Below are 55,857 nucleotides of genomic sequence, written 5' to 3' on the forward strand. Positions count from 1 at the left end.
ATTATTTACATAAACCTGTTGTTTCTACATATTTGCAACAAATATGACAAAGGGTCGTCTGAAAGCGTTTCAGACGACCTCAATTTGATTACAAACAATACTATTTATATAGTCATAATTCGTTTTCCAGACACTATCTCCCCCATATGTAAGCAATTTGGGCTATCCCTATGTTTTCCTTTATAATACCTGCCTCTTTGACCTCTTCCCTCCTCCATGAAACCGATTCCTAGCTATACGCGCTGGTGGCGTTATAAATCCTACCTACCCGACGCATCGCTGCCGGCGCATACGGTGGATTGCCCGGACTGCGGCAACCGCATGGATATTCCGCGCCTGCGGCAGGGGCAGGAAGCGCATTGTCCGGTGTGCAATCATGAAGTGGTCGAGGTGGAAAACAATCCTTATGTTGCCCCGCTGGCTTACGCGACGACTTCGCTGATTTTGATGGCGTTTGCGTACAGCATGGTTTATATCCGCGTGGAACTCTTCGGCGTAACATCCGTCCTGTCGCTGCCGGAAATGATGCGGCTTTTGATTTATCAGGATTACGGTTTTCTGGCGGAAGTGATGTTTGTCCTCACTTTTGGCGCGCCGGTATTGTTTTTGCTGCTCTGCCTCTATGTTTATACTGCGCTGGTGCGCGAGCGGGCGTATCCTGCACTGCGGTTTGCGACGCGGGTTTTGGTCAGGCTGCGCCATGCGATTATGGTGGATGTGTTTTTTATTTCCACTTTGGTGGCGTATATCAAGCTCTCGTCTGTGGCGGCGGTAGAATTCGGCTCGGCGTTTTATTTGATGTTTGCGCTGTCAGTCATGCTGATTCGGACTTCGGTCTCGATTCCGCAGCATTGGGTTTATTATAAAATCCACAGACTGACGGGCGGGGATGCGGTGCAAACGGCATCTGACGACAAAACTTGTTGCAGCCGTTGCCTGTATTTCCGCGATAAAGACGAGCAGCCTTGCGAGGTCTGCGGTGCGGATTTGTATTGCCGCCGTCCGAAAAGCCTGAGCATTTCGCTGGCGTTTTTGATTGCGGCGTTTATCCTGTATTTCCCTGCGAATATTCTGCCGATTATGATTTCGTCGAACCCTACCGCGCTGGAGGTCAATACGATTTTCAACGGCATTGTGTATATGTGGAACGACGGCGACAGGCTGATTGCGGTGATTATTTTCAGCGCGAGTATTTTGGTGCCGGTATTGAAGATTATCGCGATGGCGGTTTTGATTGCATCCGCTTATTTCAAACCGCCGATGAGCGCACCAAAAATGTCGGTGCTTTACCGGATTACCGAATCCATCGGCCGCTGGTCGATGATTGATATTTTTGTGATTATTATTTTGATGAGCTCGTTCCACACCAACATGGCGCGCGTCGTCCCCGGCGGGGCGGCGGTTTATTTCTGCCTGGTGGTGGTATTGACCATGCTGTCTGCCTATTATTTCGACCCCCGCCTGATTTGGGACAGACACCAGCAGCTTTCAGACGACCCCGATTCCGACGATAACCAGAAACAATGAAAAAACACGATTCTTCTCAAACACATCGCGCACCTGCGCGTGTCAAAAAAACCAATGTCTTCACGTCTATCGTGTGGCTGATTCCGCTGATTGCGCTGATTGCAGGCGGCTGGCTGCTGGTGAAAGACATCCGCAACCGAGGTCCGGTCGTCACGCTTTTGATGGACAGCGCGGAAGGCATTGAGGTCAACAACACGGTGATTAAAGTATTGAACGTCGATGTCGGACACGTTACCCGCATCAAGCTGCGCGATGACCAAAAAGGCGTGGAAGTCACCGCCCAGCTTAACGCCGATGCGAAAGACCTCATCCGCAGCGATACGCAGTTTTGGGTGGTCAAGCCCCGTATCGACCAAAGCGGCGTAACGGGTTTGAGCACGCTCCTGTCTGGTTCGTATATCGCGTTTACGCCCGGCAAAAGCAATGAAACGAAGGACGTATTTGAAGTTCAGGACATTCCGCCGATTGCCGCCATCGGACAAAGCGGCCTGCGCCTGAAGCTGGTCGGTCAAAACGACAAAATCCTCAACGTCAGCAGCCCTGTGCTTTATGAAAACTTTATGGTTGGACAGGTCGAAAGCGCGTATTTCGAGCCTGCCGACCAAACCGTGCATTACACCATCTTCATCCAAAGCCCGAACGATAAATTGATTAATTCGGAAAGCCGCTTTTGGCTGGAGAGCGGCATCAATATCGAAACCACAGGCAGCGGCGTAAAACTCAACTCTGCCCCTCTGCCCGCGTTGCTTTCCGGCGCGATTTCGTTTGATTCGCCGAAAACCAAAAACAACAAAAATGTGAAAAGCGAAGACAGTTTTACGCTTTACGACAGCCGCAGCGAAGTGGCAAATCTGCCCGACGACCGTTCGCTGTATTACACTGCGTTTTTCAAACAGTCCGTGCGCGGTCTTACCGCAGGCTCGCCCGTCGAATATAAAGGGCTTAATGTAGGTGTGGTTTCCGATGTTCCCTATTTCGACCGAAACGACAGCCTGCATCTGTTTGAAAACGGCTGGATTCCCGTGCGCATCCGCATCGAGCCGTCGCGCATGGAAATCAACGCTGACGAACAAAGCAAAGAGCATTGGAAACAACAATTCCAAGCGGCTTTGGGCAAAGGTCTGACCGCCACTATCTCCAGCAACAATCTGCTGACCGGCAGCAAAATGATTGAATTGAACGACCAGCCTTCTTCTTCGCCCAAGCTGCGACCGCACACCGTTTACGCAGGCGATACCGTCATTGCCACACAAGGCGGCGGTTTGGACGATTTGCAGGCGAAAGTGGCGGACTTGTTAGAGAAATTCAACAACTTGCCGTTGGATAAAACCGTTGCCGGGTTGAACGGCTCGCTAGCCGAGCTCAAATCCACCCTAAAATCCGCCAATGCCGCCCTAAGCTCTATCGACAAACTGGTCGGCAAACCGCAAACGCAAAACATCCCCAACGAGCTGAACCAAACCCTGAAAGAATTGCGCCAGACCCTGCAAGGCGTATCGCCGCAATCGCCCATCTACGGCGACGTACAAAATACCCTGCAAAGCCTAGATAGAACCCTCAGAGACGTACAGCCCGTCATTAATACTTTGAAAGAAAAACCCAACGCGCTGATTTTTAACAGCAGCAGCAAAGACCCCATCCCGAAAGGAAGCCGATAATGCGCCTCTTCCCGATTGCCGCCGCCCTGACGCTTGCCGCCTGCGGCACTACGCAAAGCCCGCAATATTTCGTCCTGCCCGACAGCCAATACATCCGGCCGGCGGCGCAAGGCAGCGAAATCGCGGTCAAAGTCAACCTTACCGAACCGCTCGCCAACGGCGGCCTCGTTTACCAAACCGACGCATATCATATGAATTTGGCGAAGAACCACCTTTGGGCGGCACCGCTCGACGGCGCGCTGGCGGCGAACTTCAGCAACAAACTCAACCGCCTCAACCCGCGCCATACTTTTGTCCCCGCCGCACGCAGCCAAAGCGCCCAAACCCTGAAAATCTATGTTGAAGCCTTCCAAGGCAGCTACCAGGGACAGACTACCGTCAGCGGCTACGCCCTGTGGCCGGACGGACGCAACAAACCGTTTGACGTTACCACCCCGCAACAAGGCGACGGCTATACCGCCATGCTGGAATCTTTGGAAAACGGTTTGAACGAAGCGGCAAAAAGCATCGCCTATTGATGAGGTCGTCTGAAAACCAGCCGTATGGGTTTCGCCAAAACCATTCATCGTGCAAAAGGAAAAGACATGCACAACATCACGCTCTATACCCATCCCTTTTCACGCGGCAGATACGTCGTATGGATGCTCAAAGAATGCGGCACGGAATACACCGTCGTACCTATCCAGTTCGGCGCACAAATGAAATCCGCCGAATATCTCGCCATCAATCCACAAGGGCAAGTCCCCGCGCTCAAATTCGGTGATGCCGTACTGACTGAATCGACCGCTATCATTACCTTTTTGGCGGAACAATTCCCCGACAAACACCTCATCCCCGCAGCGGGTACGGTGGAACGCGGAGAATACTACCGCTGGATGTGCATATTGATGCACCTCGAATACGCAGGCTTCAACAAACTGCACAACCTGCCTGTTGAAACGCCCGAGTGCCGCCGCCAAATCGGTTACGGCGATTTTGATACCGCATGGAACACATTGCGCGAACACTTGAAAAACCGCGACTACATCGTCGGCAACAGCTTTACCGCGATGGATTTGTACTGCTCCGCACTGATTCTGCACTTAACGCAAAATTGGAAAGTGTTGCCCGCCGATGAAACCGACGTATTGCAACGCTACGCCGCCAAACATCTCGCCCGCCCCGCTTTCGCTGAAACCACGGTATGGATGCAGGAAATCGCCGCCCAAATGCCGCCTGTGGCATAAATCATGGCTATTAAAACAAAAAGGTCGTCTGAAAACCCGATTGAGAAGGGTTTTTCAGACGACCTTTTTATCAGACGATTGGAAAATCAGTATTTCACTGAATCATTGCCGCTGTTTTTTTGGATAAATTCGATTTTATAACCGTCAGGATCTTCGACAAAAGCGATAACGGTTGTGCCGTGCATCATCGGTCCTGCCTCGCGCACGACTTTTCCGCCTTTTTGTCTGACCCGTTCGCAAGCCTCATACGCATCATCCACTTCTACCGCGATATGACCGTAAGCATTGCCGATATCGTAGCTTTCCGTATCCCAGTTGTGCGTCAATTCCAGTACGGTATTTTCAGCCTCATTACCATAACCGACAAACGCCAGAGTAAAACGTCCTTCGGGATAATCGTGGCGGCGCAGCAAAGACATACCTAAAACATTTTGATAGAAGTCCAAAGATTTTTCGAGGTTGCCAACGCGCAACATCGTATGAAGCAGTCGCATAATGTATTCCTTTTATCTTGTTTTAAAAACGAATTCTATCATAGTTCGTCCTAAGCGCCGATTGTCTGCACCGAACGAAATAGTGACACATTTCATCCATAAGGAACAACTTTTTCAGCCGCCAAGCAGCCATCCTCGTTTTTCAGACGACCTTGCTTTATAATTATGCTTTATGTGTTTTTCAGAACTATCATGAAGTTAAGACAAACAGCCGCTCTTTTATGGCTGTCCATCCTCTCTTTGCCGGCATTTGCCATCGATTTCGGCCGCATCCCTCAAGACGAAATTTCTGTGTATGTTCAAGAATTGGACAGCGGAAACGTCTTGGTCGACCACCGTTCGAATGTGCCGGTCAACCCCGCATCGACCATGAAGCTGGTTACAGCGTTTGCCGCATTTAAAGCCTTGGGCGGCGATTATCGCTGGACGACACAATTCAAAAGCGACGGCACGATTCAAGGCGATACCTTGCAAGGCGATATTTATTGGGTCGGCAGCGGAGACCCTGTTTTCGACCAAGAAGGCTTGGTCGGGATGCAGCAGCAATTGCGCGATAAAGGCATACGCAAAATCACCGGCGGCTTGGTACTCGACCGCCATTTATGGGGAGATATTCAAAATCCGAGCGATTTCGAATCCGATATCGGCTCTCTATTCATGACGCCGCCCGACCCGAATATGCTGGCTTACAAAGTCGTATCGGTCAAACCAGAACGCAACGACATAGGCGGCGTAGATCTTGTGACCAACCCGCCCCTCCCCGATATTAAAATCGACAACAAAATCAACGTCACGCCATCAAACACATCCTGCAAAGCCTTGCAAAACCATATGCGCGCAAACTACAAAGGCGGCGTATTGCATGTTTCCGGCAAAGTTCCGGAATCGTGTTTGGGCAATGAAATGTACGTCAACATGCTGAACATGCGTGAATTTGTACAAAAAAGCTTTATCAACCAATGGCGTTACTCAGGCGGAGAAATTACCGACGGCATCAAGGTCGCATCCGTGCCGCCCCATGCCAAAACGCTGGCGGTACACCAATCCAAACCCATGTCTGCCATTTTGACGGACATGAACAAATATTCAAATAATTTGATTGCGCGCTCCGTATTTTTGAAATTGGGCGGCGAACATTCCGGCAACTCTGCTTTGCAGCAAGCCTCTTCAGCCGTAAAACGTGAATTGGCTACCGCGGGCGTGGATACGGAAAATTTGGTCTTGGAAAACGGCTCCGGTTTATCCCGCCGCGAACGCGTCAGCGCAAATATGCTCGCGCAAATGCTGGAAAAAGCCTATTTCAGCCCGTTCAAACAAGACTTCATCGACACCTTACCCATCGCCGGTCAAGATGGCACGCTGAAATACCGCCTCAAACAAGCAGGTCCTGCCCTGCGCCTGAAAACGGGAACGCTCAAAGACGTACGCGCTCTCGCAGGATACTGGTTAGGGGATAAGCCCATGATTGTAGTCGTCGTGATTAACAGTCCGAATGCAACCAACTATCTAAACGACTTGGATAAACTGGTTTCAAAAATCGTACAGCCGGGCGGCGATACTTGGATAGATGCAAGAATGAAGTGCGAAGAACGGATGGAAGCTTAAAACATAAATACACTTCAGGCAGCCGAGAAATGAAATTCCGGCTGCCTGAAGTGTATTTCAGAGGTTGTAAATCCTACTGTTTCGTTTCCTTCCCCGAAGCAGATCACGAATCGGCTTTACCTTTATTTTTCTTATCAGGAAAAATGAAGGAAGCGGCAATCCCGCAAGTCAGTACAACCAATACAACCAGCAAAGACGTATTGGGAGAAATGTCCCATCCGTGATGGAACATATGGTTACTTGCCGACAAGCCCAGTTTGGCAGCGATGAAGAACAGCAACACAACCACAGCTTTTTCCAAATGAACCAAATAGCCCTTCAACGCTTCCAATACGAAATAAAGCGTACGCAAACCCAAAATGGCAAACATCATGGCGCTGTAAACAATCAACGGTTCTTTAGATACGGCAATCACCGCAGGTACGCTGTCAAACGCGAACATCACGTCCGACAACTCAATCACTGCCAAACATAAAAACAGCGGCGTTGCGACCAACTGCCCTTTACGCATTTTCTGAGGATGGTTATTTTCAGGATGCTTGAGGTCTTCACCCGCCGGTTCAAGCCGCACCTCGGGATATTGCTCATGCGCCTTTTTCAACTCCTCGCCATTCAAGAAGAAATGGCTGCCGTAAAGACGGGGGAACACGGGGAAGAAGCGATGGACGACACGATACGCCAAGTGTTCGGAATAATCGGCATCTTCTTCACCCTCTTCTTCATCCCGACGCAGCATCATAACGGCGGTATAGCCGACAATGACGGCGAAAACCACTTCTACAATCGGTCCCAACGCCAACAGTCCGGCACCGATGGCGACAAAAATCATGCGGAAAATAATCGCGCCGATAATCCCCCAGTACAAAACGCGGTGGCGCAGGCCTTCAGGCACTTTAAACCAAGCAAAAACCGCCATCATTAAAAACAGATTATCAACGGACAACACTTTTTCCAAAGCATAGCCGGTAAAGAACAGGCTGGCGGCTTCACTGCCGTGATGAACCCATAAAAATGCGCCGAACAAAATCGATATCAACACCCAAAATAGCGACCATATCGCAGCACTTTTCAGCGACATCGGTTTGTTGTCCTTATGGGCGAACAAATCGATGGCAATCGCGCCCACAGACAAAATCACGAAAACGGCGACGGTTTCAATGGGGAAACCCAAATGGTTCATAAAAAGCCTTTGTTATCAAAATAAAGCGTAAGTATAGTGAAACAACGCGGAATAATATAGAGAAATCCAATAAAGATAATGTAATATAGTGGATTAACTTTAAACCAGGACGGCGTTACCTCGCCTTGTCGTACTACCTGTACCGTCTGCGGCTTCGTCGCCTTGTCCTGATTTAAAGTTAATCCACTATATTTTCGACAACCGGCACAAACCCGATTCCGCTCTTTATCCATACCCAACAGTTTGCCAAGGGGTCGTCTGAAATTTTCAGACGACCCCTTGGCTTGCACATTCGTCCTACAAAATCATCTCCGATTTATTCAACTTGTTGTCTGACTACACCCAATCCGCATCCGTTTCCAAACGCTTCGGAAAGATAGTTTCAAACCTATTCGGATGCAATATATTTCAAAATGATTTGTAAACTAATGTTTTTAATATGGTTTGAAAAATATTTGAGTAAAACCGGCGGGCAACGGTCATCATGAGCTTTGCAAGCTTTCTGTTTTCAGGTATGCTCAAACAGATTATTTACAATTTCATATGCCTCAATTACATATCCATTTGAATTAATAAATAATTTATTTTCAATAAGCTACAAAAAATAGAAATTTCCGCTGTATTTTAATTAGAAAAATGTTTGGGCGTGGATTGCCTGCAATTTCATCAGCCCGTGATTTTGAAGTTTTAGATGAGGAATAGTACATGAATCCCATGTATATCACTTTTGCAATCTATCTGGTTGCTGTTCTCTTGATTGGTCTGGCCGCGTATTTCTCCACGCGCAATTTCGATGATTATATTTTGGGCGGCCGCAGCTTGGGCCCGTTCGTTACGGCGATGTCGGCGGGCGCGTCCGATATGTCGGGCTGGCTTTTGATGGGTCTGCCCGGCGAGATTTATCTTTACGGTTTGAATAAATCTTGGATTGCCATCGGTTTGGTGATCGGCGCGTATTTCAACTGGCTTTTGCTAGCTGGTCGTCTACGCGTTCATACCGAACATGCCAATAACGCGCTGACGCTGCCGGATTATTTCTTCCACCGCTTCGGCGCGGGCGGACATTTGATGAAAGTGGTTTCCGCGCTGATTATTCTGTTTTTCTTCACGATTTATTGCGCTTCGGGCATTGTGGCGGGGGCAACCTTATTCCAAAGCCTGTTTGAAGGCATGACTTACAAGCAGGCGATGTGGCTGGGCGCGGGTGCAACCATTGCCTATACCTTCTTGGGCGGATTCTTGGCGGTCAGCTGGACGGATACGCTGCAAGCTTCTTTGATGATTTTTGCGCTGATTTTGACACCTATGATGGTGTATTTGGGTCTGGGCGGTGCAGAACAAATGTCTGCCGCGATTCAAAGCGTTGCCGCAAGTACAGGCAAGGAATATAACAGTCTGCTTGCCGGCACGACCGTTATCGGTATTATTTCCACAGCTGCATGGGGCTTGGGCTATTTCGGTCAGCCGCACATTCTGGCGCGCTTTATGGCGGCTGAAAGCGCGAAATCGCTGGTGTCCGCACGCCGCATCGGTATGACTTGGATGGTGTTGTGTCTGGCAGGCGCGGTAGCGGTCGGTTATTTCGGTATTGCGTATTTTGGTGCGAATCCCGACCAAACCGCTTCCATGCACGGCAACCACGAGCGTATCTTCATCGCGCTTTCTACTTTATTGTTCAACCCTTGGATTGCAGGCATTATTTTGAGCGCGATTTTGGCGGCGGTCATGTCCACTTTGTCTTGCCAGCTTTTGGTTTGCTCCAGCGCAATTACCGAAGACTTCTATAAAGGCTTTTTGCGCAAAAACGCGCCGCAGTCAGAATTGGTGTGGATTGGTCGTCTGATGGTATTGGCGATTGCCATTATCTCGATTCTGATTGCTTCCGACCCTGAGAGCAAAGTTTTAGGCTTGGTATCTTATGCGTGGGCAGGTTTCGGCGCGGCGTTCGGTCCGATTGTGATTCTGTCGGTATTGTGGAAACGCATTACGGCATACGGCGCTTTGTCCGGCATGATTGCTGGTGCGCTGACTGTGGTGGCGTGGGCGGAGTGGGTCAAGAAACCGGCTTTGGCTGTAAATCAAACCGGTATTTGGACCATGTACGAAATCATCCCCGGCTTCATCGCTTGTTTGGTGGTCGCTATTGTGGTTTCACTTATCGACAAAGAGCCGTCTCGTGAAGTCCAAGAACGTTTTGAAAAATCGGACACAGAATACCGCGAGGCGAAATAAGTGTTTTCAGACGACCTGCCGTTGACCGCAGGTCGTCTGAATTTTTATATAGGGAGGCAGGTTTTATTTTTATATTGATGCTCATGCGGATAATGCACTCTTTGGGCTTTATCTGCTTTTTATCAAAGCAAAAAATCCTGTTTTTGAGATAAATTGCTTGTCCGGCCCTTATAAATTTATTAAGATATTATCTATATGCTTTAAATCTTTTCAGACGACCTCGAAAAGGGATGGGGTCGTCTGAAAATCATCATAAAAACTTTGGAGAACCTTAAAATGTTTGACTTTGCTTTTCCGACACAAACGCCACTGCGCCAAGCGATTACCGATGCTTACCGCCGCAACGAAATCGAAGCCGTTCAAGATATGCTGCAACGCGCCCAGATGAGCGATGAGGAGCGTCGGGCGGCGTCCGAACTCGCGCGCCGTTTGGTTACGCAGGTTCGTGCCAGCCGCACCAAAGCCAGCGGGGTGGATGCGCTGATGCACGAGTTCTCGCTCTCCAGCGAAGAAGGCATTGCGCTGATGTGTCTGGCGGAGGCTTTGCTGCGCATTCCCGACAATGCGACGCGCGACCGCCTGATTGCCGACAAAATTTCCGAAGGCAACTGGAAAAGCCATTTGAACAACAGCCCGTCCCTGTTCGTCAACGCCGCCGCATGGGGCTTGCTGATTACCGGCAAACTGACCGCGCCGAGCGACAAGCAGATGGGTTCGGCTCTGAACCGCCTCGTCAGCAAAGGCGGCGCGCCCCTGATCCGCCAAGGCGTGAACTACGCCATGCGCCTGTTGGGCAAGCAGTTTGTTACCGGACAAACCATTGAAGAAGCCCTACAAAACGGCAAAGAGCGCGAAAAAATGGGCTACCGCTTCTCCTTCGATATGTTGGGCGAAGCCGCCTTCACCCAAGAAGATGCCGACCGCTATTACAACGACTACGTTCAAGCCATTCACGCCATCGGCAAAGACGCCGCCGGGCAAGGCGTTTATGAAGGCAACGGCATTTCCGTCAAGCTTTCCGCCATCCATCCGCGCTACTCCCGCGCCCAACACGAACGCGTGATGAGCGAACTCTTGCCTCGTCTGAAAGAGCTGTTCCTTTTGGGTAAAAAATACGATATCGGTATCAACATCGACGCTGAAGAAGCCAACCGTTTGGAGCTGTCTTTGGATTTGATGGAAGCACTCGTTTCCGACCCCGATTTGGCGGGTTACAAAGGCATCGGCTTTGTCGTTCAGGCATATCAAAAACGCTGCCCCTTCGTCATTGACTATCTGATTGACCTTGCCCGCCGCAACAACCAAAAACTGATGATCCGCCTCGTTAAAGGCGCGTACTGGGACAGCGAAATCAAATGGGCGCAAGTGGACGGCCTGGACGGCTATCCGACCTACACCCGCAAAGTCCATACCGACATCTCCTACCTCGCCTGCGCGCGCAAACTGCTGGACGCGCAAGACGCCGTGTTCCCACAATTCGCCACCCACAACGCCTACACCTTGGGCGCGATTTACCAAATGGGCAAAGGCAAAGACTTTGAACACCAATGCCTGCACGGCATGGGCGAAACCTTGTACGACCAAGTGGTCGGCCCGCAAAACTTAGGCCGCCGCGTGCGCGTGTACGCTCCGGTCGGTACGCACGAAACCCTGCTCGCCTACTTGGTACGCCGCCTGTTGGAAAACGGCGCGAACTCGTCGTTTGTCAACCAAATCGTCGATGAAAACATCAGCATCGACACGCTGATCCGCAGCCCGTTCGACACCATCGCCGAACAAGGCATCCATCTGCACAACGCCTTGCCGCTGCCGCGCGATTTGTACGGCAGGGGTCGTCTGAATTCTCAAGGCGTCGATTTCAGCAACGAAACCGTGTTGCAACAGCTTCAAGAAAAACTCAACCGAGCCGCCGCGCAAGACTTCCACGCCGCGTCCATTATCAACGGCAAAGCCCGCGATGTCGGCGAAGCGCAACCGATTAAAAACCCCGCCGACCACGACGACATCGTCGGCACAGTCAGCTTTGCCGATGCCGCGCTTGCCCAAGAAGCGATTGGCGCAGCCGTTGCCGCGTTCCCCGAATGGAGCGCGACGCCAGCCGCCGAGCGCGCCGAATGCCTGCGCCGCTTTGCCGATTTGCTGGAACAGCACACCCCAGCGCTGATGATGCTTGCCGTGCGCGAAGCAGGTAAAACGCTGAACAACGCCGTCGCCGAAGTGCGCGAAGCCGTCGATTTCTGCCGCTACTACGCAGGCGAAGCCGAAAACACCCTGCCCAAAGATGCCAAAGCCGTCGGCGCCATCGTCGCCATCAGCCCGTGGAACTTCCCGCTCGCCATCTTTACCGGCGAAGTCGTTTCCGCATTGGCAGCTGGCAACACCGTTATCGCCAAACCTGCCGAACAAACCAGCCTGATTGCCAGCTACGCCGTCTCCCTGATGCACGAAGCAGGCATCCCGACTTCCGCCTTGCAACTTGTCCTCGGCGCAGGCGATGTTGGCGCGGCACTGACAGGCGACCCGCGTATCGGTGGCGTGATTTTCACCGGATCGACCGAAGTGGCGCAACTGATTAACAAAGCCCTTGCCAAACGCGACGACAGCCCCGTATTGATTGCCGAAACCGGCGGTCAAAACGCCATGATTGTCGATTCTACCGCGCTGCCCGAGCAAGTTTGCTTGGACGTGCTCAACTCCGCCTTCGACAGCGCGGGACAACGCTGCTCCGCCTTGCGTATCCTTTGCGTTCAAGAAGATGTCGCCGACAAGATGCTCGCCATCATCAAAGGCGCGATGGACGAATTGGTCGTCGGCAAACCCGTTCAGCTCACCACCGACGTAGGCCCCGTCATCGATTCTGAAGCGCAGCAAAACCTGCAATCGCATATCAACAAAATGAAGGGCGTTGCCAAGTCTTACCACGAAGTCAAAGCCGCTTCCGACGTTGACCCTGCGAAATCCACCTTCGTGCTGCCGATTTTGTTCGAACTCAACAACTTGAACGAACTCACCCGCGAAGTTTTCGGTCCTGTGCTGCACGTTGTCCGCTACCGCGCCGACGAGCTTGACCAAATCATCGACCAAATCAACAGCAAAGGTTACGCGCTCACCAGCGGCGTACACAGCCGCATCGAAGGCACGGTCAAACGCATCCGCGAGCGCATCGAAGCGGGCAACGTTTACGTCAACCGCAACATCGTTGGCGCCGTCGTCGGCGTACAACCGTTCGGCGGACACGGTATGTCAGGTACAGGTCCGAAAGCAGGCGGTTCGTTCTATCTGCAAAAACTGACCCGCATTCCCGAATGGGTTGCCCCGCCGCTGAGCCGCATCGGACAAGCAGACGAAGCCGCGCTCAAACGCCTCGAAGCCCTGATTCACAAGCTGCCGTTTAATGCGGAAGAGAAAAAATCAGCGGCATCGGCATTGGGACACGCCCGCATCCGCACCCTGCGCCAAGCAGAATCTGTCTTGGTCGGCCCGACCGGCGAACGCAACGCCCTGAGCTGGCGCGCGCCCAAACGCGTCTGGGTACACGGCGGCAGCCTCCTGCAAGCCTTCTGCGCCCTGACCGAACTTGCCGCCGCAGGCATCGTAACCGTCGTCGAACCCGACAGCCCGCTTGCCGCCTACACCGCCGACCTTGAAGACCTGTTGCAAGTCAACAGCAAACCTGAAAGCACAGGCGTAAACCACGTCGCCGCCCTAAGCCCGCTGGACAGCAGCCGCAAGCAAGAACTGGCAAAACGCGACGGCGCACTCATCCGCATTCTCCCGTCCGAACAAGGCTTGGACATCCTGCAAGTGTTTGAAGAAATTTCTTGCAGCGTCAACACCACAGCCGCCGGCGGCAACGCCAGCCTGATGGCAGTTGCCGACTAAAAGGAGTGAATAAACGCAAGAGCGTTTGAAACAAAGGTCGTCTGAAAACGTTGGCGAAACCCGCCAAGTCCGTTTTCAGACGACCTTTTTCTATTTTGATAAAAGAGCCATCCTCTCAAGTCCAATGTATTCGGCAATGAAGCAGGAGACTGAAATATATAGTGGGCACAATGAGAAAACCGCCTCCCTCGCCATCCCTATAATACTTAATGGCAACAAAATCCCCTGCTTCTATTTCAATTCACATCCACAAAAAAAGGAAGAAACCGAGGTTTCTTCCTTTTGCATTTGAGGTAAAATTTTAACCGCCGAAGTCATCCAAGAGGATGTTTTCATCTTCCACACCCAAGTCTTTGAGCATTTTGATGACGGACTGGTTCATGATCGGCGGGCCGCACATATAGAATTCGCAGTCTTCCGGTGCTTCGTGGTTTTTCAGGTGGTTTTCGTAAACCACGTTGTGGATGAAGCCTGTGTAGCCGTCCCAGTTGTCTTCCGGCAGCGGGTCAGACAGGGCGACGTGCCATGTGAAGTTCGGGAATTCCGCTGCGAGTTGGTCGAAGTCTTCGACATAGAACATTTCGCGTTTGGAGCGTGCGCCGTACCAGAAGGTGATTTTGCGTTTGGAGTTCAAACGTTTCAGCTGGTCGAAAATGTGGGAGCGCATCGGAGCCATACCTGCACCGCCTCCGATGAATACCATTTCAGCATCGGTGTCTTTGGCGAAGAATTCGCCGAACGGACCGGAGATGGTTACTTTGTCGCCGGGTTTGAGCGACCAAATGTAAGACGACATTTGTCCCGGAGGCGCATCGGGTACGCGCGGAGGCGGCGTGGCGATACGCACGTTCAGCATGATGATGCCTTTTTCTTCAGGGTATGAAGCCATGGAGTAGGCGCGCAAAATCGGCTCGTCCACTTTGGAAACGTATTGCCACAGATTATATTTGTCCCAGTCTTCGTGATATTCCTTAGGAATGTCGAAGTCTTTGTAGGCAACGGTGTGCGGCGGAGCTTCGATTTGGATGTAGCCGCCGGCGCGGAAGGGAACTTCCTCGCCTTCGGGAATGGCAAGCTTGAGTTCTTTAATGAACGTGGCTTTGTTGTCATTGGAGATGACGGTGCATTCCCATTTTTTCACGCCGAACACTTCTTCAGGGACTTCGATGTCCATGTCGGTTTTGACGTTGACCTGACAAGACAGACGGCAGCCTTCTCGTGCTTCGCGTTTGCTGATATGGGACAACTCGGTCGGCAGAATGTCGCCGCCGCCGCTTTTCACGACAACGCGGCATTGTCCGCACGAACCACCGCCACCGCAGGCGGAGGGTACGAAGATGCCTTGGCTGGCAAGCGCGCCCAACAGTTTGCCGCCAGCGGGCATAGTCAGCTCTTTTTCATCATTGACTTTGATGGTGATGTCGCCTTCGCTCACCAGCTTGGATTTGGCAAACAGAATCATCAGTGCCAAAGCCAAGACGATGACGGTAAACATCACGATACCTAAAATAATTTCCATGCCGAATCCTTTCTTATAACTGGATGCCGGAGAACGACATAAACGCCATCGCCATCAGGCCGGCGGAGATAAAGGTGATGCCCAGTCCTTTGAGGCCTTTGGGAGCGTCCGAATATTTCATTTTTTCGGTAATGCCCGCCAAAGCGACAATTGCCAACATCCAGCCTAAACCGGCGCCGAAGCCGTACACGACGGATTCGCCGAAGTTGTATTCGCGTTGCGCCATAAACGAAACGGCACCGAAAATCGCGCAGTTTACGGTAATCAGCGGCAGGTAAATACCCAGTGCGTTATAGAGGGCAGGGAAGAATTTGTCCAAGAACATTTCCAAAATCTGCACCAAAGCTGCAATCACGCCGATGAAGGTGATGAATTTCAGGAAGGTCAAATCCACGCCTTCGACAATCGCGCCATCTTTGAGCAGCGAGTAAACGAGCTGGTTGGCAGGGACGGACAGACCGAGTACGAAAGTAACGGCAACGCCCAAGCCGAATGCGGTGGATACTTTTTTCGATACCGCCAGAAAAGTACACATGCCCAAGAAGAAGGACAGCGCCATGTTTTCAATAAAGACGGATTTCACAAAAAGGCTTAAGTAGTGTTCCATGTCTTATTTCTCCGCCTGTTCGGGTTTCCAAGTACGCAAACCCCAAATCAAAAAGCCGATGATGAAGAACGCGCTCGGTGCCAGCAGGAAGAGGCCGTTGGTTTGATACCAGCCGCCGTCCTGTACGGTTTGGAAAATGGTGTACCCAAAGAGTTTGCCCGAACCGATCAATTCACGGATGCTGGCGATAATAATCAGCAACATACCGTAACCCGCGCCCTGACCGATACCGTCCACCAAGCTTTCCAGCGGCGGCTCTTTCATGGCGAAGGCTTCGGCACGACCCATCACGATACAGTTGGTAATAATCAGACCGACAAATACGGAAAGCTGTTTGGACAATTCGTAGGCATAGGCCTGCAATAATTGGTCAACCAGCGTAACCAGCGACGCGACAATCGCCATCTGCACGATAATGCGGATGCTGTTCGGAATGTAATTGCGCACCAGCGAGATGAAGAAGCTGGAAAAACCGGTTACCAAACTGACGGAAATACCCATCACGATGGCCGTCTGAAGTTTGGTGGTAACCGCCAGCGCCGAACAAATACCCAAAACCTGCAAGGCAATCGGGTTGTTGTCGATAAAGGGTGAAAACATTAAATATTTCAAGCGTTTCATATCAGCCATTATTGTGCTCCTGCTGATTTCAATTTGTTCAGGTAGGGGATATAGCCGTTTTCGCCGAACCAGTAATCGAACGAACCTTGCACGCCTTTGGAAGTCAGCGATGCGCCGGAGAGTGCATCTACGCCGTGTTCTTTATCTGAACCTGCGCCTTTGCCGACGTGCAGGGCAAGTTTGCCTTGTTCGTCAAAGAGTTTTTTGCCGACGAATTTTTGTTGCCACAACGGATTGCCGATTTCGCCGCCCAAGCCTGGAGTCTCGCCTTGGTCGTAGTAGGTAATGCCGTTGATGGTATTGCCATCAGGTTGGATGGCGACGAAGCCGTACATGACCGACCACAGACCGTTACCGTGCATAGGCAGGATGATTTGGCTGACTTTGCCGTCATCACCTTTTACCAAATAAACTTCGGTGTATTTGGCGCGGCTCTTGATGCCTGCCAAATCGTCTTCAGGTTTGATTTGGATGCTTTGCGCGGGATCTTTGGCGGCAACACGCGCGCTGAAGTCTTTCGGCGCGTCTTTCACATATTCGCCGGTCGCCAAATCGACCACGCGTTGTTCGATGCGGTCGGTAAAGGTTTTGCTGATGTCGGTATTTTTATCGAGCAAACCGGCAACGCTCAGGATGTAGCTTTGTTTATCCTGAACCTTTTGTTTTTCCTGCACCGGTTTCAAGCCGACAACCGCGCCCGCCACGATGACCGAGCAAATCAGGCTGACCGCCAACACCACAATCAGCGTGCCGCTGAAGCTGTCTTTATCGAATTTCTTAGCCATTGCTGCGCGCCTTTCTGCGTTTGATGTTCGCTTGTGCGACGAAATAGTCGAAAATCGGGGCAAACAGGTTGGCAAACAGAATCGCCAACATCATGCCTTCAGGGTAAGCCGGATTGACCACACGGATTAACACGCACATCACGCCGATTAGCGCTCCGTACCACCATTTGCCGACATTGGTAAAGGAAGCGGAAACGGGGTCGGTCGCCATAAACAACATACCGATGGCGAAGCCGCCGACGACCAGATGCCAGTACCAAGGCATGCTGAACATCGGGTTAGTGTCTGAACCGATGACGTTAAACAGCGAAGACATGGCAATCATACCGATCATCACGCCGGCAATAATGCGCCAAGAAGCGATGCGGGCAAACACGATAAACGCGCCGCCGATTAAAAGCGCCAAAGTGGATACTTCGCCGATGGAACCTGGCACGTTACCGATAAACGCATCCATCCAAGTGATGGATTGATTGGTAACAGCATTTTTCAGGCCTTCCGAACCGTGTGCCGCCCATTGAGCCAACGCGGTTGCGCCGGAATAGCCGTCAACTGCCGTCCAAACGGTGTCGCCGGTAATATTGGCGGGATAGGCGAAGAATAAGAAGGCACGGCCTGCCAGCGCAGGGTTCATAAAGTTTTTACCCGTACCGCCGAATACCTCTTTCGCAACCACCACGCCGAAGGTAATACCCAAGGCAGCCTGCCACAGCGGCAGCGTAGGCGGAACGATTAAGGAGAACAAAATCGAAGTAACGAAGAAACCTTCGTTGATTTCGTGTTTACGCACGGTGGCGAACAAAACTTCCCAGAAACCGCCGACGGCAAATACGGTCGCGTAAATCGGCAGGAAGTAAATCGCGCCGAACAGCATTTTGCCCAACACGCCCGCTTCAGACGACATATTGATGCCCAAAGCGTTGGCAAGGGCGTAGTGCCAGTCGTTGGCGATGTTTTGTTGCAGCAAATCGGGCGTCAGCGCGCCGAATGCCTGTGCGCCGACGTTGTACATACCGAAGAACATGGCGGGGAACAAAGCCAGCCATACCAAAATCATCATGCGTTTGGAGTCGAGCGCGTCGCGGACGTGTGCCGCTTTGCGCGTTACCGCGCCGGATGTGTAGAAAATCGTCGCCGCAGCTTCATAGAGGGCATACCATTTTTCATGTTTGCCGCCCGGCAGGAAGTGCGGTTCGATTTTTTCCAGAAAATGTTTCAAGCCCATAATCAGCCTTCCTTCTCAATGGTTTCCAGCACCTTGCGCAACAGCGGGCCGTATTCGTATTTACCCGGGCAGACGAAGCTGCACAAAGCGAGGTCTTCTTCGTCCAATTCCAAGCAACCCAAAGCCTGCGCGCTGTCGGTATCGCCGACGATTAAATCGCGCAAAAGCAAGGTAGGCAGGATGTCCAGTGGCATCACGCGCTCGTAAGTACCGATAGGCACCATGGCGCGGTCGCCGCCGTTGACGGCTGTCGTGAACTTGAAGAGTTTGTTTTTCAGGAAATGACCGAGGGTCGTACGCGTAATCGAGTATTTGTCCGGCTGCGGCGCAACCCAGCCGAACAGCTCTTTGCTGCGGCCTTCTTCGATAACGGAAATCTGATTGTGGTAGCGTCCCAAATAATCATGCGCGCCTTGTGCAATTGCGCCGTTCAATACCGAACCGGAAATCACGCGGTTGTCCGCGGCAACCAATTCACCGGCGGTAATTTGTGACACCTTCGCACCCAAAACGGTACGCAAGAGGCGCGGTTTGTTGACTTGCGGGCCGCCCAAAGCAACCACGCGCTCGGCGTTCAGACGACCTGTTACGAACAAACGTCCGATGGCAATCACGTCTTGATAATTGATTGTCCAAACGGTTTTATTCGCGCCGACAGGCTCGATGAAATGAATGTGCGTGCCGCTCAAACCCGCAGGATGCGGGCCGCCGAATTCGTGTGTTTCAATGTTGGCGGCGTTTTCAGACGGCACGTCCGCACCGGCTGCCTTACAAACATGGATTTTGCGTTCGGTCAGACAGCTCAACACCAGCAAACCTCGTCTGAAATCCTCGACGGCTTCTTTGATCACGACCACAGGGTCTGCCGCCAGCGGATTGGTGTCCATCGCATTGACGAAAATGGCGAACGGCTCAGCATCGACGGCAGGAATTTTGCTGAACGGACGGGTACGCAGCGCAGTCCACAAACCGGATTGAATCAGATTGCGGCGCACTTCTTCGCCGCTTAAGTTTGCCAACGCATCGGGCGCATAGCGTTCGAACTCGATTTCGTCATCGCCCTCAACGGCAATCACGACCGACTGAAGCACGCGCTTTTCGCCGCGGTGAATCGCAGCGATTTTGCCGGAAGCCGGCGCAGTAAACACCACGCCCGGATTTTTCTTGTCTTCAAACAGCACTTGGCCTTTTTTGACGGCATCGCCTTCCTTGACTTTCATCGAGGGGCGCATACCGGCATATTCTTCGCCAAGCAACGCGACTTCGGTAATGGCCGGACCGTCGTAAACGGCTTGCTCCGGTCTGCCCGCGATGGGCAGGTCTAGGCCTTTTTTGATTTTAATCATAGGTTTGCATTACTTGTGATGAGTTAAACAGAATAAAATGATCCAACTTTTCAGACGACGTTTGAAACTGGAAAGCGTGGGAGAGGTCGTCTGAAAGTAAAGCCTTACTTACGGAAAACAACAATCAAATGAAAACTGTAAAGTGTTTGATTTTAGCAGGAACAGCCCGCTTTATGTCAGATTTACGCAGATTTTTTCCAGCCTTCTACCCCATGTCTCGTACGAAATAAGCCTTCAATAAAAGCACAACATATTGATGCCAAAAATTAATCTCTTCAAAACAAGCGGCAGAATACAAAAAGGTCGTCTGAAAACCGAATCACAAGAATCAGGTTTTCAGACGACCTTTTGAGGACAAGCAAGTATCAGAACAACTGCCAAACAAAGAAAATCAGCGTATGCAGTATAAACAGCGGAATCAATATCCCTACCGACCACATCATATAACCAAAGAAAGTCGGCATTGGAATACCGCGCTGCTCGGCAATCGCTTTAACCATAAAGTTCGGCGCATTACCGATATAAGTGAGCGCGCCCATAAACACCGAACCCATGGATATAGCCAGCAGCGAATGGAACAAATGCCCCGTCATCAGAGCCTGAGCATCACCGCCCGCCATATTGAAGAACACCAAATAAGTCGGCGCATTATCCAAAAAGGCGGACAACAAACCGCTCATCCAGAAATACATCGTATTAATCGGATTGCCTGCGGCGTCATGCACCAACGACACCACCGCACCCAGTGCACCCGCCTCGCCTGCCTTCAAAATCGCCAAAACAGGGGAAATCGTAATGAAAATACCCAAAAACAGTTTGCCCACTTCGGCAATCGGGTCGAAATTGAATTCATTGCCCGCCCTGACCTGCTTGGGCGTAATCAGCAGCGAAACAATGGTCAACACCAGCAAAATCACATCGCGGACCAAGTTTTGCAAAGCATAGTGGCTGCCAAAAATTTCAAATCCCGGATGATTGGGCTTCCACAAGCCGGACAGCAAAACCGCACCGACCACGCCCGCCAGCAGCAGGAAGTTCCATTTACCGGAAATCCGTAAATCTTCCTCGACTTCCTCTTCCTGCTGAATCTGTTCCACAGTAGTTTCACTCGCGTGATAGCGGCTGTCGATAATATAAAACACCAGCAACAGCACCACCGTACTGATCAATACGGGCATCAACATGTGTTTCACCGTCCACATGAAATCCACGCCCTTCAAGAAGCCCAAAAACAGCGGAGGATCACCCAACGGCGTCAGTCCACCGCCGATATTTGCCACTAAAAAAATAAAGAATACAACGATATGTACTTTTTTCTTGCGGTAATGATTTGCTTTCAGCAGCGGACGAATCATAAGCATCGCCGCACCGGTCGTTCCCATAAAGGAAGCCATCACCGTACCCGCCGCCAACAACCCGGTATTCAGCGCGGGCGTACCGTGCAGCTTACCCCAAACCAAAATCCCGCCCGAAATCGTGTACAAAGCCAAAAGCAGCAGGATAAAGGGGATATATTCCTCAACCAACGCATGGGCAACCGTATGCACACCCGCCCCGAAACCGAACACAACGGCGAACGGAACCAAAAACAGCAGTGTCCAAAACGCCGTAATCTTGCCGAAATGGTGGTGCCAAGTATGTGCGAAAAAGAGCGGCCCCAACGCAATAGACAAAAGAATCAACGCAAACGGCGCACCCCAAAACAGACTGAGCGACGCGCCGTCAAAATCAGCAGCGTGCGACAAAGTAGGGAATAAGATGAGGGATAAAATTGGTAAGCGGCGCATTGTTTTTCCTTGTTTTTCTTACAGACAAAAGCCCGAACAAACACGCCCGCACAATGCCGAGAAGTCAAACAGAAAACACCTGCGACCCATCCTGACATTGAACGGAGAAATGTTGCCATACGTAAACCTTGTTTGATTGTAAGTGAAAACCCCGCCCCAAACCAGTCAAAATAACCGACCGCCCAACCCTGTTTCCCAATCTTCAAGCACCTGTTACACCCTACTCAGCCAACCATATTTTCAAAATCCTTTTGAAAATAGAATGCTAGGTCATCAATAATGTAAACTATCGAAATATAACTTTAGATTTATTCTTTCAAAAATTTACAATCAGACCATCAAGCAAACCAATCTGCTGCTGCTTAAATCAGGGTTCAAATCAAGGCAGCCAATCACAGACAACCCAAGTTTGCTGCACTGTAGTGACCAAAATTAAGACGATTCACAATATATTTCATCAATATAAAATCGACCGACAATAACACACACATTATCTTTTTCAGACGACCTTGTAAGCGGAATAATTTATGATACAATACGCCCCTACTCTTGAACGGGTCTGTAGCTCAGGGGTTAGAGCAGGGGACTCATAATCCCTTGGTCGTGGGTTCGAACCCCACCGGACCCACCAATCAAATCAATGACTTGCGTAAGCTTGGCATTTTTTTCGGGTCGGCACTGTGTCCAATTTGTGTCTTTACATAGCCCGATTCCGTCCAATACCTCGGCATGGGCTTGAAGATGTTCCGCCGACAAATGTGCGTAACGGCGTACCATCTCAACGCTTTCCCAACCACCCATCTCCTGTAAGGCGGACAACGGCACGCCAGACTGAACCAGCCAGCTTGCCCACGTGTGCCGAAGATCGTGCCAGCGGAAATCAGAAATTCCTGCCTTTTCCAAGGCGTTTTTCCAAATCCTCGAGCTGATGCTTTGAACTTTTCGTCCATTGGAATAAGTAAAGACAAATCGGGAATGCTTCCCCATCTGCCTTGATATTACACCTATGGCCGTATCATTCAGGGCAACACCTATCGCCTTGCCTGATTTGCTTTCGTCAGGATGTATCCATGCGGTTCTCCCCGTCAAATCCACTTGCTGCCATTCCAAGTCCAAAACATTGCGCTGGCGCAATCCCGTGGATAAGCTGAATATGACCATTTCGGCCATATAGTCGGGCAAGGAGGCAATCAACCTATTTGCCTCATCTTTCGTCAGCCAGCGGATCCGCCGTTTAGGCTCTCGATAAAGCGTCAGATGGGGAGCCCTTTCCAACCACCCCCATTCCTTGACGGCTTTGTTCAGTATGGCGCGAATCAGCGCAAGATAACGGTTTTTCGTGCTGTCGGAGCAGTTCTTTTTTGCGACGGTATCCATGATGAAATCACGGGTCAAGTGATGCAGGTAAATCCCGCGCAGTTCCGGCAGACCACGCAATCTGCACAAATCGTTCCCGATGCTTTTCTTGCTGCCATTCTCTTCAATCCATTTGACTGCGGCCTCCTCCCACAGCCGTTTCGGTTTTTCGTCAAAATGCTCGTGCTGCCATAACTCGTATGTCAATTTATTGTGCAGCCTTTGCGCTTCCTGTTTGTTTTTAGTGCCAGCAGACTGTCTAATTCTGCGGCCGCTTTCTGTCCTAATATCGACGTAGTAAACGCCTTTTCGTAAGTAGATCGGCATTTTGCTTTGCTCCTGTGTTCGAGCGAAGCCTGCACCTGTTCATTTTCTTTTTGCATCAGGAAAACGTCAAGTGCGGCTTGGGTAATACAATAACGGCGGCCAGGTCGGCTGGCCTCAAGCATCCCTTTACGGATGTATTGTCGGATGGTTTCGGCGTGGCATTTGCAGTATTCTGCTGCCTCTTCCACGGTGTAGGTTTTGCTCATTCTGCCTCCCGCATCACTTCGAAAACTTTAAACGGCGCAGTTTCGGTCAACTGTTCCAGTTTTCTGAGGGCCAAATAGCGTTTGATGCGCGGTTCGAGCATCAGATAGTATTCTTCATTGACATAAAAAAGCAGGCACATATCGTTGCCTGCTTCCGTCTGCACCGGTATCAGCCGGTAATGTGGATAATCTTCCTCTGCCGGAATTACAATGGAAGGTATCTTTACCGTACTGACGGGATTTTTTTTGTCAATCAGCATTGGTGCTTCCTTTTTTCTATTTCGTTTTGGAGTCGGTAAAAACCGCATACTTTTTCGGCTTTTTCAGCAAACGTTTGCCGCCAGCCGTTGGCAGACCTCGAACGACTCAGGGCAATGTTTGCCTCGTAAACGGCATCTTTAAATTCGATGATTAAAACCAACGGCCAACCGCCGATTCCTTCTGGCGGCTTTGCAAGCAGGGTCTTGTAACTTTTCTCATCCACATCAACCTCCTCTCCAAATAACCCATCCCACTATCAGCAACACTGCCAGAGCTGCCGCCATAGTACAGACGACCAGTCGTTCCAGCCTTTTGACCAGCCGTTCGTTGGCTTCTTCCGTATCACGGGCGATACGTTGGGATACCGAACCATAGATTTTTTGTTCTGCCTCTGCAATCTGTCCGTTGGCATACTGCGCCAGCTCTGCCAGCAGTTGCTCTCGGTACTTTTCCAGCTTGGCGGCGGCAGCGGTAATATTGCCTTCACGGACGGAAAGTTCTTCCAAGAAGACCAGCCGTTCTTCCGTTTGCTGCCTCGCAAATGCGTCAAAGGCTTGGCGGAAAGACTGATCCTGCATCATCAACATAACGACGATAGGATCGTCTTCCGTCAGCCGCGTACCCGAATGCCGGAAGACTTCAGCGACAATTTCGGCGGGCTTATTTTCCATCGTCCGCACCATTCAAAGCGTTTACTGCAACCGGCAGGTTTGCCAGTTTCGCGAAAATATCGCGCTTCACATTCCGCAGACGTTGTTTAGGCATAAAGGTCATTTCTGCCGTGGAATCCACCTCGTCAAAGGTCAGATGCAGCTTAGTCATCTGTTCAATGTCTTTCCCGTAGGTGTCGGGATTGCGTTTTTCCACGCGCACAATACCGACGATGCGGTCTTTGTGTTTTTGGTAAACACCGAACTGTTCGAACGGTTTACCGCCATTCTCCACTGCGCCGTGGAACTCGTTCAGCCAAACTATTACTTCAGCATCGACGTCGTTCAAAATCCGTCCCAAGCTTTCAATGCAGTCTACTTGCGCCTGTCCGCCTTCAATCGGCACATGAAGAATCAGGCGCACACCTGATTCCCGTAGCAGTTCGGCGATGTTGTTTTCAGCGATATACGACATCAGTGGAATAAAAGTGTTGGAACCGGTATCGACAATGCCTATACCGTCTTTTTCCAAGAACTGCTCAACCAGTCCGTCAAAATTACGAATATCAACGTTGTTATCCCGTGTCAGGATGTTGATTACTTGGACGTGCAACGGTTTGTACCGGCTCAACGTACGGTTGCTGGTATCGGTATCGTAGCAGTGTACTTCTACCTGATTAGCAGCCCTTGCCGCCACATATTGCGCGTATGAGGCGCAGCAAAACGTTTTGCCACATCCGCCTTTACTTTGAACTATCAAATTTACTTCTTGCATATTTGTTCCAACCTTTCCTGATTGTCGTTTCGTTATAAAAAAAATACCGTTTTTGCGGCCGTTTGGATTTTTTACACATCAAAACCCGCTTTTCAAACGGACTTTGGTCTGTAAAAAGCCCTGCGGACAGGAGTTGCCCGCAGGGAAAGAGCGTGTCGGACATCAGGAAAGGGCTTGCCCGAACACAGGAGGAAATAACAACCGAGATAATCTAGCGGACATCAACCCAGCGTCCGCCATTTCGTTCTTCGCCGACGTAGCGTACTTTGTCGGCTACCGTCGTCCAGCCGTGATCGAAATAAGCCTTGCAATAACCCGGCTTGTCTGGGCGAATGTAGGTTTTCTTGACCGTTTGGCAGTTGTCCTCGACAACATATTTACGTCCCAAGCTGTATTTGGTCTTATGTTCGCAAACCTTTTCCAGCTTCTTATAGCGCATCATGCGGTTCAACTCCTGCGCGTCGCAACGACCCGCTCCCTCCGCAATCGCGTCTGTCAAACCCGCCATTTCAGCGTTTTCCGAACTTGCCGGACACATTTTCAAAAAGTTCCGACGTGCTTTGAGGGTATCCCCCAACTTTTTATGCCGAATCGAAAAATACCGTTTAATCGAAGCGGTACACTCGCTTGGACGGTCGCCTGATGACAGACACAAAATCGCCTCACACGCCAATCGCGTATCTCCTGTCAGTACATCATCCGCATAAACGGCGGGCGCGGCACCCAGCAACGCCGCTGTCAACAAACCCAAGTATTTTTTCATACAATACCTTTTCCATATTGAAATAAAAGACGAAAAAAAGGATAATCTGCGTACCCCTACGAGATTACCCAAGTCTCCGAGAAAGCCGCTTTCGTAAGAAAGCGGTTTTTTCATTGCCATACGACCGTCCGAACTTGGAACTTTCTTCCTTCTTGGACAATGTTCACACATAAATCACCATTGCCCTTCATCAGCAGGTCAACCTGCTGTGCAGCGGCTCTCATGCTTTGATATGTCCCGATGACGATCTGTTTGACGGGCTTGCGGAGTTTTTTCATGTTGCTTCCTTTCGCTTTTAGATAAATTGAAGGTCGTCTGAAAACTTTCTTCAGACGACCTCAGAATTTAATTGCAGGGCTTCCACCTGCTCCCCGACGTATTGCCGGTAGTCAGCCTTATCAGGGCATCGCTCAAAACGGCAGGGTGTGATAAATACCAATACCGCCGATTTTTACCCTCCCGTTACTGATCGTTGTTTCACGGGCAAAGTGCTTGTTCACACAACATCACACACGGACGGTATCGGAACCGCTCAGTCTTCCTTTCTCTCGAGCCGCTGAGTTGCCCGCCGCCTTTTGTGTAGCTAGGCGGTAGAAATGGTCGTCTGAAACTTCTAACGACCTGAAATTAACCTTGCTTATTTTGTTATGGACTTAAGTCCCATTTCCAAATCATGTTTTTTGCAATCGAACATAATATCCTCGATGTTTTCAAGGGTAATGGTTTTTCCGAGCGTACATCTTCTTATGTTATCCTTTTGGATATTTGTACCACTAACAGGTATATATCCATATGGGTTTAATGAATAAACTAAGCCAAATAGGCATAAATACAAGAAAATTGCAGAAAGCGAAGTATATTTGAATAATACCTCTTCTTCTTTTTTTCTACCCGAAGAGAATATCCAGAAACAGGCCACCGTTATACCACAAAGAATAAAATAGATTACCCACGCCCATAGATTAGGAAAACCATAATCATCAAAAAACAGACTAAGTAATAAAGTCATTCCCATCTTTACGGGCATCGTTCTCAACCTTCCCGAAAAAATTCCGCAAACCTACCCTCAAACTCCGCCGCCACATCATCAATATCATCAGACTCTGCATCTTTCCAAAGATCACTGCCCTTCAGATACGACTCGAACTTCCACCAGTAGTCATTCGCAACACACGATGCGATGAATGCGTCATCATGATTCTCACGGTTCGCCTCAAAAATTTCCTGTCCCGAGCGCACATAAACCGCCGAGCGTTTTTCAAAATGATCACTGATTTCCGCTGCTTTAATTTGCAGGGCTTTAATTTCATCCTTTGTCATATTTGTCATAACTTCACCTTTGAACTATAATAATAAACTATCTGAAATAATAAACTTTATTATTATTTCGGATGAACCCAAACGGAAACCCACTTGTGCAAGAAGTGGGCTTGGATTTGGATACATGTTTAAAGACGGGTAGAGCCGTCAGAACATTTGGGCCTATGCCCTATCGGATTTATCCGATAAATACCCGCTCACGGCGGGCGAAAAGAAAAACCAAAATGTATTTTGCAGCTTGTCCGCAGATTATCGCTGCTGCATCGGGATTACGTCCCGATTAAAAAATACGTCCAACTTGCCGCCTGTTACCGGACCCTCTCATCAGGCTACCCGGATGCGCGGCATTTTTTTTGGGCAGGTTGATGCTGCCCGCAACCGTTTATCCGATTTACCCAAAGGCTCGATCGCCTTTTCTACGTTTGTTGTTTCGGACTTTTTAAGCCGAAATAACTCCGAAGGCCGGTTGCTTCGTTCCAAACTGTTAAAGAGCTTCGATACGCAAATATTAGCAAACTAATTGAACCAAGTAAATAGTTTGCTAATATTTTAGTGTAAAATTTTATTAGAATAGTAATTTATCGTTACAAAAAAAGTCGCCTTAAATTATTAGGCGACCTGAAAATAGTTGAATTAGATAGTAATTTATATCATTATTTCATATTATTTATATCTTATAAATTAAAGGAGTTAAGCCCACCACGCCAAATAACTCTACCAAGAATTTCATCTGACTCAATTGCATCCACATCTGAGAAACGTGTTTTGTCCAAATTGTCACAGCGATATATCCATTTCTGGGTTGAATCAAGAATTGTTCTTCGAATGAAGATTAAACCAGAACTTCGTTTTATAACGAACACCCCATTTTCATGTTTGACTTTGTCTAGCCGAGAAAACGCCACATCATCAAAAATACTGATTGTTGGTGACATACTTTCATCTTTACATCTAATGAAATCTACATAATCAACATCAAATCCTTGGGCTTTTAAAAATTCCTTTTTGAGTGCAACAGCACTTATTTCAGAAGTAATATAAGATTCTGAAGTTTCGATATTTTCCGGCTTTTGGAATACTGAAGGAGGATTTTTCCCATAAAGTAGCCATTCAGGAGAAACATTCAATGCCGAAGCCAGTTCAACGATCTTAGCTGAACTTTGATTTCGTCCACTCTCTAATTGACCAATTGTTCCTTGGCTTACATTTGCTCTTTTCGCTAACGCAGACTGACTGAGCTCTAGGTTCAATCTCGCAATACGGATACGGTCTCCAATGTGTTCCATAGTCTTTGCGCTCTATTTAAAACAAACAGTCTATGGTTTTGTTTAATTAGTTTGGTTATTGAACTAAATTAGCTTTCTAATTAGAATGTGGATTGTATGGAAAGGAACATTATGGATTGGACAAAAATCATTCAAGAAATTCAAGATGCAGGTTATTCCCAAAGACAAATAGCAGAGATTTGTGGATGTTCACAAGGTTTTATTTCTCAAGTGAAGAATAACTATTACCGTACTCAAAATAGCAAAAGTAAAAAGGCTATTTCATTTGAGGTGGGAACTGCACTTTTGAAATTGCACAAAAGCGTGCAAACCGCAAAATAATCATGCTTATCTCCGACATCCGCCATCACATTACAACGGACTTCGTGGTTTACCGCGAGTTCGGGCTTTTGTGCGGATCCAATATTCAGGCGGCAACATTGCTGTCGGGGTTGTTTTGGTGGAGCGATGTGATTGACAAAGAACCGAAACGTCATGGCTGGATATACAAGACAGCCGCCCAGTTGTTCAACGAGTTTGGGCTGACGAGACGTGGTTACGAAAAGGCGCGGAAATTTTTATTGGGCAAAGGTGTGATCCAATGCCGACGCGCAGGCGTACACGGCAGATTGCACTGGCAGCTCAACAAAGAGCGTTTATTGGAACTGTGCTATCTAGTTAAAGGCGAGCCATTACCGCAGTTTGACAGCCGCTACCATCTCGACATCGACAATTTCCGCCTTGAAAAGTGGGTTAATCTCGACCTTTGGAACGAATTCCTCAAAATGCGCGCCGAAAAAGGCAAGCCCCTCAATATCAAGCAGAAAAAAATCCTGCTCAAACAGCTTAAAGACCTAAAAAACAAAAACTACGACCTCGATGCCGTGATGCAGAAATCAATTCTGAACGGCTGGGCAGGCTTCTATCCATCCGACCGTTCCCCCAACATCCCTGCGCCACCGACGTCCGAAGCGGCCACGCGCAAAGCTAAGGCGGAATACGAAGCGCAAATCAAACAATCCGCCGACCCGCCGCCCGATACAGGCGGACAGCGGAATCCTGACAATTCAGCCCGTCAAAACCTCCAAAAATTTTTCAACAAAAAACAGTAATCATCAGGCTGTTGGCACCGCCACGCCCAAACGCTGCTCCGGCAGCTTTTTTTGCGCCCTTTGAAGCCGGAAAGGTCGTCTGAAAGGCGGTTTTGCCTGTTTTTCGGCGCAAAGTGGGATATGCCGGTCTGTTTTTATGTCCTGCTTTCGTGGTTTTATACCAATTAGATTATCAGAATCCGCTTTTTTGTTATAAATAAGTGATTGAAAATACTGTGTTTGTACATATTGAACAAAGAACATTGGCTTTTGAGGACAAAGAACTTTGTCCACATAGGACGACCTTTATACAAAGACCACGATCACAGACCACTATCAAAAAATATTTCAGGCGGCCGCCTGATTGTTTTTTGTGCAATTTATGATCTATGTAGATGGATATTGGCGTTTGACAGGATATTGAGTGTTTTTGAGTGAGGGATATGTACAGGTTTTGTGGATAAATTGAAGCAGGTGAGGAGATGAATGAAGGGATTGCCGAAGAAGGAGCAAAGGCAGTAGGCAAATAGTATTTTGATACATTGGAAGCCGTCTGAATGGCACAGACGGCTTTTCTACATCAGCTCTTCAACATTGATTTCACGGTTCAAGTCAAACTTGCCGATGATTGGACGTTCCGATATTTCAGAGTTAGTTTGTTTTTGGTCAGGAACTGTCTGAGTAACGGTGCTTGCCTGTCTGTTTTTGACTTGTACGGAATCATTAATAGATTGATGATTTATCTCGGGTGATGCGACAGTTTTACCAGTATGGCTACGGATAAACCTGTTCAGAGTTGGCTGGCTTACTGTCATTCCCTTTTTTTCAAGCAGGAATCTCAGAATATCTTTTTCTGAGTAACCCAAGTTTTTTAATGTGAAAATCTCTCCGGCAAAGGCATCAAGTTTGGATTTTTTGCCTGACGGAGCATTGTTCTTCACGAAGTCTTCTAAATCGCTCATATGCGTATCTATTCACTTATATTCATATATAAGTGTCAATATATACATATTTATTCTAAAAATCAACATTCTTAATCCTAAAAATACTAAAGAAATTATAAATAATCATTATTTATATAATTAGTATGTCAAATAATCAAATAAATACATTTCCATACTTCAGTATATTCACACATATCCAAGTCCATGCGTATCACTTCCTCAAAGTAACGCCTATATCCCATATAAACAGCAAATCAAAACAATACGCAGGATAGGCAACGAGTGCCAAAAAACGCCCTAAAGCGTTTTTTCAATTCCGCCCAAAAGGGCGGAAACGCCGCAGAGCGGCTGAAGGTTTGAAACAACCATCGGGGGCAGCGGCCGCCGTGTTGTTGGTTGATGTCTAAATTTCAAAGCGCAAAAAGTCCAGACCAAGACAAGTGTCTTTGCACGTCTTCCACCTTTTCCACCACGCCGCAGAGGGCGCACCGGACAAAGATGAAAGCCGCACAAAGCCAGTCTGGACTTTTTGCGCTTTGAAATTTTTTACGACATCACAACACGGCGGCCGCTGCCCCCGATGGTTGTTTATTTATGAATGAACATTTATGAAAGGATTATCAAATGGGACTTGATATGTACGGCTACACCATGAATGCCGAGTTTGTCGGCGACCGTCAAACCGATGTGAATGTGAGTGAAGATGAACGCGATGAAGCAGAACTGAATCAATTTGCGTACTGGCGGAAATTTAACCATCTACATGGCTGGATGGAAAAACTATATCGGCAGAAAGGCGGCAAAGCCGATGTATTTAATTGTTGCACTGTACGACTAGAACTCGAAGATTTGGAACGGCTGGAAGCTGATTTAAATGATGAAAAACTAGAATACACGCCGGGCTTTTTCTTTGGAGATTCGCAAATTTATCCCGAAGACATTACAGAAACCAAAACCTTTATAGCGAATGCGCGGTTAGCGATAGCTGAGGGGCGAGCAGTTTTCTATGACAGTTGGTGGTAATGGCTAAACGGTTTCGGGCGGCAAAGGTCGTCTGAAACCTTCGGGAGCAAAAAATGGATAACACGGTTAAAGAGCTGAAAAAACTCATTTATTCATTCGGTGCGACGTATAAACCGTCTGATGTTTTTCGTGATTTCGTAGAGCTGGCAGCCCTTGCGATTTTTAATAGTTATATGCGGGATGATGATTGGGAAATACGCGAGGAGCGATACCACACTATCCGGCGAGAATATAAAGAAGAGGCTTTTAAAATTTTTCCTGAGCTGTTGGGCGTTTTGGCTTCGGGCTGCATTAGAGCGGTGAACGTCGGAAGCTATGAAGATTTTTTGGGTGAGCTTTATATGGACTTGGGCGCGTCAAACGAGCGTAACGGGCAGTATTTTACGCCGATGGCTGTATCAAGAGTGATGGCAAGACTGACGGGAATCGATGCAGCGGAGAAACTGGAGAAACAAAGATTTGTTTCCTTACTTGAACCATGTTGCGGCAGCGGTGCGAATCTGCTTGCCTTTGCGGAACATATCGCCGATAGCGGAAAAGTTCCGACTTTACATATGGCAGCGGTTGCGGTGGATATAGATGTTTTGTGTGTGTGGATGTGTTTTGTGCAATGCCATTTTTACGGTATCCCCGCAAAAATCATACATGGAGACAGTTTAAAAAACGAATTTCATACGGCATGGCGGACGGTGCATTGGTTGCGTGGCGGTTTTGAAGACTTTATGAAAGCCGAAATTGAAGCCGACAAAATAGCCGCTTTTGACGCAAAACAGCACAGTCAAGACGAAACGAAGATAACCGCCCCCTTGTTGACATTGGAAGAACAGTTAGTTTTGTTTTAAAGAAAAGCTGGATACCCAAGCCCTAATTAAGTTTTTGATGTTGGATAATGTTTCTGAAATTGAAGCAAGCATTAGAAAAAGTTGTAATAGGGCAACACATTTTATAGGTTCAGATAAAAATTTATCTATGGTACAGGAATTGATGATGAAGATTATCAATGGAAAATTTAAGATTTCAAGGCTAATTATCCGCATACATAGTGGACGATAGAGCAGGTTATTTACAATGACTAAGATATAGAGGTCGTCTGAAACGGCGATTTCAGACGACCTCTATATGCCGAAGGGAACTTAACGGAAAAAAACGCCCGCCGCAGCCCCGTTACCGCCTCTCAAGGTTCGGCAGAAACGTCCCCACGCCCCCAAGAGAAAAACAGACTTAGGCAACTTTTCCAGCACCTTCGGCAGCCTGCAAAATTGCCACGCCTATTTTTCTCTTGCCCCCTACGGCGGGCTTTTTTATTTATGAAAAATTAGTACTATTCAATCTAGTAGCTGACAGCTCTTAAACTGGAGCTATTTAGACAAAATATCTGCCTTTGTCGATTTTGAGTGGTGTTTGACGTGGGCAGGGATGGAAAATAACACATAAGGAAAACTAATGCTTTTACTACGGCGTGAACACATTGATAGGTTGTTTGATATGTTAATAGCAAACCGCAGGTTTGATACTCCATTTAAAATTACGGAGTACGATGGTGGGATGAATTTTTTGGGTACGTTTGGCGAAGTCCCGGTACACGAGCTTGGAAACCGATCAGCGACATTGTGCTTTGAATGGAAAGGGGAGATTTCTGAACCACGAGATACCCATGATATTGCGGGGATGAAGCCAAACATCCTTTATGACTTTAACGGGTCAGGACGGCACTTTGATAACCCTGATCCACGTTACCTGCTTCCTGTGGGTTCAAAAGGACTGATTCTGAAGCATATCGTGATTAATGACGAAGACGAGCTTTTGAGGATTTGGTGTAACCGCCAAAAAATTTATTTTTACCGATACCGGATATTGAAAGCCACCCCAATTGTGCGGAACATTTTATTGTATAAGGCATGGCAGGAAATTTACCGAATAAATGAAATATGCCGTAACACTTCATTTGAAATTTCCATATGCCACTGCCCATCTTAATTTGATAAGGTCATGGGGACAATCCTCTGTCAAACTATGAGTAAATCAACAAAACGTGTGGTATAGCACTGACTCAATCTGTCCCTATTCATCTCCCAGTTGTTGGCCAATAGTTCTGACGCAAGTTTCAGACGGCCTCTACCGTACCGACGATTGATTTTATCCCATGCCTCCATGACCGGATTGGTACTTTCGGGCTGCCAAAGGTCAGCCTGTACCTGTCCGGCTGGCTTCAGCCCACCCAATTCAATCCCGCATTTTTTATAGAGGTAGCCGCCTCGGTAAACGGTCGCCAACAGATTTTGCGCCTCCCGGTTCAGCAGAACGGTATCGGCTGTCGGCACGGTCAAATTACGGCTCAGGCTCTTATGGTATTGAGGGGCTTCTTCCCGAAAAAAATCCGTGTGTAGGAATACGGTAACGGCAGAAGCCGTCAGTCCGTCACGACGCAAGGCTTCCGCCCCCGAGCTGATGTGATGTGTAATCGCGGCCTGCAACGCCTCCGGCGTTTCGATACAAGTTCCGAAACTGCGGCTGCGGACAAGATTCTGCCTTGTTTGCGGCTCGGAGTGCAAACCATCACAGGCAATGCCCTGCATCTCACGCTGCGTCCGTTCGACCGTCACGCCGTATCGCTGGCGTAGGGTAACAGTATCTGCACGAACGAAGTCCAACGCGGTATAAATTCCTTGTGCTGCCAGTTTGGTCGCCGTTCGCCCTCCGATTCCCCAAATCTCATCAACACCCTGGCTACGCAAGGCACGAAGGCGGACAGACTCATTCCAATCTGACCAAACCACCACTCCTCCAAAGTGATCAGGGTAACGTTTGGCAAGATGGTTGCAAAACTTGGCCAGCGTCTTGGTCGGTGCAATGCCGACGCAGGTTGGAATACCGACCCACTGCAATACGCGATGTCTTATTTGACCGCCGAGTTCGGCGAGGTTTTGGATACCGTCCATACTAGCGAAACATTCGTCTATCGAATAGACTTCAACCGCAGGGACACAACCGGCGATGGTTTCCATCATTCTGCGGGACAGGTCGGCATAGAGTTCGTAGTTACTGGAAAAGGCTTTCAGACGGCCTTGTGTTACTAAATGCCTTACTTTGAAATACGGCTCGCCCATCTTGATGCCGAGAGCCTTTGCTTCAGCAGAGCGAGCGACCACACAACCGTCGTTGTTTGACAGGACGACGACAGGGACGTTCTTCAAGTCCGGCCGGAATACCCGCTCACAGGAACAGTAAAAGCTGTTGCCATCTATCAGTGCGTACATGTCAGCCCCCCTGACGCACGTCTTTGATGACGAAAGTCACGACTCCTACAACCGACCATGTATCTCCATCGGTCGGTACAAAATCAGGGTACTCGCCGGAAGCATTTTCAGAGTGCAGCTCAGGCTTACGACCGGGAACTTTGTATAGCCGTTTGATCGTAAACTCGTTACCTAAATCCGCCATCACAATATCGCCGTGCTTCGGCGTTTTAGAGCGGTCAATGATCATAATATCGTCTTTACCGATACCCGCATCAAGCATGGAATATCCGCCAGAACGTGCGGCGAAAGTGGCAGACGGGTTTGTGATAAGGTACTCGTTAAAATCGAGATAGTCAGCAACATACGGCTCCGCAGGTGACGGAAATCCGGCCGGTACTTTTTCTAAGGCAACCGGAACCTTCAGATTTGTCCGACTTATTGGAATCAGACTGTCCGGTGGCAGGGTAGAAGAGGCAATCATGGCATCAACAGCGGGTATTAAAGAAACAGGAATACGCTTTACTGTCGTCGCTTCACCGTTCTTGCTTTTTCGCCCAGCTCCTTCCCTACGCCCACCACGTTTTTTAGGCAATTCGACCATATATTTCCCTTATTTGATTTTGTAACAAAATCATTTTACCCCAAAATAGAGTTCATTTGAAATTACATTCTCCTTAGTTAAACATTCTTAATAAAGACCAGTTTGTCAACGTAACACTGAGGGAGGCTCACACAATAAACAAAGGTATAGCCTGAAATCTGATGATCTTATTAAAATTTGAAAAATCAACATAATAGATATTGCATTACCGCGAAAATCGCGGTAATATACACACATGGACAGACAGCAATGTCTGCCACCCCACCGAATCGGGGCGAGGTTCGGACTTATTAACCAAGTAAAGGATTAAAAAATGTCAAACTTAGTATTCAAAACAAAAAAAGAAGCCGTTGAATTTTTGAGAAATATCGAACATTTGGAAGAAATGTCAAACGGCAACTTTTATCCTAAAGGCACTTATTACCTTGCCCACGGCGAATATAGCCAACCCGAATTTAAAGCTGTCAAATATAAAGACGGCTGGGGAATCAAAAAAATCCACTTTTACTATCCTAATACATTTCACACCCCGAAAGACGGGCGCTGCATTGCGATCAGCGACTGGGACGGCAGCACTGATTTAGTCCTGCAAGATTCTTTTTATTGATTAATCCGCCACCCTTTGGGGTGGCAGCCCATACCGACGGGCAGTGTCGGCAAACCAACAGGAGCGAAAAAATGAAAGCAACATTAACCATCGAAAAACGCGGCGAAGGCTATATTTATGACCTGTTTTCAGACCAAGCAACTAAACGCGGAGTTAAGTGTGGGTTAACCCCGCTTGCAGCCGCAACAGAAGCAACAAAGATTTTAGCCAATCTAGCTACATCAACAGGTGCGGCCATAGTAGCACCACCGGAGGTATTAGCACACATCCCTCCCCACCTAACAGGAGATACCGAGCCAACCGATAAGGCTAAACGAATTAAAGCCCTTGAAATTATGGCGGATTTGCTGATTGTCATTTACGGTGAAAAGGCAAAAATACCATCAAATGTAGAAAGATACGCAATATACAACCCTATGCAGGCAATTGGGCTGATAGTACAACGACGCGAGTTTCCAACCAACAGCAAAAAAGTGGCCGAGCTTATGGACAAAATCGACAACCCTGATGATTTTAATTTTGCACGCCCCGCAAACCTAGAGGAGCAAGCGGCATTTGATTTAAGATTATATAAATCACCATATAAATAATAAAAATCGGTTGAAACTACTAAGTTTCAACCGATTTTTTAGGAACAAGCATGATTGATAACCCCGAACTGGGATACACCCCCGCAAATTTAAAGGCGTTACGCCAAAAATACGACCTGACGCAACAGGCTACCGCCGATCTGTTAGAGGTAAATATATCAGCATTTCAACGCTGGGAGGCTGATATAAATCTCAAAAGCCATACAGATATGCCATTAAAAAAATGGGTAGAGTTGATAGCTAAACTTACACAATAATTAAGGTTGTTAGTAATGCCAAGAGAATTAACTTTCTGAGCGCACCTCCGAATAGGGTAGCCAATTTTCATTCCTCTTTTGGGATTTGAGATTGTTTGTGTTGCCGCATTACCACTTTGACTAACGATACGCTGCATCCGGCTAGAGCGGCCGTTTCTTGAAGGGTATGGTTTTGGCGTAGGCTGACAATCAGTTTATGCTTTTGGATATTTGCCTGACGGCCTTTGTAAAGTCCCTGTTTTTTTGCCTCAGCAATGCCGGCGGCTTGACGGTTACGCCGTTGTTCATAGTCGTCTCTGGCCGTTTGTAGGGCAATTTTGAGCAGCATGGTTTGTATGCTGTCCAAAACAATTTTGGCAATTTCGGAATCGGTTTGGATTTGGCTCAGGTCGATAATGCCGGGAATGGACAGGAACGCACCTTTTTCGCGGATGCGGGCGACCAGTTTTTCCGCTTCTGCCAAAGGCAAACGGCTGATGCGGTCGATATGTTCGGTGATGATCACATCGCCTTCTTGCAAGTCTGCAATCAGTTGATTCAGCACAGGTCGATCAGCACGGACACCGGAGGCCTTTTCTTTATAGACACCCGCAATGTAGTAACCTTCAGCTTTAGCTTGTTCAATTTGGGCGTTTTGTCGCTCGAGATTTTGTTCTTCGGTACTGACACGTTGGTAGATTCTCGCTGCTTTCATGTTTTTTCTACTTGAACAACGAGACCAATCGCGTCTTTATGTTCCATCTCACGAATACCCCAAACGCCATTCTGTAACGATTTTTTGAGGTCTTCATCTGCATCCGACGGTAAATTGACAATCAATTTGAAACCGTGTTTTCTCCCTGTTTTAAATATATCTGAAACAATAAGTTTCTCATCACGGGAGAGTTGGTAATATTTTTTTCCAATTAAAGTCTTCATGCCATCTGTAATCATAAATGTTGCTCCTGGTTATTTTGGGTATGCTCTAATTACCTATCAGATAAATGCCTTTGAATTTGGCTAATTTAAAATAATCAGGACTTAAATTGTCCATAATCAAATTGTCCATTCTATTTGCCCAACGGGCAATATGCTTTGCAAAGGTCTCATATTGATTTTATATTTTGCATTTCACGTTTTTTGCCGGTTTCATTTTAAACCGACGGCCCAATTCACATATTGCAATCAAATTTTCTTCTTTCGTCTGTTTAAATCCAATTAAATCTTCCCTTTTCCCGGCGAATCAAATTCAAATTAAGACCCGCTTTATCTTTTCAGCCACATTCAGCATATGCTTTTGGGTTATCCCCTAAAACAAAAATCCGCTTTATTTTTTAATTAATGAAATTCATTATCAAAATATTTGTAAAGTTCGATAATATGTTATAAAGTAACAGGCTTCGTTTCTGGGGTAACTATTATGAATCCGAATTTCAAATTAAACCTACTGACATTATCTTTACTGGCTATAACAAGTATCGCACACGCAGAAGACGAGGTTTCAACTCAAGAGCTTGATGAAATTCAAGTCAAAGGCAAATACATTGCCAAAGAGAAAAAAGTTTTTACCGAAGGCCAAGCCAAAAGTTCGCGTGAACGCGTTTATCAATCCAGCGAAAACATCGATGCCATCGTGCGGAGCATGCCCGGCGTCTTCACCCAACAAGACAAGGGATCGGGGGTATTGGCGGTCAATATCCGTGGCGATAGCGGTTTGGGACGCGTCAATACGATGGTTGACGGCGTCACCCAAACCTTCTATTCCACTTCTGCCGATGCCGGACGCAGCGGCAGCTCTTCTCAATTCGGTACGGCACTGGATCCCAATTTTATTGCCGGTGTGGATGTAACCAAAGGCAGTTTCTCGGGGGCCAACGGCATCAATACCTTATCCGGTACAGCCAATTTCCGTACTTTACGGGTAGACGATGTAGTACACGGAAACAATACCTTCGGCCTTTTAACCAAAGGATTGACCGGCACAAACAGCACCAAAAGCAATTTTATGGCAACCGGAGCGGTACAAAAATGGTTTGACAGCGGTGCGCGCCTTGGCGCGTTATATGGTTACAGCCACCGTAATGTCGAGCAAAACTATAAAGTAGGCGGCGGCGGTCAGCGTATCGGCAATTTTGGCGAAGAATATTTGGACCGTAAAAAACAAGAATATTTTGAAAGCAACTTATTAAAATTCGACCAAGGGCAAAATCGTTGGGTTCGTGACTTTTCCAAGCGCAACGCAGTCGGTAAAAGCTATTGGGACTACCCTTTCTCCAAAAAATATAACGATCCTGAGGTTTTGCAAAGAGATTATGTTGATGATTTGGAAAGAAGCTGGAAAGAGAATTTGGCACCGCAATGGGATCTGACGCCTATCGACCCTACCAGCCTGCAACAACGCTCAAACAGTCATTTGGTCAAAGTGGAATACGAAAACGACAACAACAAGCTGGATCTTCAGCTTCGTACCATGAACAACCGTATCGGCAGCCGCAAAGTAGAAAATCGCAGCTACCAAGCCAATTACAATTTAAACATTGGCGATTATGTCGATTTAAACGTATTGGCCGCCCATAATCTGGGAAAACAAAAATATCCGAAAAACTCACGTTTTTCGGGATGGGGGCTGCTGGATTATTTGGAAACCAAAAACACAGCCAATCTTTTGGATATCAACAACCGCTTCTCTTTCGACCTTCCCAACAAAACAGATTTAAAAGCCACCGTCGGTTTCAATTTCTTTAAAAACCAATACAGTAAAAACCGCTTTCCGGAAGAGCTGAGCCTGTTTTACGACGGTCCCGATCAAGATGCCGGCCTGTACAGCTTTTTAGGTCGCTTCAAAGGCGACAAAGGAATATTTCCTCAAAAATCAACCATATTACAACCTTCAGGCCAGCAAAAATTCAATACGTTCTATTTTGATACTTCCTTGAAAAAAGGCATTTATCAACTGAATTACAGCACCAATATAGTCAACTATCGCTACAAAGGCGAATATACCGACTACTTCAATACCCAAGAAGACTTTAAAAAAGCATTTGGAGAAGATTCTGAAATTTATAAACAGCATTGCACGCCAAGCTGCGACCTTTACGAACCGGTTTATACCAAATCCGGTAAAAAGCATGCGGTAAACCATTCGGTGGCATTAAACATCAATGTCAACGACTACTTTATGCCGTTTATCAGCTATTCGCGTACGCATAGAATGCCAAATATTCAAGAAATGTATTTTTCACAAATCGGCGACTCGGGCGTCAATACCGCCCTTAAGCCGGAACAGGCCAATACTTACCAAATAGGCTTCAATACCTTCAAAAAAGGGATTTTCAAGCCGGATGATGTATTGGGTTTCAAACTGGTCGCCTATCGCAGCAGGATAAACAACTATATTCACAATGTTTATGGCAAATGGTGGGATTTGGATAAAGCACCCAGCTGGGTAACCAGTACCGGCCTGCAATACTCTATCCAGCATCGAAACTATGCCAAACCTGTCCATAAAAATGGTTTGGAAGTGGAAATGAACTATGATTTTGGCCGCTTTTTTTCAACCCTGTCTTACGCATATCAAAAAACCAACCAGCCGACCAATTATAGCGATGCCAGCGAGTCGCCCCGTAACTCTTCTAAAGAAGACCAGATCAAACAAGGTTACGGCTTAAGCAAAATTTCCCGCCTGCCCCGAGATTACGGGCGGTTTGAATTGGGTTCCCGCTGGTTAGGCAACAAATTGACCATCGGCGGCATTATGCGCTATTACGGCAAAAGTACACGGGCGACGACTGAGGAAGAATTTGTTGACGGTACAACCGGTGCCAACACCTACTCTTCACACCAAATGGGCAGAAGGGCGATCAAAAAAACAGAAAGCATCAACAGACAGCCGCTGATTTTTGATTTCTATGCCAATTACGAACCGAAGAAAAACCTTATCCTTCGTTTCGACATTCAAAATGCGTTCAATAAGCGCTATATCGATCCTTTGGATGCCGCAAACGATGCCGCAACTCAGCGCTATTTCAGCGTATTTGAAAGAAAAGGCGGTTTAGATGACGAAGAAGTCGAATGTGATGCCAACGGTTTATGCAATGGCAAATATGGCGGCACGACACGCTCCGTCCTGAATAACTATGCGCGTGGCAGGACTTTGCTGTTTACCATCAGTTATAAGTTCTAAACCTAACCGAGACCTTTGCAAAATTCCCCAAAATCCCCTAAATTCCCACCAAGACATTTAGGGGATTTCTCATGAGCACCTTCTTCCGGCAAACCGCACAAGCCATGATTGCCAAACACATCGACCGAGACCTTCGCAAAAAAGCCCTTCCCCGACAGCCGAAAACCTGTGTTTGGGTTTCGGCTGTCGGGGAAGGGCTTTTTTTGTTTATCAGTCGGTTGAGAGAGACTGTTGTTTGGTATGGACTATTTATTTACCACCTAGAAACGGGTTGATGACTTTTAATCCGGCTGCGGTAAACGGAGTCGTATCTCGGGTAGCTACCGTCATATGGTGGTAACGCGCTATGGCTGCAATATAGCCGTCTGCCGCCGCAACAGTGAATCCTGCCGCCCGCGCTGTTGCACGAACTTCGGCGTAAGCAACGGCAGCTTCGATGTCAAAATCCAAAATACGGTCTGAAAATACAGGTAATACTGTTTCTTCCAGTTTTTCCAACAACAGCCGTTTTTTTCCGCCTTCGGGAAGGATGGCGATGCCGAAACGCAGTTCCGCCACGGTAATGCTGGAAAGATATAGTGTTTCCACCGGTTGTCTGTCCAACCAAGCGATGACGGCAGAATCAGGTTTGGGGCGGAGCGGTTCAGAAATGATATTGGTGTCCAGCAGAATCATTAGAACCGTACCTCAGTTTGCTCTTGCCGTTCTATGTCCAAATCCACGCCTCCTGCTTCCCGACCGATATCAGATAACAGTGAACCAAGACGGATGCGTTGTTTGGGACGTGCAGCTTGATCCAGTATCAGCCGTATTTCGGCTTCCGTACTCCGACCGGCGGCTAATGCGCGTGCTTTAAGGGCTCGATGGGTCTCTTCGGATAGGTTTCTGACTGTAATGGAAGGCATATCCGTTCCTTTCGAGGTTGTTTGAATACTGTCAAATGCTATCATTTTTGTAAATTGATAGCAAGTGAGGTGTGTATTTCCTATAAACAAAAAAGCCCGGTCGCAGCACCGTTTCCAGTGCTGCGGCCGGGTTATCGTTGCTGTATTGGTTTCTGCAAATATGGTTTGTCGTATGTACGGATTCAAAACTACCGTGTCAATCCGTCATCCCCGTGTTCATGATGCAGGGACGGTTTTTCTGCCGATTGGGTATTGCTGCGTTCCACTGATGTTTCTCCAACAATGGATCGACCGGCTGCCGCAACGGCAAAATCCTGCATAAGCTTCGCTTCCGCTCTATGTCCGCTTTCCGACAATTTTCGTGCCAGATTGCTGAATTGCTCGCTTTCATCAAGTTGATGCTTCAGGTTTTGGGTCAGTTTTTCAGCAGTCATGCCGTTGTTGAGGGCTGTATCAAACTGTTGCTGAGCCTTAGTATCACGCGGCTGAGCGGCGGTTTCTTTGGCCAACCGGCTGATGATACGTGCTTCGGTCTTATGCCCCATTTTGTACAGCTCTTTGGCTATTTTGCCGTACTCATCCACTATCAGTCCGCGGGTGTGCATTATTTTCTTCCAAGACTGATGCGTCGGTCGTTCGTTGTGTTTGACGGCTTCAATCAGTTCTTCAGCCTGTTGCCGGTAGCGGTCCGGTACTTGGCCGCGAGATTTTATGGCACGAAAGACGCCTTTTTCCGGTTTTTGCGTTATTCCTCGATGCTGTCGTCTAGTGGCGGCGCACTGTACACCTTCTTCCCGGAGTTTTTCGGCAAAGCGAACACGCCATTCGAACAGGTCGTTTTTACGCGGATTGAGCCGATCACCGAATTGATTACGTACTAGTACGCATAGGTGGACGTGTGGATGCGGCGGCTCCCCCTCTTTGTCCGACTCGTGATGCAGTGCAAAGGCGTATTTGTGTCCCTCAAATTGCTCGGCAGCAAAGTTTCGGGCGGCATCCAGTACGGCTTGCGGCGGTGTACCTGGCGGCATCGACAGTACGATGTTCAATGCCTCTTTATGCTTGGTGTGTTCGGCAATTCCCAGTCGTTTCCAGTCCTCCACCAAGTCGCGTACTTCCCGTTTACCGTTTAGGCGTTCGCCGTCATTGGTTTCAACCTGTATCTTACCGTTGCGTGATACATAGTCCAAATGGCCGCGTACTCCGGCAATCCCTTTTGAATTACTGCTGAGGCGACGAGGTATTTTTACCATTACTTCGGGGTGCTTGAGAGCGGCGGCCTTGAGGTTGGTTAGGCCACTGCCGGATTTCAACGGTTTTGACGGGCGGCGGCCGTTACCCAAATACAAGCCGCCCCGGTCTTTGGATTTGACGGCACGGGTTTTATAACCTAAAAACCAGTCGTCTATGGGATTGGTCGCCATAGTCTGCCTCCTTATTTTTTACGCCTTCGCTGGGTATGCAGTACCCGCCCGACGCGCTCGGTGTGGTTGTTGATGATTTCGCGCAGTTCAGCGATGTATTGTGATGTCAGAGAGACAGGTTCGCCCGCATTGAGTTTGTGGGCGATTTGGTTGAGATTTCGCCCGATACTCAAAAGTTGGTAATTTGAATGGTGTAATTCGTCCAGCTCGACGGCAGAGAGGATGGGATGGCGGCTGATATGTGTCTGTATGATGTCGCGTATTGCATCGTTGATCGTGCCGCCACGCCTTTTAGCGGCCTCTTCCAAATATGCACGGTCTTTTTCCGGTAGTCGGACGGTAATGCGCTTGTTGCTTTTGGGCGGTGGCAGTGAAACTGGTTCGGGTTCTGCGGCTTGTTCTAATAAAGATTGTGCTGTTTTCTTAAGCAGTAGAGAAATACTATCTTTGCCGTATCGCATGACAGCCAACGCGCGCAATGATGACTGTTCACTTTCGGATAGACCGAACACCCTGATTGGGCTGCTTTTGCCATTTTCATTATTCATACGATTACTCAAAAATAAGGCCGTCTGATGTTCAGACGGCCTTAAAGGGTGAAATTCAATAGAGAAAAGGAGAATCACCGTATCGGATCAAAACCAAGACTATCCGATAACTTGTCCTGCTCCTTGGCAGTTTCAATAATCTGCGACTCGTAAAAATTAGCCCGCGCCTTTACTTGCATATCGGGCGGCATGTCGTGGATTGCTTTTTCCATCAGATACTCTTTAAATTGCCGCTTCTGTCTCTCGGGTTGCGTCAAAAAAGTATCCTGCATCAGGTAACGATGTTTGGCGGCGTGTAACCGTTCTTCAGGAGATGGCGGTACCACGTCCCGGATAGTGGGCACTTCCTTAACTGTTTTTTCCAATACCCCCTCCTCTGCACTGTACAGATGCTCTTTCTCTGCCTTGTGGAGTGTACGGATATGGTTGTAGGTATCTCGGAATTTCTCAAACTGTTCTTTTGGTAGTTCGTTGAGGTAGGCATAACCGAACTCCTGTTCGTCCGTGTGCCAAATAATTCTTGCTTTGTCCACGCCATTGACAAAAAAGCGGTTCGGGAATTCTCTCCATTGGGTAATTTCGCCAGATTCAATCATCGGTTTCAAAAACTCGGGAATGTCGGCATTACTCACACGATCGATGTTGTCTTGAGATTTCACAATTTCCCTTCTGCTGCCCGGTTGTTGAAGTTCATCTGCCATCGTTTTACTCCGAAAAAAAAACGGTCTGAAACAATGCTGTTTCAGACCGTATGGTTGAAAGACAAACTTAACGACCCTGTTCCATTTCCTGCTCTTTCTCATGCTGCCGATCCCGGTCGTTCTGTTGCCGTACCGAATGCTGCGGGCTTGGTATCTGAACCGGTTTGGGTAAATCCAGCTTCGACCCCTTCATTTTCTCGGCAGTATGTTCGTAATAGTTGGCCAAGGCCAGTTTTCGTGCATCTCCTTTCACCCCCCGAATTGCATCCATAACGTTGCGTTCGTGGAATTGCAGGTGGGATTTGTTGGCTTTGGACAGCTTTCCGGCCTTGGTCATATAGACGGCTTTGGACGATTGCAGCCGGGTATCCAGCGCGTCAGATTTCATCTTGGCCGCACGTACCGCCACTTCGGCAGGTATTTCACCCTGGCCTATACCCTGTAACGGCACGCCTGCTTGGGTATCGGCGGTATGGGAAGTATTGATGGTAGCATCGGAAGGTGTTTTGCTCCGCGCCAGCATTTCGTCTGCCTTCGACAGGGCGGCGGTATCAGGTTGCGGGACAGAGGTTTCATGCTCTTTCTGTTTTTCCTGTTCGCGTACGATTTCCATGTCAAACATGTTACGGTATGCAGCCTTTGTTTCCATATCGGTAACTTTGCCGTCTTTGTCGTAAATCGGTACTTCCACCTCTACCGGCTGCCTGCCCAACGAATGAAGCCGGATGCGGTCGCCGACTTCTGCGCCGCTGCGTTCCATTGCGTCAGGAATGTCCACGCCCCATACCGTGCGCTCTTTGCCGTCCCGTTCCAGTACGATATACGGGCTTTCCTTATTTTGGGCATTATGAAGATAGGGGGCACTACCTACGGTCACGATACGCTCGCCCTCGGTAGGTACGGATGACTGTTCGCGGGTTGGCACTGCCTTTTCAGACGACCTATCAGGATTTTTGTTATGGTGAGGGGATGGGGAATTGCTTTCACCGGTTTTAACCGGTTCGCGCGTGTGCCGTTCTTCCACGCCGTTCAATGCCCGTTCCTCACGTAGGTGGTCGAGATAAGCCAAATCTTCTTTGGTCGGACGGTAGCCGGCGGTACGGATCCCCCGGCTTTCTGCTGCAAGAAACATCACACGCTTAAATTCTTTGCTGCCCGTCAGTTTGATGTTGTCCCAGCCTTTTTCTTTGACTACTTCCAACATATCATTGACGGTTTGTGCATCCGAACGGGCCGTGCTCAATTTGTTGCCTTTATCGGTAAACATTACGGTCGTGCCGTTTTCGGCAGACATATATTTACCGTCTGAAACGATATAGCGGTGGGCAATACTGTCCGGCGGGATATTGTAGTTCAGATCGAGAATGGCTTTTCTACCCTCATTTTGCAAAGCCCGCAGCGGTTCGGTATCCGATTCCCGTTGTGGAGGCGGCTCGGCTCTATCTTGAGCTGGGACGGGACGGTTGCCGGGCTGCAGCGACTGCCATCCTTGTTCAGTCTTGGTAAACATGACCGTCCGCCCACTTTCGGTAATACCGTAATAAAAATTGATGTCTCCCGCAGCATCCAAGTCTTTCTGTATGGCTTCGGGTGAGGTGCGTACATACCGTATATCGGTTCTGGCATCATCGAGTTGATACTTGGCGAAGTCGGATTCGTAAAAATATTTTGCCTTGCCGTGCTCATCTGTTTCCAACGGTGGAGCGTCGCCGAAGTGACTGCCGGTACGGCCGATACCGTATGGATGATCGGGATCAATCGGCTGATAAGGTTCGGTTGGTCGCTCACGCCGTTTTTCCGCGTATTCGATGCCGTTGACTTCTGCCTGACTTGAGGTTACAGCTTGCAATGTTTCGGTTTGCTGAATCATCTCTTCTTCCTTCTGTTTGCCGGACTGTTCGGATGCAGGGCTTTCAGACGACCTGTCCGAGGATTCTGCCGTATGACCACGATCCGCTGCTTGCTGCCGTGCCTGCCATTCAGCAATCTCGTCGGCAATCGCCTGCTCCATATCTGTATCAAGCTGTATGCGATGCTCGGACGCAGGAGCGGCCAGATTCCGACCTTCTGTCAAAGCCTTTCTGACGGCTTCGATGCCCGCCAACTGGTGCAGGTCGTTGTAGTCGCTCGGCAGTTTCGGTCTGCCTTGTTTATCCATTCCCGCCGTCTGTTGAAACTTCTGAATCTGCTGCATACTGAATTCCGGTTCGATGGCCACGGCACGATCTCCGAAAAAGGCCACCGCCTGCCGGGCAGAATGCAAACCTTTTCCCGACGCGTCGTTATCGACCGCAATCGTTACTTTGGTGTCGGATGGTAGATTTCGCGCCAGTGTTTCGGACACCTTGACCATATTGTCTGCATCGAAAGCTACGATAACAGGCTGTCCAGTTGCTTGATGGATACTGGCGGCGGTGGCGAAACCTTCAGCGATTACCACGCCGTTTGAAATTTTGGATGCATCGCCGATCACCGTATAACCGCCGTCTTTTCGACCGTCCTTCAAAAAGCGTTTGCCGCCGGTGGGATCAATAGATTGCAGGTTGTACAGTTGGCCGTCGTAGAAAACAGGGATTTGCAGTCTCAGGCTGTCGTTGTATTCGTTTTGGCGGATACCTGAAATCACGGCGGGATCGGTTATGCCCTTGGCAGTAAGGTAGGGGTGCGCCAATGTGGCGGGCACACTCTGCGCCCATATTCTTTGCGCCGTTCCCTTCACACGTTCGTAGCCTTCTTGCCGCAACCGCTCTGCTTCAAGCCGTTTTGCTTCGGATTCCGCCTGCCGCCGGGCTTTTTCGGCATCAGAAAGCGGAACATAGGGTTTTTCAGGCCGCCAGCCGTTCTGCCTGGCATGATAAAACAATGTACCGATACTGATATGTCCAGCTTTGAACGACTTCCAGGCCGCTTTTGCGTCGCGGGTGTTGTAATTGCCGCTTGTCTGAGACCATTCATCCCAAAGGTGGAAACCGTCTTCACCCATTTCGTCTTTGACGGCTGCCCCCATACGTATCCACATATCTCGGTCGTCCGCTCCGATATGATTTAAGGCTGCCCGAATTTCGTCATAATCTGCCATTTCTTACTCCTTGTTGAAAAAACAAAGACCACTATGAAATAGCAGTCTTACGGTTTCGTTTGCTTTCACATACACCCCTCAAAAATCAGGTGGCCCCTTCCAAATCTTCCGGATTTATTTCGATGCCGGATGAGGTTTTTAAAATCTCGGCAATAACCGACAGGCTGCCTTCGCCCCAGTTGCGGGCAATCACCGGAACTATCTGCGCGACAAATTCCGGTGGGCTGCCGGCCGGAATAATAGCTTCCAGTACCGAACGAGCCAGTTCTTCAGCGTTAACCGCGTCACGCCAGTTGAAACTTTCCATCTCCTCCGGCGAAACATATGCAGGTTTAGAAACCTCAGCCGGTTTCTTTGCCTCAAGATGTACATTCAACTCGGGAACATGTGGGATAGGCAGGAAAGCGCGATCTTTGAGGGCAGGGTCTTCATCATAGATAATCTTTTCTGCATAGATAGCAGACATCCCTGCCATACTGATGATGCAGTCGGAATTCGGCATGACCTTGAGTTCATCGGGATTCATAACCGCACGTTTCTGATCGCTGATACTCACTCCACTACTGTTGCTTTTACCTCGGGAACGGGACGTTCCTTTCGCCTTATAGGTATAAAAGCCGATCAACTTACTCAATTCTTCTGCATCGTTTTGTTCGCGAGGGGCAAAAATCATACGGACGGCAAAATTGGAGAAGAACGTCTGCCGTGCCGTACTGCCATATACTTCTTCCACCTGCGAAGGAGTTTGAAAGACGAGAATAGGACGGATACCGTAACCGGCCAGATAGCCCACCCCTTTTTCGATGGCAGGGATATTGCCCAGCGCGGTAAATTCGTCTAATAGCAACAGACACTGGTATTTCAATTTGGGGTTGTCAGACGGCAGACCCTGCTGGACATTGACATCGCATAACTGGCTGAAAAACAGTTTCAACAGCGTGCTATAAATTTTCAGCTCGTTGGGAGCAACACCCAAATAGATGGTTGTCGGTTCCATGCGCAGTCTATCTAAGCGGAAATCGTCGCCACTTGTAGCAGCCTCTACCGCAGGATCAAGAAAGATTGACAAAGGTGCATTCATTGTTGATAAGACGCTTGCCGCCTCTTTGTCTGCTTTTTGGAGAAAATCCCTCAGTAAGAATACACAGTTCCTACTAAGACTTGCCGTAGAAGAAATAGCACGCAATTCCAGTTCGTCATTTATCCATTCCTTCAAAGTCTTACCGTTGGCGGGGGAGGTAAGTCGGAAAAGATTGGTCATTGTTGTCATGTTTTGCATTAGATTGAGATCACGTTCCTTCTCTGTTTCAATCAAATACAGCAGCAGTCCTGTGAACAATTTCTGTGCAGCTTCTTGCCAAAAATTCGAGCCGTCCTTATCGTCATTTTTAAGCGGATAAAAAATCGCCGCCACAGATAGTGCGTCCTTATAGGTATAAACAGGATCGCGGCGTACATAAGTCAGCGGATTCCAACGATGACTGATCAACGGTGCGTCCGGCTCTTCGACGTGGTAAGGCATCGTTCCTGACGGATTGAAGAAAAATACCTTCTGCCCGTGTTTGGCGCGGAAGCCGGCGGTAATCAGAAAGTTTTCCTTCTTTATGTCGTTGATCACCATACTGTGTCGGTAGTGCAGACAATTGGGTATAACAAAACCTATACCTTTACCGCTTCGGGTACGGGCAGCCAAGTAGAGAAAGCCATCGTTTGACCAACGCAGATATTTCCCTTTGTATTTGCCCAAAATCAGATCCGGCACATCTTTTCCCTTTTTGCGTTTCTTTGCTGACGGGTTGTCCAACAACCCTGATTTCCTGATTTCGCGCTCGCTCGCAAACCTTGATGAACCATGCAACTCCTTTCTTTTTCCCCTCAGAACTGAGACCAGTAACATAATCAGTCCGACAACAGGGATAGCGGCAGCAACTGCCGTTGAAACCTTCAGCGGAAAAACCATGCCTTGCGGTAACCGGCCGAAATGCTGCCAATAGGCATAAAGCAAAGATAACGACGGTGTAGTTTTAAGTCCCAGCCATTTCGTATAAACCACCGCTCCTAGATACAGACCGACACATATGGTAGTAATAGCTAGTAGCAGGGATAGCAGAATGTCGGTTACGGGTTTTCTCATTACAAATACTCCAAAATAAAGCCCGCCAAAAGGCGGGCATAGAAAACTCAGTATGTGGCAGGTGGTTGTGCCAGTCGTTATTTCTGAACCGGCTGTCCGACGGAAGTTTTCATCATGTCGTGAATACCGCCGGAAACCTTTTCACGAGGGCTGGTTCGTATAATCTGCATTTCTTTGCCAATTACTTCGAACACGGTTTTTGCAGAACCATCTCGCCCCTGAACCTGCCGAGACTGTACTTCCCCCCATACCTGCAGGCAGTCACCTTTTTCCATCAGTCTGCATACGGTTTCTGCCTGTCCTCCGTACAATATGACGGAAAACCATTCGGTGCGCTCTTTCTGTTCGCGCGTCTCACGGTCGTTCCACGTTTTTTGTACGGCTACCGACACGTTCGTAACCGCCCGACCGTCGGGCATATACCGTAATTCTGGATTACGCCCTAGGTTGCCCATAATTTCGATTTTGTTGACATACGGCATTTACAATCCTTTTTTCAAAATTGTTGGATATAAAAAAACCGTCCTAAACTTCGGACGGCTTTAAGTTTTGCATGATATTACGGAGATTGTGTCTTTTCCTGTTGTCCGATTTGGGCAATGGTCTGCAATGCCAGTCTCAAATCCAATTTGACATCTTCGGGGGAAACATATGTTGTAAGGATGTAGTCTGCCTCGTTTCTGGCATTTCTCAGTTTTTCCATTTGTCTGCCGATGAGTTTCAAGTTTTTGCTGTCGCAAGATTTGAAAAAATCAATAAGCTGCTTGTGCATGGATTTCCCTGTTTCATAGGTAAATCCCAAGTGAGAGCGCGCAAAAATCAGACCGGTATGATAGACACTGTAATAAATACGGCTGACGGCATTCCGGTTACCTATTTCAGATTCTCCAATCATTAATCTGCCACTGGTCATGAAATCCTTAGGCTCAATCATATCTCAACTACCTATTCCGTAACTGCGGTTATAAGGGCGGCAGGAGATGCTGAAATTAATTAAGTTTGCATCTGCCGACTCTTCCATATCGATCAATAACCGTGACAACATTTCATCCGCTTCTGCCATACGGTCAATATCACTGCCAAAGCACAGCATTTTCAATTCGATAAATATGTCTGATTCAATCGAATAACCAAAAGAATAGGTAGGTATCTGAAACCCTATCTCTTTAAGCCGTTCTTTCGCAGCCAAAATTGCAGAGACCAAGACGACTTCATCAATTTCTGTATTTTTCAAAAGCAGGTGCAACCGCTCCAATTCGTCCTGTTGGTTCGTTTCGAGGGAATTCATTTTGTTTAGACGTTCGATAATCCGTCCCGGTCGCTCAATAAAACCATATAACATACCGAGATGAGCCAACGGCTTTAAAAACAAAGGATCATCTGTTTTTTCGGAAGCAGCAAACATTTGTTTCAAATATACGGTTGCCTCTTCAAAGTATCCCATCCTGTTTAAACCGTTCAATCTGAAAAAATTGGCCATAGCCGGAATGTCCGATGCGGATATGACGTCAAGGTGTTTGTCGAAATCGTCCTTACGGTTATTGATTGCATCCAACATACCCAATATCAGATAACCGTAAGGTGCGTCCGGAGTGCCAAACAAAGATTTTGCATCCCGTTCCAATCCGGAAAGCAGCAGCGGGCGCGGATTTTCTTGTTCCAGTGCTTGTTTAAGCCTTTGAAACGCACTTGGTGCGACAGTTGCGGCAACAGCCATTTCAAACCTCTCTTTAATGTCTGACAATTTTATAGGATTTTTCATCTATAGACAAAATCGCATATACGATGATGTTTTGATGATGTCAGTCCCCAAGTCCCTCTTCATCTATGTAAACAGACATATCCAACTCTTTTCACAAGGTAAAAAGGTCGTCTGAAAAAATTTTCAGACGACCTTGTATTACTGTAAACGCCCTTGCATAGCGTAGTATTTTTCGACAGGGTCGAAATAGAGTTCGGTCATGCGGGTTTTTTCAAAGTAACAGATAACGTCAATAGTGGAACGGACAGTGTTAAGAATATAACCGGGATCCATAGTTTGGCCGGTAGCTGATTCTTTGGCCAATTGCATGATGCGGTAGTGAACATCACGAGCACTGTTTGCATGAACGGAAGTCAGTCCTCCCGGGTGTCCGGTATTAAGAGCGGCAAGATAGTCCCAAGCCTCATCCCCCCTTAATTCCGTCAAAAAAATCCGTCCCGGTTTAAGCCGCATGCACGCCGCAATAATCATCTTGGCTGTGATATGTCCACTGTAGAACAAATGTGCATGGTTAGGATGCAAAGGTAGATCAAGTTCGTGAGTGTCTTCAATAGTAACCAGCCGTTCATGAGCAGGAATCATGTCGGCCAGTGTTTTGGTAAACGTAGTCTTTCCCGACCCCGTACCGCCTACCATGCAAATATTCAACCTCTGTGCTATCGCAATTCTGAAAAATTCATTCAGTTCGCCGTTGGCTTTATGTTCCAACATTTTGTACTGCCAGTCGGTCAATTTGACGTCAGACGGTAGCTTCATCCTGTCGGATACGTCACGGACCCAGCGGCTCTCTATTTCGATTTCCGACTCTGTACGACGTTCTGCCACGCCGTGCCCCGATACGTCGTTAAAACCATTCAGACGACCTGTATCAAGATAGTCCGACATCGTGAAACGGCTGTTCGAAGGTTTGCGGAAAGCAAAAACAACCGTTCCGTTTTCGCAACTGGGGGACATCATGATATGGCCGCGCTCACCGTTGGGTAGCGTTACCGAATGAATGGGGGATTCGTATGAGATATGCTTTTTATTGTAAGTACATAGCGTATTTGCCAGTTTTTCCAATACGGGCAGGGGTAAATCAGGTCGTTCAATACGGCGGCAGCCGTCGGCATCTTCAAGAAACACTTCCCCAGGTCGGTTTATGAATACTTCGGTTACTCCAGGGGTATTGAGATATTCCGTCAGCTTCAACTTGTCCAGTAGATTGCGTGACGAAACAGAATTATCGTGAACCATTACATATTCCTTTGTTATTAACGGCTTGTTCTATAACTGCCTGTCGGGGCAGTTATAGAACAAGCCGCTCCTTTTAAGTGAGCGGCTTCGGGTTAATATCGGTTGGAGACCGTAACGTTTTCATATACCCCTGAAAAATCTACATCACGCGCAACAAAGACCATGATTTCCGTGCCTTGATTGACGTATCCGGTTGGTGGAATGTTGATGCTGTTTTTCAGAGCCTCAGTAGCCATTTCCTGTACGGCATTACCCGTATTTTCATATGAAATGTGGTTGTTATTACCCGACGTGCGGTTCTGTCCGTTACTGAATCCGTTGCCTATGTCCCCAATCATGCTGATCATGATGGCACCTCCGAACCGCTGCCAAAAGTGATAATTCACTTTGGCAGGATGCCCTGATGCGCCGAGCGAATCGCCGCCGGGACTGTCCAGAGCCACACGGATGCCTTCCGGTGTCTCCAAGGTATTCCATAAAACAAAAACTCGGGCCTGACCATGTGTCAGCGCGGAAGTCTGTTCGCCGATAATGGTAGAACCACGCTCAACCAGAAGCGTCTTGCCGTTGGCCGAATAGACGTCACGTGCCACTTGGCAACGGGTTAAACCAGGATGGGTTGTGACAATCTTTGTGGTAGTGACACAGGGAATACCCGTACCGCGATTCAACACATAGGTTAAGTCGCCGCGACTCTCAGCAACGGTAGGCTTATAATTTCCAGGGCTCAGTCTTGCGGTCAGCGGGTTGCCCGAAGAGATTGACGAACCTACATCCGTTTCACCGACAACCGTACTGTCAGGGTGTATGTTAGTAAGTGTGGCTGCCGCAGCGCCTGAAACTGTTCCTCCATCCATGCCTTGTGGGGATAGGTCCACATCAAAACGCTCGTCAGGCGGAATTTCTGTTGTAACGCCCGTTTCAGGGCCCTTTTCAGGGTCCGTTTCCGTAAGCTGTGGATTTGATGCAGGTTTTACTTCACTCGCCGCAGCAGGCTCGGATGCTGCGGCAGACGAGGTATCGGCAGTCATTTCTATTATTTCATCTTGTTCTGCTTTAAAATTTTTACTGTCTGCCTTGCCATCAACCACTTCCTCTTCCGTTTTTTTCTCTACTTCGTCGGAACCTCCGGAATAATTAAACAGGGCGGCTGCGGAAACTCCGGCAACAGCTAATGCAGCAAGCAGGAACATCATGTTTTTCATGGTGCTCCTGCTTTTAACATTCAGGTCGGTAGGAATGCCGCGTTCAATACTGTTGTCACCGATACGTTCTTGCAGGCTTGGTTGTTCATCATCGGGTCTGATTTCGTTTTGCTTCATTTTTTATCCTTTTTCATACGGACGGTTCGGCTTTGAGTACTGCCGGTCAGATTGAACTTACCTTGCGGGTTGTAACTGCGGTTCTCTATACCGAGAACTGTGTTATTCAGCCGCAAAACAAATTTTTCTGCCGTTTCATGGACAATCAACGTATCGCCTTCAACATGACTGTTTACGGCAGCTTCAGATCCATCGGCATTTACCCTGAATACTGCCGGCAAATCTTTAGCATTGTCATAACGGAAGTAGGTAAAACGGCCATCGTCGTAAATTTCGGTCGGTGCCAATGATTTTTTGCCGCGCCCCCAATAATTCCGGTTATAGTCGCCACCGCTAGGATTACGTGCTTCGTTTGCACGTAAAACGGCAGCAGCTTCAAGCTGTTTCGACATTTCAGCCCGTTGCCGTTTGCGGACATCGTTCGGATAGAGAAATTCCAATACAAACGTAGGCGGATGATTTTGATCTGCCATTTTTAAATCAAGCGAATAGCGGCGTTTTTTGTTGGATACCATCAATAAGTTGGTGGACGGTTGGGGTTTGGTTGGTTTGAAAAAAATGTTGTTTCCGCGAACCTTCACCCCCCAGGCCTTACCATATCCCGTTACCAAACCTTCATTCACGGGATTGGCGACATCAACCGTTTCTCCTTCCTCCAACTGAACCAAAGTTGCATATCCGACTTTTGCCCTTACAACCACAACATCATAGGGATTATGGTTGATACTTTGAATCCTCTTATCATATGGTGAGCGGTTGGGATTGACTGCGGCAAAGGCCGTCTGAAAAGACAAACCGGCCACAAGGCCGGTTATCAGCAAGGTTTTTTTCATCATTGCGCAACCTCTTCGGTAACGTTGTAACTTAACACTTGAAAGCCCAGGGGGTTAATATCTCGAACCGCCTCGGTCATCGGGGTTGTCTTAAACTCAAAGGCAATAGTGGCAATCATTTTTTGCGGCGGTGCCGGTTTGATTTCGGAATTACCCACTGGAACCAACCGTTTTTCAAACCGTACCTGCGCCATATCGCCTACAAACGAGATATTTGTCACCTTTACAAGCACTTCGGCATTTTGTTTCAAAACCTTATGCGGTGCAGTTGGACTTTCGTAAAAAGCTCGATATTTGGCTTGAACTTCGGGAGAGTTGAAGAGTTTTGTCGTATCATATGTCGCCTGAATCGTGTTCCAGTTATAACCTTCACGGAACATGACATATTGGCGCAGCCAGTGCCGGTTAATCACTTCATCGTAAGTCATCTGTTTGTTTTTAATAGTAGTTACGATATTGGTCTCTCCCGAGGTCTTATCCACCTCGATAACAAAGGGAAAGGCCTCTTTTAAGGGCGTGAGACTGGTAACGGCAACAACAGACAACCCTGCAATAACCAGTCCGCCGATGCCGACGCGCTTCCAAGTGCTTGCATTTTGCTGTGCGATATCTACCAAGGTTTTTTCAAATCCCAGTGCCATCCGGATCATTTGATCTACTTCTTTGCCGATGCGCTTTTTTTGCTCTTTCTGTAACTGTTCTTCAGTCTGCGGTTGTTTGGTTTTTTTACGGAAAAACATTATCGTGCTCCGGTATGTTGCTGAACGTTAATCGGAAATGCC

56 protein-coding genes, 1 tRNA gene and 1 pseudogene are annotated in these 55,857 nt (G+C 48.2%); 18 read left to right on the forward strand and 40 right to left on the reverse strand.

Annotation, left to right across the window (positions count from 1 at the left end; genetic code table 11):
• Positions 1-216 precede the first annotated feature (216 nt).
• The 4 genes from DBZ16_RS04820 to DBZ16_RS04835 all read left to right on the forward strand — a co-directional run bounded on the left by DBZ16_RS04820 (position 217) and on the right by DBZ16_RS04835 (position 4,411).
• Positions 217-1,527, forward strand: coding sequence for a paraquat-inducible protein A (locus tag DBZ16_RS04820; RefSeq protein ID WP_107813165.1), 1,311 nt, complete (start codon positions 217-219; stop codon positions 1,525-1,527).
• Positions 1,524-3,185 carry an intermembrane transport protein PqiB gene (pqiB, locus tag DBZ16_RS04825; RefSeq protein WP_107813166.1) on the forward strand — a complete coding sequence of 554 codons (1,662 nt, stop codon included), beginning with the start codon at positions 1,524-1,526 and terminating at the stop codon, positions 3,183-3,185. Before DBZ16_RS04820 ends, pqiB begins: the two co-directional genes overlap by 4 nt.
• Positions 3,185-3,703, forward strand: a complete 519-nt coding sequence (locus DBZ16_RS04830; protein WP_107813167.1) for a PqiC family protein — start codon at positions 3,185-3,187, stop codon at positions 3,701-3,703. The genes pqiB and DBZ16_RS04830 overlap by 1 nt, the downstream gene beginning before the upstream one ends.
• Before the next feature lie 66 nt (positions 3,704-3,769).
• Complete coding sequence (locus DBZ16_RS04835) at positions 3,770-4,411, forward strand: glutathione S-transferase family protein (RefSeq protein WP_107813464.1); 642 nt, start codon at positions 3,770-3,772, stop codon at positions 4,409-4,411.
• An 86-nt stretch (positions 4,412-4,497) separates the two neighbouring features.
• Here the strand turns inward: DBZ16_RS04835 and gloA are convergent, their stop codons facing one another.
• Positions 4,498-4,905 carry a lactoylglutathione lyase gene (gloA, locus tag DBZ16_RS04840; RefSeq protein ID WP_003756006.1) on the reverse strand — a complete coding sequence of 136 codons (408 nt, stop codon included), beginning with the start codon at positions 4,903-4,905 and terminating at the stop codon, positions 4,498-4,500.
• 165 nt (positions 4,906-5,070) lie between these two features.
• Here gloA and dacB point away from each other — a divergent pair, with 165 nt between their 5' ends.
• Positions 5,071-6,510 (forward strand): D-alanyl-D-alanine carboxypeptidase/D-alanyl-D-alanine endopeptidase, encoded by a 1,440-nt coding sequence (gene dacB / locus DBZ16_RS04845; protein WP_107813168.1) that lies wholly within the window; start codon positions 5,071-5,073, stop codon positions 6,508-6,510.
• A 103-nt stretch (positions 6,511-6,613) separates the two neighbouring features.
• On the opposite strand, the gene DBZ16_RS04850 is transcribed toward dacB, so the two are convergent.
• Complete coding sequence (locus DBZ16_RS04850; RefSeq protein ID WP_107813169.1) at positions 6,614-7,690, reverse strand: TerC/Alx family metal homeostasis membrane protein; 1,077 nt, start codon at positions 7,688-7,690, stop codon at positions 6,614-6,616.
• 705 nt (positions 7,691-8,395) lie between these two features.
• Between DBZ16_RS04850 and putP the strand changes: the two genes are divergently transcribed.
• Positions 8,396-9,922: a sodium/proline symporter PutP gene (gene putP / locus DBZ16_RS04855; RefSeq protein WP_107813170.1), complete on the forward strand. Its 1,527-nt coding sequence runs from the start codon at positions 8,396-8,398 to the stop codon at positions 9,920-9,922.
• Positions 9,923-10,198: 276 nt separating this feature from the next.
• Positions 10,199-13,804, forward strand: coding sequence for a bifunctional proline dehydrogenase/L-glutamate gamma-semialdehyde dehydrogenase PutA (gene putA / locus DBZ16_RS04860; RefSeq protein WP_107813171.1), 3,606 nt, complete (start codon positions 10,199-10,201; stop codon positions 13,802-13,804).
• A 301-nt stretch (positions 13,805-14,105) separates the two neighbouring features.
• Here the strand turns inward: putA and nqrF are convergent, their stop codons facing one another.
• The 7 genes from nqrF to DBZ16_RS04900 form a co-directional block, all read right to left on the reverse strand.
• On the reverse strand, positions 14,106-15,323 hold the full coding sequence (gene nqrF, locus DBZ16_RS04870) for an NADH:ubiquinone reductase (Na(+)-transporting) subunit F (protein WP_003741084.1): 1,218 nt from the start codon (positions 15,321-15,323) through the stop codon (positions 14,106-14,108).
• A gap of 13 nt (positions 15,324-15,336) precedes the next feature.
• Complete coding sequence (gene nqrE / locus DBZ16_RS04875) at positions 15,337-15,930, reverse strand: NADH:ubiquinone reductase (Na(+)-transporting) subunit E (RefSeq protein ID WP_003741087.1); 594 nt, start codon at positions 15,928-15,930, stop codon at positions 15,337-15,339.
• Between the two features lie 3 nt (positions 15,931-15,933).
• A complete protein-coding gene (locus DBZ16_RS04880; protein ID WP_107813172.1) occupies positions 15,934-16,560 on the reverse strand; it encodes an NADH:ubiquinone reductase (Na(+)-transporting) subunit D in 627 nt (208 codons plus the stop codon).
• Positions 16,560-17,336 (reverse strand): Na(+)-translocating NADH-quinone reductase subunit C, encoded by a 777-nt coding sequence (locus DBZ16_RS04885; protein WP_107813173.1) that lies wholly within the window; start codon positions 17,334-17,336, stop codon positions 16,560-16,562. Before DBZ16_RS04885 ends, DBZ16_RS04880 begins: the two co-directional genes overlap by 1 nt.
• Positions 17,329-18,561 carry an NADH:ubiquinone reductase (Na(+)-transporting) subunit B gene (locus DBZ16_RS04890; RefSeq protein ID WP_107813174.1) on the reverse strand — a complete coding sequence of 411 codons (1,233 nt, stop codon included), beginning with the start codon at positions 18,559-18,561 and terminating at the stop codon, positions 17,329-17,331. Before DBZ16_RS04890 ends, DBZ16_RS04885 begins: the two co-directional genes overlap by 8 nt.
• A 2-nt stretch (positions 18,562-18,563) precedes the next feature.
• A complete protein-coding gene (locus tag DBZ16_RS04895; RefSeq protein ID WP_107813175.1) occupies positions 18,564-19,907 on the reverse strand; it encodes a Na(+)-translocating NADH-quinone reductase subunit A in 1,344 nt (447 codons plus the stop codon).
• Positions 19,908-20,272: 365 nt separating this feature from the next.
• Entirely contained in the window at positions 20,273-21,694 is a 1,422-nt protein-coding gene (locus tag DBZ16_RS04900) for a sodium:proton antiporter (protein ID WP_107813176.1), read from the reverse strand.
• Positions 21,695-22,249: 555 nt separating this feature from the next.
• Between DBZ16_RS04900 and DBZ16_RS04910 the strand changes: the two genes are divergently transcribed.
• A tRNA-Ile gene (locus DBZ16_RS04910) sits at positions 22,250-22,325 on the forward strand.
• 77 nt (positions 22,326-22,402) lie between these two features.
• Here the strand turns inward: DBZ16_RS04910 and DBZ16_RS16615 are convergent.
• From DBZ16_RS16615 to DBZ16_RS04955, 10 genes and pseudogenes are all read right to left on the reverse strand, one after another.
• Positions 22,403-23,371 (reverse strand): annotated as a pseudogene (locus DBZ16_RS16615) (tyrosine-type recombinase/integrase); the annotation flags it as partial.
• Entirely contained in the window at positions 23,254-23,583 is a 330-nt protein-coding gene (locus DBZ16_RS04920; RefSeq protein ID WP_070603262.1) for an excisionase family DNA-binding protein, read from the reverse strand. The gene DBZ16_RS04920 and the pseudogene DBZ16_RS16615, both read right to left, overlap by 118 nt.
• Positions 23,580-23,843 carry a hypothetical protein gene (locus DBZ16_RS04925; RefSeq protein WP_049224457.1) on the reverse strand — a complete coding sequence of 88 codons (264 nt, stop codon included), beginning with the start codon at positions 23,841-23,843 and terminating at the stop codon, positions 23,580-23,582. The genes DBZ16_RS04920 and DBZ16_RS04925 overlap by 4 nt, the downstream gene beginning before the upstream one ends.
• Positions 23,837-24,067 (reverse strand): hypothetical protein, encoded by a 231-nt coding sequence (locus DBZ16_RS04930; RefSeq protein ID WP_107813177.1) that lies wholly within the window; start codon positions 24,065-24,067, stop codon positions 23,837-23,839. The genes DBZ16_RS04925 and DBZ16_RS04930 overlap by 7 nt, the downstream gene beginning before the upstream one ends.
• Position 24,068: 1 nt before the next feature.
• On the reverse strand, positions 24,069-24,515 hold the full coding sequence (locus DBZ16_RS04935; protein WP_009311189.1) for a hypothetical protein: 447 nt from the start codon (positions 24,513-24,515) through the stop codon (positions 24,069-24,071).
• Positions 24,505-25,269: a conjugal transfer protein TraL gene (locus DBZ16_RS04940; protein WP_009311188.1), complete on the reverse strand. Its 765-nt coding sequence runs from the start codon at positions 25,267-25,269 to the stop codon at positions 24,505-24,507. Before DBZ16_RS04940 ends, DBZ16_RS04935 begins: the two co-directional genes overlap by 11 nt.
• Before the next feature lie 211 nt (positions 25,270-25,480).
• Positions 25,481-26,032, reverse strand: a complete 552-nt coding sequence (locus tag DBZ16_RS04945; protein WP_009311187.1) for a TrbM/KikA/MpfK family conjugal transfer protein — start codon at positions 26,030-26,032, stop codon at positions 25,481-25,483.
• Between the two features lie 110 nt (positions 26,033-26,142).
• A complete protein-coding gene (locus DBZ16_RS15370; protein ID WP_009311186.1) occupies positions 26,143-26,310 on the reverse strand; it encodes a hypothetical protein in 168 nt (55 codons plus the stop codon).
• A gap of 359 nt (positions 26,311-26,669) precedes the next feature.
• Positions 26,670-27,041, reverse strand: coding sequence for a hypothetical protein (locus DBZ16_RS04950; RefSeq protein ID WP_232203764.1), 372 nt, complete (start codon positions 27,039-27,041; stop codon positions 26,670-26,672).
• A 23-nt stretch (positions 27,042-27,064) separates the two neighbouring features.
• Positions 27,065-27,361 (reverse strand): hypothetical protein, encoded by a 297-nt coding sequence (locus DBZ16_RS04955; protein ID WP_009311185.1) that lies wholly within the window; start codon positions 27,359-27,361, stop codon positions 27,065-27,067.
• A gap of 328 nt (positions 27,362-27,689) precedes the next feature.
• On the opposite strand from DBZ16_RS04955, the gene DBZ16_RS04960 reads away from it, so the two are divergent.
• A complete protein-coding gene (locus tag DBZ16_RS04960; RefSeq protein WP_107813178.1) occupies positions 27,690-27,872 on the forward strand; it encodes a hypothetical protein in 183 nt (60 codons plus the stop codon).
• A gap of 154 nt (positions 27,873-28,026) precedes the next feature.
• Here DBZ16_RS04960 and DBZ16_RS04965 read toward each other — a convergent pair whose 3' ends face one another.
• On the reverse strand, positions 28,027-28,638 hold the full coding sequence (locus tag DBZ16_RS04965; RefSeq protein WP_009311184.1) for a helix-turn-helix domain-containing protein: 612 nt from the start codon (positions 28,636-28,638) through the stop codon (positions 28,027-28,029).
• Positions 28,639-28,749: 111 nt separating this feature from the next.
• Here DBZ16_RS04965 and DBZ16_RS04970 point away from each other — a divergent pair, with 111 nt between their 5' ends.
• Complete coding sequence (locus DBZ16_RS04970) at positions 28,750-28,959, forward strand: helix-turn-helix domain-containing protein (protein ID WP_009311183.1); 210 nt, start codon at positions 28,750-28,752, stop codon at positions 28,957-28,959.
• 2 nt (positions 28,960-28,961) lie between these two features.
• Positions 28,962-29,729, forward strand: a complete 768-nt coding sequence (locus tag DBZ16_RS04975) for a hypothetical protein (RefSeq protein WP_009311182.1) — start codon at positions 28,962-28,964, stop codon at positions 29,727-29,729.
• A 3-nt stretch (positions 29,730-29,732) separates the two neighbouring features.
• Here DBZ16_RS04975 and DBZ16_RS04980 read toward each other — a convergent pair whose 3' ends face one another.
• Positions 29,733-30,002, reverse strand: coding sequence for a hypothetical protein (locus DBZ16_RS04980; protein WP_036528893.1), 270 nt, complete (start codon positions 30,000-30,002; stop codon positions 29,733-29,735).
• 281 nt (positions 30,003-30,283) lie between these two features.
• Positions 30,284-30,670, reverse strand: a complete 387-nt coding sequence (locus DBZ16_RS04985; protein WP_009311181.1) for a hypothetical protein — start codon at positions 30,668-30,670, stop codon at positions 30,284-30,286.
• Positions 30,671-31,276: 606 nt separating this feature from the next.
• Here DBZ16_RS04985 and DBZ16_RS04990 point away from each other — a divergent pair.
• The 3 genes from DBZ16_RS04990 to DBZ16_RS05005 all read left to right on the forward strand — a co-directional run bounded on the left by DBZ16_RS04990 (position 31,277) and on the right by DBZ16_RS05005 (position 33,652).
• On the forward strand, positions 31,277-31,675 hold the full coding sequence (locus DBZ16_RS04990; protein WP_049230294.1) for a hypothetical protein: 399 nt from the start codon (positions 31,277-31,279) through the stop codon (positions 31,673-31,675).
• A gap of 53 nt (positions 31,676-31,728) precedes the next feature.
• Positions 31,729-32,517, forward strand: a complete 789-nt coding sequence (locus DBZ16_RS04995; RefSeq protein WP_107813179.1) for an N-6 DNA methylase — start codon at positions 31,729-31,731, stop codon at positions 32,515-32,517.
• A gap of 601 nt (positions 32,518-33,118) precedes the next feature.
• Positions 33,119-33,652 carry a hypothetical protein gene (locus DBZ16_RS05005; RefSeq protein WP_107813180.1) on the forward strand — a complete coding sequence of 178 codons (534 nt, stop codon included), beginning with the start codon at positions 33,119-33,121 and terminating at the stop codon, positions 33,650-33,652.
• A 29-nt stretch (positions 33,653-33,681) separates the two neighbouring features.
• Here DBZ16_RS05005 and DBZ16_RS05010 read toward each other — a convergent pair whose 3' ends face one another.
• Together DBZ16_RS05010 and DBZ16_RS05015 are read right to left on the reverse strand one after the other, a co-directional pair.
• On the reverse strand, positions 33,682-34,932 hold the full coding sequence (locus DBZ16_RS05010; protein ID WP_107813181.1) for a Y-family DNA polymerase: 1,251 nt from the start codon (positions 34,930-34,932) through the stop codon (positions 33,682-33,684).
• 1 nt (position 34,933) lies between these two features.
• Positions 34,934-35,515: a LexA family protein gene (locus DBZ16_RS05015; RefSeq protein ID WP_107813182.1), complete on the reverse strand. Its 582-nt coding sequence runs from the start codon at positions 35,513-35,515 to the stop codon at positions 34,934-34,936.
• A gap of 313 nt (positions 35,516-35,828) precedes the next feature.
• On the opposite strand from DBZ16_RS05015, the gene DBZ16_RS05020 reads away from it, so the two are divergent.
• From DBZ16_RS05020 to DBZ16_RS05030, 3 genes are all read left to right on the forward strand, one after another.
• Positions 35,829-36,122: a hypothetical protein gene (locus DBZ16_RS05020; protein WP_070774555.1), complete on the forward strand. Its 294-nt coding sequence runs from the start codon at positions 35,829-35,831 to the stop codon at positions 36,120-36,122.
• Between the two features lie 71 nt (positions 36,123-36,193).
• Positions 36,194-36,712, forward strand: a complete 519-nt coding sequence (locus DBZ16_RS05025; protein WP_070774557.1) for a hypothetical protein — start codon at positions 36,194-36,196, stop codon at positions 36,710-36,712.
• A 50-nt stretch (positions 36,713-36,762) separates the two neighbouring features.
• Positions 36,763-36,969: a helix-turn-helix domain-containing protein gene (locus DBZ16_RS05030; RefSeq protein ID WP_070774559.1), complete on the forward strand. Its 207-nt coding sequence runs from the start codon at positions 36,763-36,765 to the stop codon at positions 36,967-36,969.
• Positions 36,970-37,036: 67 nt separating this feature from the next.
• Here the strand turns inward: DBZ16_RS05030 and DBZ16_RS05035 are convergent, their stop codons facing one another.
• Positions 37,037-37,663, reverse strand: a complete 627-nt coding sequence (locus tag DBZ16_RS05035; RefSeq protein ID WP_049230298.1) for a recombinase family protein — start codon at positions 37,661-37,663, stop codon at positions 37,037-37,039.
• Complete coding sequence (locus tag DBZ16_RS05040) at positions 37,660-37,902, reverse strand: hypothetical protein (protein WP_049230299.1); 243 nt, start codon at positions 37,900-37,902, stop codon at positions 37,660-37,662. Before DBZ16_RS05040 ends, DBZ16_RS05035 begins: the two co-directional genes overlap by 4 nt.
• A gap of 466 nt (positions 37,903-38,368) precedes the next feature.
• Here DBZ16_RS05040 and DBZ16_RS05045 point away from each other — a divergent pair, with 466 nt between their 5' ends.
• Positions 38,369-41,131, forward strand: a complete 2,763-nt coding sequence (locus DBZ16_RS05045; protein ID WP_107813183.1) for a TonB-dependent receptor domain-containing protein — start codon at positions 38,369-38,371, stop codon at positions 41,129-41,131.
• Between the two features lie 249 nt (positions 41,132-41,380).
• On the opposite strand, the gene DBZ16_RS05050 is transcribed toward DBZ16_RS05045, so the two are convergent.
• From DBZ16_RS05050 to DBZ16_RS05115, 14 genes are all read right to left on the reverse strand, one after another.
• Positions 41,381-41,806, reverse strand: coding sequence for a type II toxin-antitoxin system VapC family toxin (locus DBZ16_RS05050; RefSeq protein WP_009311172.1), 426 nt, complete (start codon positions 41,804-41,806; stop codon positions 41,381-41,383).
• Positions 41,806-42,081, reverse strand: coding sequence for a FitA-like ribbon-helix-helix domain-containing protein (locus DBZ16_RS16695; RefSeq protein ID WP_430914359.1), 276 nt, complete (start codon positions 42,079-42,081; stop codon positions 41,806-41,808). The genes DBZ16_RS05050 and DBZ16_RS16695 overlap by 1 nt, the downstream gene beginning before the upstream one ends.
• A 143-nt stretch (positions 42,082-42,224) precedes the next feature.
• Entirely contained in the window at positions 42,225-43,460 is a 1,236-nt protein-coding gene (locus tag DBZ16_RS05060; RefSeq protein WP_070603242.1) for a traS protein, read from the reverse strand.
• Positions 43,461-43,471: 11 nt separating this feature from the next.
• The gene (locus DBZ16_RS05065) at positions 43,472-44,008 is read right to left on the reverse strand and encodes a ribbon-helix-helix domain-containing protein (RefSeq protein ID WP_009311169.1); all 537 of its coding nucleotides are present in this window, start codon (positions 44,006-44,008) and stop codon (positions 43,472-43,474) included.
• A gap of 74 nt (positions 44,009-44,082) precedes the next feature.
• On the reverse strand, positions 44,083-44,709 hold the full coding sequence (locus tag DBZ16_RS05070; protein ID WP_159070301.1) for a hypothetical protein: 627 nt from the start codon (positions 44,707-44,709) through the stop codon (positions 44,083-44,085).
• A 67-nt stretch (positions 44,710-44,776) separates the two neighbouring features.
• On the reverse strand, positions 44,777-47,788 hold the full coding sequence (locus DBZ16_RS05075) for an LPD7 domain-containing protein (protein ID WP_107813185.1): 3,012 nt from the start codon (positions 47,786-47,788) through the stop codon (positions 44,777-44,779).
• 85 nt (positions 47,789-47,873) lie between these two features.
• A complete protein-coding gene (locus DBZ16_RS05080) occupies positions 47,874-49,922 on the reverse strand; it encodes a type IV secretory system conjugative DNA transfer family protein (RefSeq protein ID WP_107813186.1) in 2,049 nt (682 codons plus the stop codon).
• Positions 49,923-49,999: 77 nt separating this feature from the next.
• Entirely contained in the window at positions 50,000-50,404 is a 405-nt protein-coding gene (locus DBZ16_RS05085; RefSeq protein ID WP_009311165.1) for a single-stranded DNA-binding protein, read from the reverse strand.
• A 77-nt stretch (positions 50,405-50,481) separates the two neighbouring features.
• Positions 50,482-50,694, reverse strand: a complete 213-nt coding sequence (locus tag DBZ16_RS16340; RefSeq protein WP_240600238.1) for a hypothetical protein — start codon at positions 50,692-50,694, stop codon at positions 50,482-50,484.
• 165 nt (positions 50,695-50,859) lie between these two features.
• Positions 50,860-51,639 (reverse strand): hypothetical protein, encoded by a 780-nt coding sequence (locus DBZ16_RS15710; protein WP_240600241.1) that lies wholly within the window; start codon positions 51,637-51,639, stop codon positions 50,860-50,862.
• 183 nt (positions 51,640-51,822) lie between these two features.
• Positions 51,823-52,920, reverse strand: a complete 1,098-nt coding sequence (locus DBZ16_RS05100; RefSeq protein WP_107813187.1) for an ATPase, T2SS/T4P/T4SS family — start codon at positions 52,918-52,920, stop codon at positions 51,823-51,825.
• 92 nt (positions 52,921-53,012) lie between these two features.
• A complete protein-coding gene (gene virB10 / locus DBZ16_RS05105; protein WP_107813188.1) occupies positions 53,013-54,242 on the reverse strand; it encodes a type IV secretion system protein VirB10 in 1,230 nt (409 codons plus the stop codon).
• On the reverse strand, positions 54,239-55,078 hold the full coding sequence (locus tag DBZ16_RS05110; RefSeq protein ID WP_107813189.1) for a TrbG/VirB9 family P-type conjugative transfer protein: 840 nt from the start codon (positions 55,076-55,078) through the stop codon (positions 54,239-54,241). The genes virB10 and DBZ16_RS05110 overlap by 4 nt, the downstream gene beginning before the upstream one ends.
• Positions 55,075-55,815 (reverse strand): virB8 family protein, encoded by a 741-nt coding sequence (locus DBZ16_RS05115; RefSeq protein ID WP_107813190.1) that lies wholly within the window; start codon positions 55,813-55,815, stop codon positions 55,075-55,077. Before DBZ16_RS05115 ends, DBZ16_RS05110 begins: the two co-directional genes overlap by 4 nt.
• Between the last annotated feature and the right edge of the window lie 42 nt (positions 55,816-55,857).

The sequence above is a fragment of the Neisseria sicca genome (assembly GCF_003044565.1).
Taxonomy (GTDB): domain Bacteria; phylum Pseudomonadota; class Gammaproteobacteria; order Burkholderiales; family Neisseriaceae; genus Neisseria; species Neisseria sicca_A.

What these genes read in the sequence shown, in the direction of transcription:
- DBZ16_RS04830 (WP_107813167.1), top strand. Translation starts at nt 3,185, where the DNA reads ATGCGCCTCTTCCCGATTGCCGCCGCCCTGACGCTTGCCGCCTGCGGC.
- DBZ16_RS04835 (WP_107813464.1), top strand. Translation starts at nt 3,770, where the DNA reads ATGCACAACATCACGCTCTATACCCATCCCTTTTCACGCGGCAGATAC.
- dacB (WP_107813168.1), top strand. Translation starts at nt 5,071, where the DNA reads ATGCTTTATGTGTTTTTCAGAACTATCATGAAGTTAAGACAAACAGCC.
- DBZ16_RS04950 (WP_232203764.1), bottom strand. Translation starts at nt 27,041, where the DNA reads ATGACTTTATTACTTAGTCTGTTTTTTGATGATTATGGTTTTCCTAAT.
- DBZ16_RS04895 (WP_107813175.1), bottom strand. Translation starts at nt 19,907, where the DNA reads ATGATTAAAATCAAAAAAGGCCTAGACCTGCCCATCGCGGGCAGACCG.
- DBZ16_RS04975 (WP_009311182.1), top strand. Translation starts at nt 28,962, where the DNA reads ATGCTTATCTCCGACATCCGCCATCACATTACAACGGACTTCGTGGTT.
- DBZ16_RS04890 (WP_107813174.1), bottom strand. Translation starts at nt 18,561, where the DNA reads ATGGGCTTGAAACATTTTCTGGAAAAAATCGAACCGCACTTCCTGCCG.
- DBZ16_RS05065 (WP_009311169.1), bottom strand. Translation starts at nt 44,008, where the DNA reads ATGAATAATGAAAATGGCAAAAGCAGCCCAATCAGGGTGTTCGGTCTA.
- DBZ16_RS05085 (WP_009311165.1), bottom strand. Translation starts at nt 50,404, where the DNA reads ATGCCGTATGTCAACAAAATCGAAATTATGGGCAACCTAGGGCGTAAT.
- DBZ16_RS04900 (WP_107813176.1), bottom strand. Translation starts at nt 21,694, where the DNA reads ATGCGCCGCTTACCAATTTTATCCCTCATCTTATTCCCTACTTTGTCG.
- DBZ16_RS05075 (WP_107813185.1), bottom strand. Translation starts at nt 47,788, where the DNA reads ATGGCAGATTATGACGAAATTCGGGCAGCCTTAAATCATATCGGAGCG.
- nqrF (WP_003741084.1), bottom strand. Translation starts at nt 15,323, where the DNA reads ATGGAAATTATTTTAGGTATCGTGATGTTTACCGTCATCGTCTTGGCT.
- DBZ16_RS04960 (WP_107813178.1), top strand. Translation starts at nt 27,690, where the DNA reads ATGCGCGGCATTTTTTTTGGGCAGGTTGATGCTGCCCGCAACCGTTTA.
- DBZ16_RS05110 (WP_107813189.1), bottom strand. Translation starts at nt 55,078, where the DNA reads ATGATGAAAAAAACCTTGCTGATAACCGGCCTTGTGGCCGGTTTGTCT.
- DBZ16_RS04920 (WP_070603262.1), bottom strand. Translation starts at nt 23,583, where the DNA reads ATGAGCAAAACCTACACCGTGGAAGAGGCAGCAGAATACTGCAAATGC.
- DBZ16_RS16340 (WP_240600238.1), bottom strand. Translation starts at nt 50,694, where the DNA reads ATGCACAAGCAGCTTATTGATTTTTTCAAATCTTGCGACAGCAAAAAC.
- putP (WP_107813170.1), top strand. Translation starts at nt 8,396, where the DNA reads ATGAATCCCATGTATATCACTTTTGCAATCTATCTGGTTGCTGTTCTC.
- DBZ16_RS05100 (WP_107813187.1), bottom strand. Translation starts at nt 52,920, where the DNA reads ATGGTTCACGATAATTCTGTTTCGTCACGCAATCTACTGGACAAGTTG.
- DBZ16_RS04940 (WP_009311188.1), bottom strand. Translation starts at nt 25,269, where the DNA reads ATGCAAGAAGTAAATTTGATAGTTCAAAGTAAAGGCGGATGTGGCAAA.
- DBZ16_RS05045 (WP_107813183.1), top strand. Translation starts at nt 38,369, where the DNA reads ATGAATCCGAATTTCAAATTAAACCTACTGACATTATCTTTACTGGCT.
- DBZ16_RS04990 (WP_049230294.1), top strand. Translation starts at nt 31,277, where the DNA reads ATGGGACTTGATATGTACGGCTACACCATGAATGCCGAGTTTGTCGGC.
- DBZ16_RS05060 (WP_070603242.1), bottom strand. Translation starts at nt 43,460, where the DNA reads ATGGCGACCAATCCCATAGACGACTGGTTTTTAGGTTATAAAACCCGT.
- DBZ16_RS04945 (WP_009311187.1), bottom strand. Translation starts at nt 26,032, where the DNA reads ATGAAAAAATACTTGGGTTTGTTGACAGCGGCGTTGCTGGGTGCCGCG.
- virB10 (WP_107813188.1), bottom strand. Translation starts at nt 54,242, where the DNA reads ATGAAGCAAAACGAAATCAGACCCGATGATGAACAACCAAGCCTGCAA.
- DBZ16_RS15710 (WP_240600241.1), bottom strand. Translation starts at nt 51,639, where the DNA reads ATGGCTGTTGCCGCAACTGTCGCACCAAGTGCGTTTCAAAGGCTTAAA.
- DBZ16_RS04935 (WP_009311189.1), bottom strand. Translation starts at nt 24,515, where the DNA reads ATGGAAAATAAGCCCGCCGAAATTGTCGCTGAAGTCTTCCGGCATTCG.
- DBZ16_RS04925 (WP_049224457.1), bottom strand. Translation starts at nt 23,843, where the DNA reads ATGCTGATTGACAAAAAAAATCCCGTCAGTACGGTAAAGATACCTTCC.
- DBZ16_RS04995 (WP_107813179.1), top strand. Translation starts at nt 31,729, where the DNA reads ATGGATAACACGGTTAAAGAGCTGAAAAAACTCATTTATTCATTCGGT.
- putA (WP_107813171.1), top strand. Translation starts at nt 10,199, where the DNA reads ATGTTTGACTTTGCTTTTCCGACACAAACGCCACTGCGCCAAGCGATT.
- DBZ16_RS05115 (WP_107813190.1), bottom strand. Translation starts at nt 55,815, where the DNA reads ATGTTTTTCCGTAAAAAAACCAAACAACCGCAGACTGAAGAACAGTTA.
- DBZ16_RS05025 (WP_070774557.1), top strand. Translation starts at nt 36,194, where the DNA reads ATGAAAGCAACATTAACCATCGAAAAACGCGGCGAAGGCTATATTTAT.
- pqiB (WP_107813166.1), top strand. Translation starts at nt 1,524, where the DNA reads ATGAAAAAACACGATTCTTCTCAAACACATCGCGCACCTGCGCGTGTC.
- DBZ16_RS05035 (WP_049230298.1), bottom strand. Translation starts at nt 37,663, where the DNA reads ATGAAAGCAGCGAGAATCTACCAACGTGTCAGTACCGAAGAACAAAAT.
- DBZ16_RS05020 (WP_070774555.1), top strand. Translation starts at nt 35,829, where the DNA reads ATGTCAAACTTAGTATTCAAAACAAAAAAAGAAGCCGTTGAATTTTTG.
- gloA (WP_003756006.1), bottom strand. Translation starts at nt 4,905, where the DNA reads ATGCGACTGCTTCATACGATGTTGCGCGTTGGCAACCTCGAAAAATCT.
- DBZ16_RS05070 (WP_159070301.1), bottom strand. Translation starts at nt 44,709, where the DNA reads ATGGCAGATGAACTTCAACAACCGGGCAGCAGAAGGGAAATTGTGAAA.
- DBZ16_RS04965 (WP_009311184.1), bottom strand. Translation starts at nt 28,638, where the DNA reads ATGGAACACATTGGAGACCGTATCCGTATTGCGAGATTGAACCTAGAG.
- DBZ16_RS04885 (WP_107813173.1), bottom strand. Translation starts at nt 17,336, where the DNA reads ATGGCTAAGAAATTCGATAAAGACAGCTTCAGCGGCACGCTGATTGTG.
- DBZ16_RS04850 (WP_107813169.1), bottom strand. Translation starts at nt 7,690, where the DNA reads ATGAACCATTTGGGTTTCCCCATTGAAACCGTCGCCGTTTTCGTGATT.
- DBZ16_RS05050 (WP_009311172.1), bottom strand. Translation starts at nt 41,806, where the DNA reads ATGATTCTGCTGGACACCAATATCATTTCTGAACCGCTCCGCCCCAAA.
- DBZ16_RS05010 (WP_107813181.1), bottom strand. Translation starts at nt 34,932, where the DNA reads ATGTACGCACTGATAGATGGCAACAGCTTTTACTGTTCCTGTGAGCGG.
- DBZ16_RS05030 (WP_070774559.1), top strand. Translation starts at nt 36,763, where the DNA reads ATGATTGATAACCCCGAACTGGGATACACCCCCGCAAATTTAAAGGCG.
- DBZ16_RS04820 (WP_107813165.1), top strand. Translation starts at nt 217, where the DNA reads ATGAAACCGATTCCTAGCTATACGCGCTGGTGGCGTTATAAATCCTAC.
- DBZ16_RS05005 (WP_107813180.1), top strand. Translation starts at nt 33,119, where the DNA reads ATGCTTTTACTACGGCGTGAACACATTGATAGGTTGTTTGATATGTTA.
- DBZ16_RS16695 (WP_430914359.1), bottom strand. Translation starts at nt 42,081, where the DNA reads ATGATAGCATTTGACAGTATTCAAACAACCTCGAAAGGAACGGATATG.
- DBZ16_RS04955 (WP_009311185.1), bottom strand. Translation starts at nt 27,361, where the DNA reads ATGACAAATATGACAAAGGATGAAATTAAAGCCCTGCAAATTAAAGCA.
- DBZ16_RS04970 (WP_009311183.1), top strand. Translation starts at nt 28,750, where the DNA reads ATGGATTGGACAAAAATCATTCAAGAAATTCAAGATGCAGGTTATTCC.
- DBZ16_RS05080 (WP_107813186.1), bottom strand. Translation starts at nt 49,922, where the DNA reads ATGAGAAAACCCGTAACCGACATTCTGCTATCCCTGCTACTAGCTATT.
- DBZ16_RS15370 (WP_009311186.1), bottom strand. Translation starts at nt 26,310, where the DNA reads ATGAAAAAACTCCGCAAGCCCGTCAAACAGATCGTCATCGGGACATAT.
- nqrE (WP_003741087.1), bottom strand. Translation starts at nt 15,930, where the DNA reads ATGGAACACTACTTAAGCCTTTTTGTGAAATCCGTCTTTATTGAAAAC.
- DBZ16_RS05015 (WP_107813182.1), bottom strand. Translation starts at nt 35,515, where the DNA reads ATGGTCGAATTGCCTAAAAAACGTGGTGGGCGTAGGGAAGGAGCTGGG.
- DBZ16_RS05040 (WP_049230299.1), bottom strand. Translation starts at nt 37,902, where the DNA reads ATGATTACAGATGGCATGAAGACTTTAATTGGAAAAAAATATTACCAA.
- DBZ16_RS04985 (WP_009311181.1), bottom strand. Translation starts at nt 30,670, where the DNA reads ATGAGCGATTTAGAAGACTTCGTGAAGAACAATGCTCCGTCAGGCAAA.
- DBZ16_RS04880 (WP_107813172.1), bottom strand. Translation starts at nt 16,560, where the DNA reads ATGGCTGATATGAAACGCTTGAAATATTTAATGTTTTCACCCTTTATC.